Here is a 55,731-nt window from a genome sequence, read left to right as displayed (position 1 = left end):
AAAAAGTAAAAGAATTTACGTTCGACGAACCGGATTATAAACAGCTTCTTAAACAAATAAAATAGCTTAAAAAACAAAGCCCCTCAATTGAGGGGCTTTTGATTAAAGATTGCTCATTACTTTATCTTTCGGATATTTTACCACATAACTGATGCGGATTTTTTTGGTCTCATTCGGTTTTAAATTGAGCTCCCATGTTAGCAAACCACTTTCGGTATTAACTTTAGCACCGTCTTTTTGTTTGAGTTCAATCTCAATTTCCTTGTCGGTACTTAACGGATACTGGTCTTCCAGTTTCATGACAATCGCTTCTTTTTTATTGTTGCGGATCGTAATGTCGTACGTAAATGTCTGCTCTTTTTTAGAGGACAGGAATTTGGTGCCGGATTTATCGGTTATTTTTTCTCTGGTAATAGACACTTTTTTATCACGTCCCATACTCAGGTTTAACGTGTCGGCCGTTTGTCCCGGGTTGATAACGGTTTTGCCCACATACATGCCTTCAAAAATAATATTCGCTTCTCCTTTTAACAGGTTGTATTTGCCATAATCGGTAATCTCTGCCAGCAGGAATGATTCTTTGTCAAATTTCGGTGCCGCATAATATTTATAAGTAGCCGGCAATTGGATCTCTTTTAAGGCCACGCTGTGTACTTTGCCGTTCGATAAAATATCATACGGAATATCAATGTCAAAAGAAATATTCAGCTGGTTCTCGTTGATCAAGGTGTAATCGGAAACAGAACTGGCCGCTGCAATCCCGGAAGCTTTACCTCTTAGACTGGGAGCACTGGTTACCACAACTTCCTGTAATTCCTTACGGGCATAGTCAGCATTGTTGTATAGCGGTTGCTGGTACGCTAAAAACCACGGTCTGATTGTTGGCGCCAGGTTGTTCTGGTTTGGCATACCGCTGGAAAGCGTTAATTTTACTTTTTTCCAGTCTACTCCTGTATTTTGAACAATCTGTGCCTTGTACATCATGTTTATAGGCGAGGTTACATTATCGGCTCTCAGGTCATAAAAAGGAACCCAGCGTGCATTATTGGTCAGGTAAGAAATTTCAAGCGGAATGTTTCCTGCTGTCTGATTCATGACCTGTAAAACCAGTTTCCCGCTTGCATTTTTCTCTTCCTTATTGGTGTTAATTTCCAGCTTACTGTTAAGTTTCGTTAGCAGCGCATTGAGGTTTTTCTCTTTTTCGGTAATCGCATTTACAGAATTGCTGATCTCTGTTCGCTTTGATTTGTAATACTCTACCATTTTCATTAATTCAGACACGTTTAACCCGGAATTCTGGCCGTAAATCTGCTGGTTTTTATCCAGCATCTCAATCGTCTTGATTTCTGAAGTTTTAATGTTGGCAAGCCTCTCCAGATCTTTCTGAACCAGTTTGATACTGTCCCTTACTTTTTTAATAGCTGGTGAACTTTCGTCCAGATCGTATTCGGAGATATAATCATTGGTAAATTGCGTAGACAAAACGGTTACGGTTGAAGGAGCACCTATTTGTACGGAATTTTCATTCAGGTAATTGGCGATGTTTTTAATGACAATCTCATGGGTTCCGGCAGGAATATTCACGGTCGCCGATTGTGCAATTTCGGCTGCGTTAAAATATACTGTTACGTCTTTTACTTTGGCGGTGGTAAATACCGGTTTTTGCGCCAGCGCAATACCGGGAATGGCAAATAATAAGGTGATGATGAACTTTTTCATTGTCAATATTTTTATGATGATAAATATAGGATTTTACTTTTATTTCTCGACAGTATATCCTTTTGCTTTGGCATAGGCCGTAATGGAACTATTAATGGCATTTCCTAAATCGTCCTGCGATTTTGTTTTTTTATTTTCGGTATCAATATACTCCTGGCGTTTTTTAGCAAGCTGTGCGATTTCCTGCTGGATGCTCTCGCGTTCCTTCGTTTTTGCCTCAATAAGAGTTTTTAGTTCTGCCTTGCTTTTGTTTTGCAATTCTTTGGGCAGTTCTTCTTTCCTGATTTTGGCGATGGCATCTTTGTCTTCTTTTACCTTGTCAACCAGATCCCAGCTTTCGTTTTTATAAATGGCTTTCGATTTGCTAACGGCACGTTCGGCATAGTTGGCAGCCGATACGCTTTCGGCATTTTTATCCTGTACTTCCTGATTCCTCTTTTTTGCCTGCCCGCTGGCGCCATAACCAATATAAGTAGCATTGATACGACTGCTGCAATCGGCTATTTTGGCGTCATAAGGAGTCAGAATGTACTGCACTGCCAGGTTGGAGTTGATATTGAAATATTTCCCTTTTCCTGTTTCGGCACCGTTTTTCCATAAGGAGCTGATACCTTCGTCATAATCACCACAGAAAATAGCGTTCACATAAATGTCCTTTTTTAACGCATCACTAATCGCTTCCTTATAAGAAATACTGCCCTGATCAAAAGCCTCATTTCCGGCAATATAAATAAGCTTCATGCTGTTAGTGTCGGTCTTCCATTGCAATTGTCTGGTCGCGTCCTGAATAACGGCGCCGCAATATTCAGCACCGCCGTTTGTACGTAAGGAAAACAGTTTTTCCGAAATCAGGTCCAGATCTGTCGAGAGCGGTGTCACCTGGCGGATATAATTAGCGGTCTGGGACAACCCGTTGTTGCCGTATTCGTACAGCGCAATTTCAATATCGGGTGTTTTGCCATTGTATTTTAAAGTAGTCAGTGTGTTAACGATATTCCAGAGGCAGGATTTAGCCTGGTCGATCAAGCCATCCATGCTATTGGAAGTATCCAGCAAAAGTGCTACCTGAATTTTGGTGTTGTCTGCTTTATGAATTGCCACCGTTTGCGGATTAACAGTCGTTGCGGTATGGGCAAACGAAAAAATGGTTGCCAGAAGTGCTGCGGTTATGAATGTCGTTTTCATGATATTATTGCTGTAATAATTTAATATCGTTTTCTATCGTCAGGATCAAAAGACAGGTTGCAGTACAGAAAACCGGACTGGTAATGCAGTGATGCCCGTTCCAGCTTCCGTTTTGGTTTTGGATTTTTAGAATTTTCCCGCCCACATTATCATACCAGTTTTTCCAGTCGCTGTCTTTTTTAACCAGCATGGATTCCCCGGTTTGTAAAAAGCTCATGAATTCTTCGCCGCCATTGTTGCCAAAACCGTTCATTACCTGGTTGTCCATTGCCTGTACTTTTGCAGCTTTATAAACCTTAGCTGCTGCTGCATAAGAAAGTGCTTTATCCTTATTAACCCCTATTTTTTCAAGATTCTGGGTGTTTAGTTCCGCCTTTTTGCTGATTTTACCTTCGGCTTTGGCTTTTTCAAATAATTCTTCGGCTTCTTTGGCTTCCGAAGCACTGCCTCTCACCGAACTGCTCACGGCATATAGCACGATTCCGGCACCGTCTTCTGTTTTAGCGGTATTGTTTTCGGCATCATAATTACCTTTCTGGTAATTCCGGGCGGCAGCCATTTTATCCGGGTCTACTTTTATATTCTTGTTTTTGGAAGCCTGCTCCAAAGCAGCATTGGCAAAAGAAGACTGTAAAACACCTGCCCAGCCGGCACCGGAAACTTTTCCGTTTGCATCGTATGATTTCTCGATTTTGCCAACACAAATCTGGATGGCATTTTCTACCCGTTTGGTCAGCGCTTTATCGGATACTGTAGGAACCAGCTGGTTCAGGAACTGTAAGGTTAAAACGGCATCAATGTTTGCTCCTAATTTTTGCTGGATCTGAGTGCCGCGAACCGGAGTTATGAATTCTTTATTTTTATTTTCTTCAACCTGATGCAGTAAATAATTCAAAGCCGCCGTTAGCTGTTGTTTGTACCTTCCTTTCTCAATACTAAAACCCATCCGGTACAGACTCATCGCAGCCATGGCTGTTGTTGCCGGGTCGGAACTAACGGCATGCGGATTCATTTCGCCCTGGTTGCTGTGGGAACCGGCGCCCCAGCCGCCGTCTTTGTTTTGTGCTTCCGCTAGCCATTTTTCCCCTTTGTCAAGACTGACCTTTAGTCCGGAAGCATTTTTGTAAACCGAATACCGGTCTACCGGCTGTTCTCCCATAACCGACATGAAAACGCAGGGTTTTTCCGGTGTTGCGGTTTTGATGATCGGTGTAATCAATCCCGTATCGGGAGTGTTTTCAACTTTTAAGGCAACTCCCGTTAGCAGAACAGAAGCGGTCAATGCTATTACAATGTTTTCAGCTTTCATGTTTTTTGATTTTAAGATTACAGTTCAAAAGTATCAAGAGTAATCATGCGTTTTTTTCAGAATGGGTGAAACGGTATTTTAACTTGGTGAAAGGCCCGTTTGGGATTAATGGGTTTGTTTTGAGGTATTCAGATTCAGGGTTTTCAAATCACCGTTAGGCGTAATCAGTATAAACTCCTTGTCTGTTTTTGAAGCCGGTTTCTTTTCCCGGTTAATGGCCATTTTGATTTCATATTGCACCTGGATTACCGGTTCGAGTACCGTAGCATTAATGACAAAATCAAATTCCTTGTTGAACACCGGCTGGTAGAATAGCGTAGTGGATTTACTGGCCTGGTTGATATTGGCGGCTCTCTTTAAGTTAAGCGAAGAACTGTTATAGGCTTCGTAGGATTTATACATTTCCACGGGTAATGTCACACTGTATCCGTCGGCAATCTTTTTCTCCACATTGCCGAAAGTCTCTCCCAGCAGCAGCTCATAGTTTTTAACCTTTTCCTGAACCAGCAGCTTTGCCCTGTTCATCATTTCTTTTTTAATGGTTTCCAGAGTGCTGGAAAAATAATCCACTCTAACCAGGTCATAAACCTCATGGTTGGACAATATGCTGATAAAATCATTCAGCTGATTCGGATCGGAATATTTGATATGAATGTTCTTTTTCAGTTCAAAACCTGCCGGTATTTCATTGTAGGTTTTCCGGCTAAAGATTTTTTTCTCGACTTCATATTCATAAACGGGAACAAAAGAAATCATGTCTACAAAGGTTTCGACACCTTTTTTAAGCCTGATCTCCGCGAGGGACTGTGCAATCCGTTTGTCGATTAACTCGTTTACCTCCTGAGTGGTTTTGCCCGTTTGGGTGGTGCTGAAAATAGCCACATAGGCATCCGCTTTTACATTGGCAAGGCCTTTAACACTCACCATAACATCGGCATTGGAAGGAAAACTAATGTTGATCGCATTGTCGGTAAAACGTACCTGGTTCTGATAATTGATATTCCCGGAAACCTGTCCGGCAGCTAATTGGCATAGGATTAGCATGACAAAAAGAGTAAAAGATTTTTTCATGATTGCGGTTTTAATTGTACGGGACAAATCTATTGATCGAAAAAACGTACTTTTGGTAGAAAGGGTGAACCGGTCTTTTGACTTGGTGAAAAGTATAGGAAAGCAATTTGAAATGAAGTTACTTTACACTCTGAAAATAACTTATTTGTAATGCGTATTTTATCAATTGGTTTCGGACTTCTTCTTTTAGTGTTGCTGTTTCCGCAGGGAATAACGGCGCAGCAGGTTTCTACTGTAAATGCTAAAAAAAGTGCCAATGCCAAAATCAGCAAAGCAGCCGAAGAACTATCCAATTCACTGAATGAAAACGATGAGGTAAAAATTGCCGGCAGTTATGAAAAACTGGCGCAGGAATTTATTGATATAGCCGATTATACCAAAGGGGAGGAATACCTCAAAAAAGCATTGGAAAGCTATACCAGACTTAACCGGAAACCGGATCTGGCAAGAGTGACCCGAAGCCTGGCGCGGGTTCAGGAAAATCAGAGTAAATATAAGGATGCGATCCAGAACTACCAGATTGCCGGTGAAATCGCCACGGAAAAAAATCAGGAACTGGTTAATCAGAGTGATGCCAAACGACTAAAAAGTGCTGCGAATCCTGCGGCACAATACAATTATGTTAATGCCAAGATCCAGTTGCTTGAAAAAGAAAGCCGCAAAGAAGAAGTCGCGGATGCGTATGTGCAGAAAGCGGAAATGAATTTGCAGCAAAAAGATAAGGCGGAAGCGATTGAAAGTTACAACCAGGCAATTTCCTTTGCGAAAGACAAACCGGAAACGGTAATCAAGTTAAAAAATGAAATAGCCAAAGTGTACACGGCCGACAACCAGTTTGACGCAGCACTCGGAATCTCGGAAAAACTACTGAAAGAAGCCCGGTCTAAAAAAGATTTTGATACCGAAATAGCCCAATTGCAGTCGATCGCAACAATCTATTTTAAAAAGAAAGAGCCGGAAAAAGCGGTAGCGCAGCTAAAAGCAGCTTATGAACTGGCCACACGGCAAGGTAAAACGGATGAGGTTAAAAAAAGCCTTTCCCAACTGCTGGATTACTATAAAAAAACAGGAAAAGACAAAGAAAGCATTCTGCTGTACGAACAGTTCTTCCGGAATTTTGAAAAACTTATTCATGCCGACAGCTCACTGGCGGATACCAAAAACTTCCAGGTGACAGAAGAAAAAATCCGGCAGCTTGAAAAGGAAAAAGTTTTAAAGGATGAACTGATCGCAAAGAAAAACACCTTTAACTATTTCCTGATCGGTTCGATTGTACTGTTGTTAGTGTTTTTCGGATTGATCATAAAAGCACTGTATGCTATTAAAACCAAGAATAAGGAAATTGCGCTGCAGTCGCTGCGCCGGGAAATGAACCCGCATTTTATTTTTAACAGTCTGAACAGTGTGAACCAGTTTATTTCGCAAAACCGGGAACTGGAAGCCAATAAATACCTGACGTCCTATTCGAACCTGATGCGGAACATGATGGAAAATTCCAATAAGGATTTTATTGCTTTGGGCAGTGAAGTCGAACAGCTTCGGAAATATCTGGATCTGGAACACATGCGTTTTGAAGATCAGTTTGACTACCAGATCACGGTGGATGACAATCTGGATGCCGAAACGATTTTGATCCCAAACATGATCATCCAGCCGCATCTTGAAAATGCAATCTGGCACGGACTGCGCTATAAAGAAGGAAAAGGATTGCTACAGCTTGGGTTTTACCTGAAAAACGGTACTGTAAGCGTGGTAATTGACGACAACGGTATCGGGTTAACTAAAAGTCAGGAACTCAAAACCAAAAACCAGAAAGTACACCAGTCCAGAGGGCTGACAAATACCAAAGAGCGGATCAGTTTGCTGAACGAACTGTATAAAAAAGAGATCACGCTATCGCTGCAGGAAAAACCGGAACCGGAAACCGGAACGATAGTAGTAATTAATTTTCCATTGATTGAAAGAATATGATGACTTTGCAAAAAATAAAAAGTGTTATCGTTGAAGACGAGTCGGCGGCAAGGGAAGTGCTTAAAAATTACCTGAGCAAATACTGTCCGCAGATTGAAGTTGTCGGGGAAGCCCAGAATATCAAAGAAGCCGTTCCGCTGCTTCATGAAATACGGCCGCAATTGGTTTTCCTGGATGTGGAAATGCCCTTCGGAAATGCTTTTGATGTATTGGAAGCCTGTAAAGAACTGCAGTTTGAAACCATTTTTGTCACTGCTTTTTCCGAGTATTCGTTAAAAGCACTCAATCAGAGTGCGGCGTATTATTTGCTGAAACCCATCAGTATTGAAGAACTGATCGTAGCGGTTAACAAAGTACAGCTGCAATTGCTCAATCAGGAGATCTTTAACCGCAACAAAATCATTGTGGAAAATTTCAGGGAACCCAATCCGGAACGGCAGCAGGTTATTCTGCCCACGCTGGAAGGCTTTGAAGTGGCTAAAATGGAAGACATTGTCCGGCTGCGCGGGAACGGTAATTTTACCGATCTGTATTTACAGGATGGCAGTAAAAAAATGGTGTGCCGTTTTTTAAAACACTTTTCAGAGATTCTTCCTTTTCCGTTTTTACGGGTACACAAATCCCATATTATCAATGTGAACTTTGTGAAATCATACCACAAAGGAACAGGCGGTTATGTTACCTTGTTTGACGGTTCGGAAGTGGAAATCTCGCCTACTTACAAAGAGGAATTCCTTAAAAACTTCAAATAGATCTAGTAAACGATTTCCTTTATAAAAAGAGAATCGACAGGAATGCTGTCCTGTACTTTCAATTTCAGGAAAGAACGGGAACGTCCGGTTATCGTAAAAGGCATTTTGTAGCCAATGGTGTCTTCAGATTGCAAAACACCTCTGCGCAGCATCAGGTTCGTCAGGAAATTCTGGTGCTGGTTTGCAAAACCTTTCAAATGACCTTCGTTGTCAAACTGCCACATAAACTTTTTCGGTTTGGGAACAATACTCGCCAGGAACAAACATTCTTTAAGAGTCAGATCGGCCGGTCTTTTCTGGAAGTAAAATTGTGCGGCTTCACCAATTCCGTATACATTCGGTCCCCATTCGATCACATTGAAATAGACTTCGAGCATACGCTGTTTGCTGGCAATGCGGTTGTTCTCCAGGATATAAACCAAAAGGATTTCCTCCAGTTTTCGCGACAATGTTTTTTCACGGGTCAGGAATACATTTTTAACCAGCTGCATACTGATGGTGCTGGCACCGCGGGCAAATTTTTTCGTACGGATATTTTTAACGATCGACTGTTTGAAGGCTTCGTTTATAAAGCCGCGATGGGACATAAACGAAGGATCTTCCGATGTCAGAACACTTTTTTGCAGATAAGGAGATATCTGGTCTAAAGGTGTAAAATTTGGATTGGAAGGGCCAACGACTATCGGGCGCTGCGGTACGCCGTTTTCCATAGCCCGATAGGTGAAAACACCATTTAGTTTGGCTAAATCGGCTTCTCCGTATTTGGTTATTTTCAGGTTCTCTTTGTTCAGCCTGCTGTCGAAAACAAGGGCATTCGGATTGTTTTTGTTGAACTGGAAATTCAGGTTATAATCAAAACTGCCTTCGGCTTCCATTCCTTCAAAATGGGTAAACAGCCCTTTTGGTAGTGAGGTGATAAAATCCTGGGCTTTCATTTTTGGAATAGCGACACGCAAAGTATATACCGTGTCTTTTTCGGTGTTATATTCCATAAACGGCTGCACTTTTATAGCGTTTAGCTGCGCCCGGGAACTACTGTCGATAGCTACGAAATCACTTCCGAAGAGAAAGCGGTAATCCAGCCTCGCTTTTTCGATGACGACATCTTTTTTAGCAATTCTCGGATGATTGATCGTAAAATTGGTAATGGAAGTAAAACCGTCTACGTGTAGCTCGTTTCCTTCCATTTTTATTTTCTGTACATTCACGTGGATGCTGTCGAAACTTGACAGCAAATGGAAGCGCTCGTCTATATAGGGAACTTTTATTTTGGACGTGTCGCTGTTAAAGAAACGCAGGTCGGCCGTTTTGTTTCTCGGATCGGCAAGACCTTTTATCTTCCAGTTCTGTGAGAAAGTATTGGTCTGTACGGCTATGGAAGTTTGCAGCTGTTTTTCTTTCAGATCCAATTCGTTCATGTGCATGGTTACCTTTCTGCCCATATCGTCCATGCGTAACGAAAGATTTTGCAAGCGCATATTTGTGGGAACCAGATTGAGGGCTTTTGTGAGCAATCGGTAGGCGAGTTTCGCGTAATTTCTTTTTTCGTTATCGTTTTTGTCCTCTTTTTCTTTTTTGAGGAAGGCATCAAAATTGCGGCCGTTTTTGTTTTTAACCAGTTGGATAAAACCGTTATTCATTTCCAGTTGCTGCAATTGAATATCACCGGTTAATAATTGGAAAAGGCTGACTTTGGTTTTTATTTTTTCAACAGCGAGCAGGGTGTCCGCTTTTTTGGGAACTAAAACAATGTTTTGAAGGGACACGCCGGTAAGGCCGTCAAAAGAAGCTTCTTTTATCGTCAGGACACAATTGTATTCCGTGTCCAGTTTGGCTTCTGCTTTGGTAATTGCTTTCTGTAAAAGGGTATTACGAAAGATAAAAAGACCGGTAAATACGAGGGCAAAAAATAAAATAAAGCCTATAGAAAAGCGTATGATTTTTTGTCTTCTTGTGCTCATGCTTCTTCTTGTTTGTACAAAAATAGACTTTTTTAGAAAACCCGTTTTATAATACTATAGAAGAAAATGTTAATATCGTATAGTTTAGCAGAGGAAGTTACTCCTCTGCTGTTTATTTGCTAACGGTTGTAATAAGCGGTTATCGTTGTTTTGGCAAGGGTATTGCTGTTGATGTAAAAACCTGCAATTGACGGATTGGTGTTTTTGTCCAGACCTAATGAAGCTGTTTTAAGGGCAAAAACAGTGATCTCATATTTATGCGGTTTGTCACCAACCGGCGGACACGGGCCTCCGTAGCCATAACTTCCGTAATCGTTGGTGCTTTGTATGGCTTCTTTGGGAAGCAGCAGCTTTGTAATATCGCCCGCTCCGGTTTTGATTTCTTTTGTGGTAGCAGGAAGATCAAACAGCACCCAGTGCGTCCAGCCTCTGCCGGTTGGAGCATCCGGATCATACATGATTACGGCAAAACTTTTGGTTCCTTCCGGGGCATTTTCCCAATGAAGTTCGGGGGAACGATTTTCTCCGGTACAGCCAAAACCGTTAAAAACCTGTTTTTGGGTTGCCTGTCCCTGTAAATCGGTACTTTTTAAAGTAAAGGTTTGTGCGCTTGCCGAAAGCGATAACAAAAGGCTTGCTGCGATGACATAAAGTGTTTTCATAAGAATTATTTTATGTCAAAAGTAGTACGGACAGCTCTGTTAGCGCTATTTCCAAAAGACGTAAAAGTGTTGCTAAACGTCCAATTTTTTATACTGATACTGTTTCGGGGTCTGTCCGAATTTTTGTTTGAAGGCCTGGATAAAGCTGGATAAGCTCTGGTAACCGGTTTCAAGATATAGGTCATTTGCCCTGTATTCTGCCTGTAGGAGCTTTTGGGCGGCTGTTTCCAGTCGCTTTTCCTGCATCCACTTGATCGGGGAATTGTGGTAGATGGTTTTGAAATGGCGTTTGAAAGTTGAAACACTCATGTTGCACAAAAAAGCAAGCTCGCTGACTTCAAGGTTGTTGTCTAAGTTATTGTGGACGATTTCCTGTATTTTTAGCTGCTGGCTTTTGTTTTGATTTTCCAGTAAATCGGCAACAGACAATCCTTTATTCTGAATAAAATAGAGCAGGATCTCTTCCATTTTTACTTTTTTTGCCAACACATCTGCCGGGTCTATGTATGAAATGGATTTGAGAAAGTGCAGTATATATTCGTCGATGTCGCCTTTTAGTACAGCCGGTTGCTGCTGCGTTTTTGGAGCGGCTAATTGCGGGTATTTAAAGATAAATTCTGCCAGGAAATTATTGTCGAAAAATAAAAGCTGACTGCTGTATTCGTTTTCTAAAGTTGTCTTTTCGGACATCAAATAGTTTCCGGACTTCATAAACACATACTGCATGGATTCAATATGCTCTTTATAGTTTTCGTTATAAAGCTGTTTTTGTCCCTTAAATAAAAAGCTGAACGTATTGTCTTTTAAAATAATCCTGCTTTTTTCGCATTCACTTGTGGTGTGGTAATGATGCAGAAAAATACCGTCATTTGCGACAGGGTTTTTAAAAAAATCATCGGGTAGCAGGTATTGTTCCATGTTTTTCAGGTTAACGCAGCTAATAGCTGTTCGACTTCATTTTTCTGTTCGCTGTACTTTAGTTGTAATGCGGAGTTTTCGCCCATTCTGTTATAATATTCCAGGGCTTTACGGGCAAAGAATTTTTTGTGAAAGGATGATAGTTCCGGAATCTGAGGAAAAAGGATGTGGAACAGCATTTCATAATAGGCCTGCCATTCGCGCTCGTTTTTATCGGTAACGGTGTTTTCTTTGGTCTTTTGCTGTACGTGAACCATTTCGTGTGCGAGTAAATTCAGCATCAGGACTAATGGGAATTCAAAAGTGTTTTCGGGAATCCGTATCAGCTGCGGTTCGCCAAACGGACCTTCGGTTGTCATCAGTATAAAATCGGGTCTGGCTTTTTCACGCAGTTCAAAGCCTTTGAAATTTGGGTTTTCCAGACCATATTCACGCAAAAGAAAATGAGCAGCGGCAATTGTGGCTCCTTCTTTATGAAGTGCATCAATGCGGAGTTGTATGGCTGCTAAAGAGTTCATGTGTTAATCCTTAACCAAATAACTCGCTGACAACATCTTCAATTTTAGACACCAATTTGACGTTGATAATGGTATTCTTAAGGGTTACCTTGTTGTATTTGGAAACAAAAATGGTCGCAAATCCTAATTTTTCAGCTTCCTGAATGCGCTGGTCGACACGGTTCACCGGGCGTATTTCGCCGGATAATCCCACCTCGCCGGCAAAACAAAAGTCTTTGCCCACTGGAATGTCTTCGTTAGACGATAAGATTGCTGCCACAACAGCAAGGTCAATAGCCGGATCGTCTACAGAAATTCCGCCGGTAACGTTCAGGAAGACGTCTTTGGCGCCCAAACGGAATCCGGCACGTTTTTCCAGTACCGCTAGGATCATGTTTAAACGCTTGGCATTATAGCCGGTAGTACTTCGCTGCGGCGTTCCGTAAACAGCTGTGCTAACCAAAGCCTGTATTTCGATCATTAGCGGTCGCATGCCTTCCAGCGTGGTGGCAATTGCCGTTCCGGAAAGTTCTTCTTCCTTGTGGGAGATCAGAATTTCAGACGGATTGGCGACTTCCCGTAGTCCGCTTCCCTGCATTTCATAAATTCCCAGTTCGGCTGTGGAACCGAAACGGTTTTTGAGCGAACGCAGGATACGGTAAATATGGTTTCTGTCGCCTTCAAATTGTAAAACGGTATCCACCATGTGCTCCAGTATCTTTGGCCCGGCAATGTTTCCGTCTTTGGTAATATGCCCGATAAGAATAACCGGTACATTGGTTTCTTTGGCATATTTGATCAGTTCGGCGGTGCATTCCCTGATCTGTGAAATACTTCCCGCCGATGATTCTATATAATCGGTGTGCAGCGTTTGAATGGAATCGATAATTACGATTTCCGGTTCAATGGCTTCAATTTGTTTAAAGATATTCTGCGTTTTGGTTTCGGTAAGGATATAGCAGTTGTCGCTGTTCGTGGTGATACGTTCTGCGCGCATTTTGATCTGCTTCTGACTTTCCTCGCCGGAAACGTATAATGTTTTATACGGTAATTTTAAAGAGATCTGCAGTAGTAGCGTACTTTTTCCGATTCCGGGTTCTCCGCCCAAAAGGGTCAGGGAGCCGGGAACCAGACCACCGCCTAAAACGCGGTTCAGCTCGCCGTCTGTGGTATCCATCCGTACTTCTTCGGCCGAATCGATCTCTTTTATTTTTAGCGGTTTGGAGGCTCTTTTTACTTCCGTGGAACTGGCTTTCCAGGCTGTTTTTTCTTCCTTTTGTATGATTTCCTCCACTATGGTATTCCACTCTTTACAGGCATTGCACTGGCCTTGCCATTTGGAGTATTGGGTGCCGCAACTTTGGCAGAAGAAAGACGTTTTTAATTTGATAGCCATTCCGGTATTCTCTTGTTTTAGTAGTTTATCTTGTTTTTACAGCATCGGCTCTTTCCAGCATGCCGTCTTTGGTTAAATCACCAATCGGTTCCATGTTAAAGGCACTCATATAAGCTTTGTGCGCTTTTTTCATATCGCCCGTATTTTCGTAGTATAAGCCTTTTTCATAGTCGCTGATCATGCTTTTCGGGTAGTTCTTTTTAGACAATTCGGCCAGCGTTAGCAGCTCTTCGTAGTTTTTGTTTTTTAAGATAGCGGCTTCAATTGCTTTAAAGTCATTTAAACGAACAGTAGGTTTGTAGCCCAGTTTCTTTTCAAGATTGGTGTATTTGTCAATTAAATACTGCGTGTGGCCTGTTGGCATTTTTGCAATTTTTTCCTGAAATTCCGTAGTGGAAATAGGCTGGTAACCGTCGAAAATATGGTAGGCAGCATTCGGAATAGCAAAGGTTACCAGTGAATAGTGGGAAAGTCCTTTGAATTCGTCAAAACGGTATTTTAAATTCGGATTGTTCAGGGCTTTTGCTTTTTCATCCAGCGCTTTCATGTTGGTCTGGATCTTCTTTAAATCCGCATCGGAAGTGGCCTGGTAATAGAAAATCGGTTTTTGAATAACGCCTAACCGCTCCGGTATTCTGGTTTCCATTTCGGGAGCAAGTTCCGGGCTCAGCGAGATATAGGCATTAAACAACGGATTGTCTTTGTAGAGGTAAAAGTTTAAAAACCCGGCAGTCGTGTCTAATCCGGCAATCATGCGGAAAGGGGCTACACGGTATTTTTTTTCGATATAGGGCACTAATTCGGCACCGATAAATTCGAAGAATTTGGCTCCTTTTTCATTGGGAAGTCCGCCGTCGTCATAAGAAGTGTCGTATTCCCGTTCGTTGTTTTTATTCTGGTTGATGGCAACGATAATTACTTCCGGTAAATCATCCCAGTAAGCTCCATAGGAAAAAACACCGTAGAAAGGGTTTAATAAAAATTCACCGTCCAGAACAACCAATAGCGGGTATTTTTTATCCTTATTGCCCTCGTAAGAATCGGGCGTGATTATGGTTATTTCTCTTGTTTCGTTAAGTTTTTCCGATGGAAAAGCTTCGACCGTTTTTTGTGAGAATAGAGAATTTGTTAGTAAAAAAGTTACTAAGATTGCAAGTTTTTGTTTCATGTTTGTTAGTAGTTTCTCGTAGTTTGGAATAGAGAAGCAAGATAACAAAAATTATTTATTTCGGTGTAAAAGGGGTAATAACAAAAAGGCAAGTAATCCCATGATAATGATCAGGCCGGTTTGTGATGCCCACAGGATCCATCCGAATGTGGTTCCGGCTGTTTCGGGCACGGAATACAATAATAATATTTCGGAAATCAACAGCGGAAATGCGCCGAAACCACCATTTGTAAAGCTAATGGCAAGGCTTCCCACTACAAAAGCGGTTACCACCACACCAAAGCTGATGGCACTGGTTTCCTTAATGGCAAAAATGGCAAAATAGAAGGTAAGTACATAGCCAATCCAGATAACGGCTGTGTAAAACAGAAAAGCCCATTTGTTTGGCATTTGAAAAACACTCAGCACACCTTCAATCAGTCCGGATACTTTTTCTTTAATGATCAGGATAGGCTTCCATTTCGAATACAGGAATAACAACGTGATTACAATAAGAATGGTAACACCGCTTATCCCGATAACGGTTAGTTTCTGAATGGGGATTTTTTGGATTAAAAAGGTTTTCAGGTTGTCAAACTGTAACAGTAATGCGGTTAGCATCAACGATAGTAAGATGACCAGATCGATCACCCTTTCGGCTATGATGGAACCAAATGCCTTATCGAACGGAACGGCATTGTATTTTTTGACAATCAGTGCACGGGAAACTTCACCGGAACGGGGAATGGTTAAATTCATCAGGTAACCGATACAAACGGCAGACAGGTTGGTTTTGAATGCCGAAAAATAGCCCATGTGTTCCAGGCTGTATCGCCAGCGGTATCCTCTTGCGATCAAACTCACCAGTGAGAAAAAAGTGGAAATCAGGATGTAGTTATAATTGGCATTTTTAAAATAGCCTTTCATTTCTTCCAGCTGTTCCGGGGTGAATTTGTTGTATGCGTAATACACTAAAAAAACTCCCAACAAAAGTGGGAGTACAATACTGATTATCTTTTTAAATTTTTCTTTCAAAAGAATTACGTTAGGGAGTTATCATTCTCGTTAGGGAAAATAATGGAAGGTTTAAAGGTTTTAGCCTCGTCTGTACTTATAATTCCGTAAGAGATAATAATGATAATGTCGCCTTTGTGAACTTTTCTGGCAGCCGGTCCGTTGAGCGTGATTTCACCGCTGTTTCTCGGGCCCGGAATAGCATACGTTTCCAAACGTTCACCGTTATTGATGTTCACAATAGAGACTTTCTCTCCTTCAAAAATATTTGAAGCTTCCATTAAAGCTTCGTCAATCGTAATACTTCCGATGTAATTTAAATCGGCTCCAGTCACCTTAACACGGTGAATCTTGGATTTAACAACTTGAATTTGCATGGGGCAAAGTTAATTAATTTAGTGCAATATTATCAATCAATCTGATATTGTTTATGAAAACCGCAATAAAGCCGCGGTATTTCTTGCCAACGCTTTTTCTTTTACAGGTTAGCAGTGTTGTTTCGTCGGCTATTTCAAAGTATTCCAGCGTGAAAGCCGGGTGTTTTGCAAAGGTTTGTGTGACAAAATCAGTTACCTCTTTTGCCGATTTGGTGCTGAATTTTTGTTTTGCGTCTAACAGTACTTTGTAAATTAGGGAAGCTTCTTCTTTTGCTTCTTCACTAAGGCGTTCGTTTCGGGAACTCATCGCCAGGCCGCTTGCTTCACGGTGAATCGGACAGCCGATTATGTTTACCGGTATTTTGTGTTTTTTGACCAGTTTCCGGACAATCTGTAATTGCTGAAAGTCTTTTTCTCCAAAATAAGCGTTGGTTGGTTTTACAATTTCAAACAGTTTTTTTACAATTGTTCCCACTCCGTCAAAATGCCCGGGACGATGTGCCCCTTCCATCTGAAATTCCAGACCGTCATAATTAAACGCAACAGATTGGGTGTTGCCTTCATAAATGTCTTCTACAGTTGGGGAGAAAATCAGGATGTTTTCTGAAACAGAGCGTACTTTTTCGATGTCCCGTTCCATGGTTCTCGGATATTTTTCCAGATCTTCCTGATTGTTAAACTGTGTTGGGTTGACAAAAATACTGATGACGGTTATATCGTTTTCGGAACAGGATTTACTTAACAGGGAAAGGTGACCTTGATGTAATGCACCCATAGTAGGAACTAATCCTACTGTTTTTTTAGTGTTGCCGATTTGTGCTAAATGATGCGCTAAATCAGCTTTTTTGGCAAAAACAAACATTTGCTTCAGATTTAAATTGGGTGCAAAATTACTATTTTGTCAAACAACTGCATAAAATTTTGTAATTTTGCATGTTTTTTATATCCAATAAATAAAATTTAATGCAATGAATGATAAGAGGATATTGTATGTATCATCTGAGGTGGTGCCATATTTGGCTGAAAATGAGGTTTCTTTAATGTCGTATGACGTGCCGAAAATGATTAATGATCAGGGCGGGCAGATTAGAATTTTTATGCCTCGTTACGGAAATATTAATGAACGTAGGCACCAATTGCATGAAGTTATCCGCTTGTCGGGGATGAATTTAGTCGTGAATGACATGGACATGCCGTTGATTATCAAGGTAGCGTCTATTCCAAAAGAGCGTATCCAGGTTTATTTCATTGACAATGACGAATATTTTAAACGCAAAGCTACCTTTTCGGATGAAGACGGTGTTTTGTATCCTGATAATGACGAACGTTCGATCTTTTTTGCAAAAGGGGTTGTGGAAACAGTGAAGAAATTAAACTGGGTTCCGGATATCATCCATGTTCACGGTTGGTTGGCAGGAATGCTGCCGGTTTATATGAAACACTATTATAAAGACGAGGCACTTTTTGCAGATACTAAGATTGTAACATCTGTTTACTCGCAGTCATTTGACGGAACGCTGGATCCGGAAATGATGAGTAAAGTGGCTTTTGACCAGGTTCCGAATGATGCTATTGCAATATTGGAAACGCCGGATTATGAGAATATTATGAAGGTTAGTATAATGCATTCGGATGCGGTAATTGTTGCGTCGGAAGACCTGTCTCCAAGTTTAACAAAATTTATAGAAACATCGGGTAAACCTTTTTTACCTTTCGTGCCGAAAGATGGATTTGCAGAGGCATATACTAATTTCTATAAGAATCAAGTTATATAATCATTGATTGATAAAATATGAATAGAATTTCATTGTTGAAAAAGTTGCTTTTATCGTTAACGGCAGTTTTGTTGTTTTCCTGCGATAAAGATTTTAATACTATAGGATCTGATCTGGTAGGGGAAGAGAATTTTGCAATAGACAAATATATCGGGCAGACGTTAACAGCTTACAATAAAGCAACCGGTCCGGTTCAGACCAATAATTTACCTGTAAATCTTTTAGGTGTCATGAATAGTGATGCTTTTGGGGAGACAAAAGCCCACTTTGTGTCGCAGGTTCAGTTAGTTGCCGGAGCACCTACAATTGGAGATAATCCGGTTATTGATTCTGTTTGGGTTTATGTACCTTATTTCAGCAAACAAACGGGAACCGATGGAAACGGCGTACGTCTTTATGAATTGGATTCGGTTTATGGTGAGGATTCTAAGTTTAAATTGAAGGTTTACGAATCGAAATATATGTTGCGAACGTTCGATCCGAACGGCGGGGGTGATGATGTTCAGAAGTATTATTCGGATGAGAAAAATTTAGTAGAAAGTAACAGAGGGACACAGGTTTTGAATAATGGTCCTGCGAATCAGAATGATGCGTTCTATTTTAGTAAAGATGAAACAATTCTTTATAAACTGAATGCGGCTGGTGAATATCTGAATTCAGCCGGTCAGGTAATAGCGAATGATGATATTGCAAACAGGGTTATTTTAGAGCGATTTGCTCCGGGTATGTGGCTGGATCTGGATAAAAACTTTTTCCAGACAAAAATCTTAAATGCACCGGCAGATAAGTTGTTGAATAACAATGTTTTTAAAGAGTATTTCAGAGGATTGTATTTCCAGGCTGAAGGAATTCCGGGTGAAGCTGCTATGGCAATGCTTGATTTTTCGAAAGCCAAAATTAATATTCGTTATAAAGTAGATCCTTCTGCGACTACTTCTTCGGCCAGAACAAGAAAAACGCTGGTTCTGAATTTAACCGGAACTACGGTTAACTTTATGGATAATACGTATAGTCTTCCAACAGAGTCGGGTAGCAATCGTCTTTATCTGAAAGGCGGACAGGGTTCGGTTTCCTATATCGATTTGTTTAATGATACGGAGTTGAATGATTTGAGAAGCAAAAAAATATTGCTTAACGAAGCAAATCTGACTTTCTATGTGGATAAAACAGCGATGCATAATGTGAAAAACGAACCGGAGCGTATTTATCTGTATGATATGAAAAACAATAAAGTACTGTTGGATTATAATTATGACGGTACTACCAATACAACACTTCCGAAAAGGAGTAAAGTTGTTTTTGGCGGATTGGTTGAAAGAGAAACGACCGGTGATAAGAAAGCCATCCGTTATAAAATACGATTAACACAGTATGTGAACAACCTTATTAATAAGGATTCTACGAATGTTAGGGTAGGATTGGTTGTTATGGAAGATATTAATAATGTTAAGAGTGCCTATTTCAGAAATCCTTTTGTGATGACTGATCCGTTGCATTCCAATAGTTATAATGTGAAATTCCTTCCGGTTTCATCAGTGGTAAATCCGTTGGGAACAGTGTTGCACGGTACAAGCAGTACTGATGCTGATAAAAGATTAAAATTAGAAATTTATTATACTAAACCAGAATAGACTATGTGTGGTATTGTAGGTTATATAGGTCACAGAGAAGCTTATCCTGTGATCGTTAAAGGTCTTAAAAGACTTGAATACAGAGGTTACGATAGTGCCGGTGTTGTTTTGTGGGATGGAGAAGATTTGAAGCTTTCTAAAACAAAAGGAAAAGTTTCCGATTTAGAGGCGAGAGTGGCTACAGAAATAACAACTAACGGAACTGTTGGTATGGGGCACACCCGTTGGGCTACCCATGGTGTTCCAAACGATGTGAATTCGCATCCTCACCTTTCAAATTCAGGTGATTTGGTGATTATTCACAACGGTATTATAGAGAACTATGAGCCTCTTAAAAAAGAATTGATCAAGAGAGGTTATGTTTTTAAATCGGATACGGATACGGAGGTTTTAATTAACCTTATTGAAGATGTTCAGAAACAGGAAAATCTGAAACTGGGTAAAGCCGTACAAAAAGCTTTGAATCAGGTAGTGGGGGCGTATGCCATTGCTGTTTTTGATAAGAAAAAGCCAAATGAGATTGTAGTAGCCCGTTTGGGTAGCCCGTTGGCAATTGGTATTGGTGAAGACGAATACTTTATTGCTTCCGATGCTTCTCCGTTTATTGAGTATACTACGAATGCGATTTATTTGGAAGATGAAGAAATGGCTATTGTTCGTTTGAACAAGCCGATGAAAGTGCGTAAAATTAAAGATGACTCTTTAGTGGATCCTTATATTCAGGAACTTCAAATGAATTTGGAGCAGATAGAAAAAGGCGGTTACGATCACTTTATGTTAAAAGAAATTTATGAGCAGCCAAGTGTTATAAAAGATACTTACAGAGGTCGTTTACTGGCTAATAAAGGTATTATTCAAATGGCAGGTGTTGAGGATAATCTGGAGAAATTCCTGAACGCTAACAGAATTTTGATTATTGCGTGTGGTACTTCCTGGCATGCCGGTTTAGTGGCTGAATATGTTTTGGAAGAATTTGCACGAATTCCTGTTGAAGTGGAATATGCTTCAGAATTCCGATACAGAAACCCGATTATCTATCCGAATGATGTCGTGATTGCTATTTCGCAATCCGGAGAAACAGCAGATACTTTGGCAGCTATTAAATTAGCAAAAGAAAAAGGAGCTTTTGTTTTCGGAGTGTGTAATGTTGTCGGGTCTTCTATTTCCCGTGAAACACATGCCGGAGCATATACGCATGCCGGACCGGAAATCGGGGTGGCTTCTACGAAAGCATTTACTACGCAAATCACGATTTTAACCTTAATCGCATTGCGTCTGGCTAAAGCAAAAGGAACAATGAATAATTCCGATTATCAGCGTTATTTGCTGGAATTGGAATTGATTCCGGAAAAAGTTGAAGAGGCATTAGGAAGTAATGAAATCGCAAAAACAATTGCGGGAATTTATAAAGATGCGCCAAATTGTCTTTATTTGGGTAGAGGGTATAATTTCCCTGTAGCCCTGGAAGGTGCGTTAAAATTAAAAGAAATTTCTTATATTCATGCTGAGGGTTATCCGGCGGCAGAAATGAAACACGGACCGATTGCGCTTATTGATGAGCAAATGCCGGTTGTGGTTATTGCGCCGAAACAAAATCACTATGATAAAGTAGTGAGTAATATCCAGGAGATTAAAGCAAGAAGCGGAAAAATTATAGCAGTAGTGACCAAGGGTGACGTTCAGGTTAAGGAACTGGCAGATCATATTATTGAGATTCCGGATACTGCCGAAGCGTTAACGCCTATATTGGCGACAATTCCTTTACAGCTATTGTCTTACCATATTGCAGTAATGCGTAATTGTAACGTGGATCAGCCGAGGAATCTGGCGAAATCGGTTACTGTAGAGTAAATAAATAAGGCGGGTTTTTTTGAAATCCGCTTTTTTATTATAAAAATTCAAAAATTATATTGCAAAATTACCATATAAAAAACTATCTTTGCGCTCTGAAAAAAGAGGTTTTTTCAAGAAACGTAAATAGCTGTTTAATAAATACATAAGCAATGTCTAAAGGAATAGGAAAAGTTGCACAGATTATCGGACCAGTGGTTGACGTAGTATTCAACACACAAAATGCCGAACTTCCAAAGATTTATGATTCATTAGAAATCACTAAAAAAGATGGTTCAAAATTAGTACTTGAAGTACAGTCTCACATTGGTGAAGATACAGTTCGTACTATCTCAATGGATTCAACAGATGGATTAAGTAGAGGTCAAGAAGTTGTGGCTTCTGGAGCTCCAATCCAAATGCCAATTGGGAAAGATATTTATGGACGTTTATTTAATGTAATCGGAGACGCTATTGACGGTCTTGGAGATTTGCCAAAAGAAGGTGAGAATGGTTTGCCAATTCACCGTCAGGCTCCAAAATTTGAAGATCTATCAACTTCGTCAGAAGTTTTATTTACAGGTATCAAAGTAATCGATTTGATCGAGCCTTATGCAAAAGGAGGTAAAATTGGATTGTTTGGTGGTGCCGGAGTAGGTAAAACAGTATTGATTCAGGAGTTAATTAACAATATTGCAAAAGGTCACGGAGGTCTTTCTGTATTCGCTGGAGTAGGAGAAAGAACACGTGAAGGAAATGACTTACTTCGTGAGATGTTAGAGTCAGGAATTATTAAATACGGTGATGATTTCATGCACTCTATGGAAAATGGAGGATGGGATTTATCTAAAGTAGATAAAGCCGGAATGAGAGAGTCTAAAGCTACTTTCGTTTTCGGTCAGATGAATGAGCCGCCAGGAGCTCGTGCACGTGTGGCATTATCAGGATTATCCATTGCGGAATATTTCCGTGACGGAGCTGGTGAAGGTCAGGGGAAAGACGTATTATTCTTCGTTGATAATATCTTCCGTTTTACACAAGCCGGTTCTGAGGTGTCTGCGTTATTAGGACGTATGCCATCAGCGGTAGGGTATCAGCCAACATTAGCAACAGAAATGGGTGCGATGCAAGAGCGTATTACCTCAACTAAAAAAGGATCTATTACATCTGTACAGGCGGTTTACGTTCCTGCGGATGACTTAACGGATCCGGCACCTGCTACAACATTTGCCCACTTAGATGCTACAACAGTATTGTCTCGTAAAATTGCTGAGTTAGGTATTTATCCTGCAGTAGATCCATTGGATTCTACTTCCCGTATCCTTACACCGCAAATTTTAGGTAACGATCACTATAACTGTGCACAAAGAGTTAAAGAGATTTTACAGAAATACAAACAATTACAAGATATCATCGCGATCTTAGGTATGGAAGAGTTGTCTGAAGAAGATAAACTTGCTGTATCAAGAGCACGTCGTGTACAACGTTTCTTGTCTCAACCTTTCCACGTAGCGGAGCAGTTTACAGGTATCCCGGGGGTATTGGTTGATATTAAAGATACTATCAAAGGATTTAACATGATTATTGACGGTGAGTTAGATCACTTACCGGAAGCAGCTTTCAACTTAAAAGGTACCATCGAAGATGCTATCGAAGCTGGACAAAAAATGTTAGCTGAAGCGTAGTCATTCAATTGAAGATTATCAATTGAGAATTATCAATTACCAATTAAAAAGATTATGATTGTAGAAATAGTTTCACCCGAAGCCACTTTATTTAAAGGAGAAGTTACTTCTGTAGCTGTTCCGGGAGTAAATGGTGAGTTCCAAATGTTAAATAACCACGCGCCAATTGTGTCGTTATTGGGAAAAGGTAATATCAAAATCGTTGGCTCTGGTTTGAAAATTGCAAAAGAATTTGCAGGTAAATTCAACAAGATTAATGAGCAGACCTATTGGTTACCGATTAATTCAGGAACAGTAGAAATGAATGATAATAAAGTTATTGTTTTAGCTGACTAATACAATGATATACTGAATAGAAAAGCCCGGCAATTGCCGGGCTTTTTTGTTGCTATGTGTAATAAAAAACAAAAGGCTTTCGTAACAGAAAGCCTTTTGCAGTTGTATTATCTGATTATTATTTTTTGCGTTTCCTGGCGATCACCATTTTTAACCGTTACCAGATAAATACCCGATTGTGTATTTTGTAAATTGATAGACTCGTTAAAAAGATTCGTTCCCTGGAAGTCTTTTTTGAAAATCTGGCGGCCGCTGATATCAAAAACATGCACTTCAATAGTATTGGATGCATCCGGATTAAACTGAACCTGGAAAGAACCATTGTTCGGGTTCGGATAGATCACAAAGTTGTTTAATTTGCTTTCTGTAGTGCCAAGAGGGCTGATCGTACAAATGTTTAAACTCCAGTTGTTCAATACACCTCCGTCTTCATTAAAGGCATCGGAAATCCGCAAGGTCCATGTACCGGTTGAATTCTGACCATTAAAGGAAGATAGTGTCTGCGTTGGCATAACCGTTCCGGAAATTCCCGGATTTGTGCCGCAAAGAACCGTAGTGCCGGCATCGTCAAAAGTAGCAACGATGTTTTGAATGTCGGCATTGCTGCACGGACGGCTGTATAACTGTACCTGTGTTCCGGTCGGACTGATCAGAGTTGCCGTTAAATCATTAATCCAGGTATGGGTCACATTCATCGTAATGTTTACGTCTGAAATAACGCCCCCGGAAGGGATATTTAGGGTGGAGTTGATAGTTGGTGCGCCGGTAGTAGAGATCGTTAAAGGAACGTTTGCTGATGCGTTTGTAGTACAGGTTATCTGTCCGGTTGTAAACCTGAACGGACTGCTGTAAGTACCAATGCAGGCATCGTTCTTAGGCTGTACTCTCCAGAAATAATTAGTCGCTTCTGCTAATCCCGATACGGTATAGCTGGCAGTAGTTGTGTTTCCGGTGCTAACAATGTTCGTGAACGCATTATCGGTAGCTACCTGTACATCATAGGATGTAGCATTGCTGTTTGCTGTCCAGGTTAAATTCAGGGTCGTGTTTTGTCCGACAGCTAAATTAGCCGGTGCGGTCAGAGTCATCGTACCAAAATTAGAATTTAAAAGATTCAGATAGTAGTTAACATTCTTAGTAGTAGCTCCGGAAGTAGCCGTTACAGCTAAGGTATAGAAGCCTGGAGTGGCTGCTGTAGTATTGCTCACGGTCATTGTAACGGTTCCGTTGGCATTTATTGAAGCCGGTGAAAAGGCAACCGTTGTTCCCGGTGGATTTCCGGCTACGCTAAACGTTGTACTTCCGCTGAAACCTCCCAAAGCAGTATATGCAATGCTGTAGGCAATATTAGAACCGGTACAGATCGTTTTGTTCTGTTCTCCTGATACCCCGTTGAAAGCAGCTGTATGTGTGCTGCCAGGTGCGGTAATCGTGAAATTGGTGTTGGATAGATCGTAGAAAATATTGTCATATCCTTTAACCATTATTCTGTTTTGTGTTCCCGGAGTATTCGGAACGGTTATTATTTCCGAACCGTCATTAGGAACTTTGCTGGCTAATAATGTAGGAAAAGAAGTTCCGCCATTCGTAGATAAATAAATGTCAACATAAGCCGCATTTACCCCGTTGGCAGTGGTCCCGGCTACATCCCAGGTTACTGTCTGGTTCGTTCCGGCCTGCCAGGATACATTCGTGTTTGGGACGCTAACCAGGAATGGTCCGGCTGTTCCGTTTACGGTAACTTTCATCAGGTCGGAAGCCGTTTGTCCGCCGCCCGCTTTATTGTCTCTTACTGTTAAAGAGAAATTTAAGGTTCTGCCTATAGAAGGGCATACTTCCCATGTGTTTGCCGTATTACCGGCTAAAACAGTATTTAAGCTCGGCATGTAACGCACCGGTGAGCCGGTTCCTTTAATAGAACGGAACATTGGTCCGTTAGCTCTTGTAGGTGTCGGGGCAGCCGTAGTATTTGGATTCTGAGGATCGTTTTGCTCCCAGGTATAGGTCAGGGCATCGCCATCGGCATCTGTTCCGGAACCCGTAAGCATAAAAGCGGTAGATTTTGGAATTACATAATCCCTTCCGGCATCTGCTGTTGGTGGATTGTTGGTGATATTCGTTATTTGGGCACAGCTGGAGCTCACACCGGATTTTACATTGTTTAAGATATCACGGATGTTCACATAAGCAAAATAATCATCACTGTTCGCCTGTACATTGGCAGCGCAAATCCCGGCATAACCCATGATCGAAGAACCGGATCCCGGCTCTACTTCCGTTAAACCGCTTCCGGAACGGCAGACTGAACTACTTTGCACGTGATAGCCTCCAAACTGGTGTCCCATTTCATGGGCAACATAATCAATATCAAAAGCATCGCCTGTTGGATTTGATCTTCCGGTCATTCCGGTTCCTTTGTGGTTTCCGCTGTTTGGATTGGAATTGGTGCTGCATACACACCCGATACAACCCGCATTTCCACCACCGGAAGTGTTGAAGTTGTGACCAATATCGTAGCTTCCGAAGCCAACATTGGCATCAATGGTTACCCCTGTCTGAACGTTGTATTCTCCGTTCCACGGGTCGCTGGTAGTGCTTCCGAAATAGATCAGTAAATCATTATTGGCAATGAATACCAAAGTAATCGCTAAATCTTTTTCATAAACACCGTTCACACGGGTCATGGTAATGGCCATCTGTGCCTGGATATTTGCTTTCTTCTGAGCATCGGTTCCGGTTCCGGCAAATATGTTTCCGTATTCGGCAGTACACGATTGTGCTAAACGGTATGTTCTTAGCTTTTTGTCGTCTGTATTAAGGGCGCTTTCCGGAGATACAATTTTGTCATTGGTTAAAGAAGGCAGTTTAATTCCCGCATCTGTTAAACAGGTAAAGTCTTCGTTTTCCTTGTTTAAGGACTGTCGGCTGTACACGATATAATGTTGTCTGTCCTCTGTGTACGGATCAATGTAAACCGTACTTTTTTCTCCGGACATGGTCATGCTGTGCAGTCCGAATTGCGTTACCGAAAATCGGGCAACCGAAGTAGGATCTTCAATTCCCTGAGCGGCATACGATTTTATCATCGGATATTTGGCGGCAAGTGCCGGCTCCATGATCGGGGTTTCCATCACACGGTAATGTTCCAGAATTCCGTCCGCATTTGGCAATTCAATAATCAGATTGGATTTGCCCTGAAAGACTCCCCTAACCGGGGCTCCGGCTAAATTGTTTTTTAAAGTGGTAAGATCCAGCTGGTATAAAGCATAAGATCTTGGAAAAGAACTACGATTGACTTTTTTGCTGGAGGCGAGCTGATTCCCGTCTACCGGTTTCCATAAATTTTTCGACTGGGAAAAACCTACGGAAAATGAAAAAAGCAATAGTAATGCTAGTTGTAGTTGTTTTTTCATTATTATTTTTGGTTTAATGTTAAATAGTTTTCAAAATTAAGTAAATTTTACATTAAAAAATGCATTTTACTGTTTTAGTCCTGATTTATAAAATATTGCGGTATACCTGGTTACTGGAAGGGTGTCTATAATGCTGGCAGTTGTAAAAGGAGAAAAAAAGATGCCTACTTTTGCTTTATGAAAGCATTTCCCTCATCATTATCTGCCAGGCTGCAGTTAAGAACCGAAGCGAATTCACTGCGAAAGCTGCCCGGGCAACATTGTCCGGTTGATTTTTCATCGAATGATTATTTAGGATTTTCGAAATCAGCGGTGCTTTTTCAGGAAGTACACCAGTTTTTAACGGGCAGGAACATCATGGCAAACGGAGCAACCGGATCGCGATTGCTTTCCGGAAACCATATCCTTTGTGAAGAAGTGGAACAGCAAATTGCCGCATTCCATAAAGCGGAAAGTGCTTTGCTGTTTAATTCCGGCTATGATGCCAATGTTGGTTTTTTGAGTAGTGTGCCGCAAAGAGGCGACATCATTTTATTTGATGAACTGAGTCATGCTTCCATCCGGGACGGGATACAGCTTTCGAATGCCAGGGCTTATAAATTCAGACATAACGACCTGGAAGACCTGGAACGGCTGATCATTCGTTTTCAGGAAAATCAACCGACTATTTATATCGTAACGGAAAGTGTTTTTTCGATGGATGGCGATTCGCCGGAATTGGAACAAATGGTACTGCTTGCGGAACAATATAATTGTTATTTAGTAATCGATGAAGCTCATGCCTTAGGCGTTTTTGGACCCAATGGGGCAGGGTTGGTCCAGTTTCTGGATTTGCACGAAAGGGTTTTTGCCCGGATCATGACTTTCGGGAAAGGACTGGGCTGCCATGGAGCCGTTGTACTGGGCTGTAAAAAGCTGCAGGAATACCTGGTGAATTTTTCCCGAAGCTTTATTTACACGACAGCCTTGTCTCCGCATGCCGTGGCGACAATCGGGATTGCTTATGGCAAGCTGAATGAAGAAACGGCTTTGCCTGAAAAGCTGAAAGAGAATATTATTCATTTCAATCAGGAAAAGAATTTACAGAGCTTAAAACCCTTGTTTATCCGGAGTAAATCGGCGATTCAGTCGGCGGTTATTCCCGGGAATGAACGGGTTAAATCGATAGCAAAGCAATTTGAACAAAGAGGATTTGATGTTAAGGCCATTTTGTCTCCAACCGTTCCGGAAGGGCAGGAGCGTTTGCGCTTTTGCATTCACAGTTATAATTCGAAAGAAGAAATTTCGGATGTTTTAAGAATTTTAAAGGATTTAGTATAATGGGTGAAAAACCGTTGTTTAGGAAAATAGCAAGCTTTCAGTATTCATCGGAAGCAATCATCTATAAAGGCAGGCTGGAATCGGAAGGAATTGCAGTTTTTATGCGGGATAATTTTACGATTGATACCGATCCGCTCGTTAGTAATGCTGTTGGCGGTGTAAAACTGTTTGTCAGAGAAGAGGACTTTGCGGCAGCCGAAGAAATTCTGTCGAAGATTAGTAAATATTCGATGACGAATGAAGGAGGGCTGATTAAATGCCCGAATTGCGGGGCAGAAAAAGTGCAGCTGTTAACGGTAGTGGACGATGCCAGATCGATTTTCTCGTTTGTTTTGAGTCTGCTCTTTTTGATTTTGCCTTTTTATGCGAAGTATAAATATAAATGCGATAATTGTAATTTTGAATTTAAAAAATGATGAAACTATTTGTAACAGGTATCGGGACTGATGTAGGGAAAACAATTGCTTCAGCCATACTAACCGAAGCGCTGGAAGCGGATTACTGGAAGCCGGTACAGGCCGGTGATCTGGATAACTCCGACAGTCATAAGATTAAGGATAAAATATCCAATTCCAAAACGCATATTTTTGATAATGCGTATGCTTTGAATACTCCGGCGAGTCCGCATCTTGCAGCGAAAATTGACGGGCTAACGATTGATATGACAACGATAAAAGAGCCTAAAACCAAGAATCATCTGGTTATTGAAGGTGCCGGCGGTATTTTTGTTCCGCTGAATGATAACGATAGTATTATCGATTTGATCCGGCCGGACTATAAAGTAATCGTGGTGTCGCGTCATTATCTGGGAAGTATCAATCATACTTTGCTGACGATAGAAGCTTTAAAAGCTAAAGGACTGAAAGTAGCCGGAATTATTTTTAACGGGGCTGAAAATACCGATACGGAATCGCTTATTTTAAACCGCACCGGAATTAACTGTATCGGTCGTATTGATGAAGAACCGTATTTTGATAAAAATGTGGTTAAGGAATATGCAGAGGCATTCCGGGATGCTTTGCTGGAATTGAAATAATAAAAAAAAGGCTCTTTTTAAGGAGCCTTTTTTATTAGATATTGATTGTTAACTGTGTTCCGTCCGGTAATGTAAGAATAGCAACGTTGTCGCAGGCACCGCTGCCATAGTTAAGAATGTAGGTCTGCAAGTTTCTTACCAGGGTCTTTTTCCCTTTTGTAATATTGCCACAGCTTAAGTCTCTGATTAGCGGTTCTGTAATTTCCATTTGCAGTAGTGTTCCGTTAGCCATTGTAGTAGTAGCTGTTCCGTCAATACTGAAAACATCGTCTGTGAAAACCAAAGGTGTTGATGCCCCGGCAATTTTTTCAATCGTGAAGTCACCGGTTCTGTGAATGGTTCCTCCGTTTGCAGGCTGGATAATACTGATATCGGTATTTCTTGTATGCGTAGGGATGTTATCGATGACTTGTCTTGTAACATCAATAGTGCCTTCCACTTTATTGCTGTTGATGTAGTAATTGTCAAAAGTTATAGCTGCATTGATTATGCCGGTAGTTGTGTTGTTGTGAACCACGATATAAATAATGCCTGTCCGGTTATTTCCTTGTGTGTCAATACAGCCGGTGCCATAATCAACTTTGAATTTCTTACCGCCGTCTGTTAAGGTTTCCTGTGTTATTGTTCTGCAGTTTGACGGAGGAAGCTGCAATTCGTTTTTGGAAGCATAATAACCGTTCGCGGAAAGTACTTCTTCTTTTATTCCGTCTACATCTTCTTCTATGATCTGCGCTTTTACATCTGCGCTAATAGAGGTATCCTGATTGTTTCCGTTGTTGTTGGTAACGTCGGAATCGCTATTACAGGAAATAGCCATAAAAGCAGTAATAGCTAATAGTTTAATAGTCGTTTTCATAATTTTGTTTTGATTAGGTTCTATTTTTAGACAAATAAAAAGATAAATGGTTTAATGTTAAAGTTTTTTTGTTTGGAAAAATAGAAGAGCATCTGTTTTTATCTTTGTACTACCGGATTTCTAACTTTAAAAACGATTAAGTGGAAAATAATTATTTGCAAAAAGCGGATGAAAAACACCTTTGGCATCCTTATACTCAGCATAAAACAGCACAACCTCATATAGCAATAACGAAAGGAAAAGGAACTTTATTATGGGATGAAAATGGTAAAGAATACATTGATGCCATTGCTTCCTGGTGGGTTAATCCATACGGGCATTCGAATACTCATATTGCAGATGCCATTTACAGACAGCTTACAACCTTAGAACATGTTTTGTTTGGCGGATTTACACACGAACCTGCCATAGTGCTTGCGGAGAAGTTAATGAAGCTGCTTCCGGATAATCAACAGAAAATATTTTTCTCCGATAACGGTTCGACCGCGGTTGAAGTAGCGATAAAAGTAGCCTTGCAGTTTTACTATAACAAAGGGGAAAAAAGAACGAAAATCATCGCTTTTGAAAATGCGTTTCACGGCGATACCTTTGCAGCTATGGCTGCCAGCGGGATTTCCTTTTTTACCGAGGCTTTCCAGGGTGCGATGATTCATGTGGAACGGATTCCGGTTCCGACAGCGGGCAATGAAGACCGCTGTTTTGAGGCCATCTCGAAACTAATTGCTACAAATGAATTTGCCGGATTTATCTTTGAACCTTTGGTTCAGGGTGCGGCGGGAATGGTGATGTATGCACCGGAACAACTGGACCGGCTTATAAAATTGTGTAAGGAAAACGGCGTGTTTACAATAGCCGATGAAGTAATGACCGGTTTTGGAAAGACCGGTAAAAACTTTGCCTGCGATTACCTGCAACAGCAGCCGGATATGATGTGTTTGTCGAAAGCGCTTACCGGAGGAACGATCCCGATGGCACTAACGACTTTTACGGCAGCGCTTTTTGATGGTTTTTATGATGAAGATGTTAATAAAGCATTGTTTCACGGACATACTTTTACAGCTAATCCTACCGGATGTGCTGCGGCCCTTGCCGGATTGGAATTATTGGAAAGCGAAGCGGTAAAGAGCGGCATTAAAAGAATTAATGAACAGCATTTGTCTTTTCAGAAGCGTATTGAAAATCACCCGAGAGTAAAAACGACCCGTATTCTGGGGGTTATTTTTGCCCTGGAATTTATAAGAGATGATGCCGATAGTTATTATGGTGATTTCAGGAATAAGCTGTATGCCTTTTTTATTGAAAAAGGGGTTATTATGCGTCCTGTAGGAAATATCGTTTATATTTTGCCGCCGTATGTTATTTCAGCGGAAGAACTGGAAAAAGTTTATGAAATTATAGCGGAAGCTTTGGATAAGTTTTAATTTTACTGCGTAATACTATTGTGTTGAAAAATAAAATTGCAATAACGGCTTTGGCTTCCGTTTCTCCTTTGGGCGATTCGCCGGAATCTGTCTGGAAGGAATATCTTCGTCCGGAAAGTTTAATAAAGGAAACGAAAATCGGAGAACAGTCGTTTCCAGTTTCTGTTTTATCAGCTGCCTTGTTAGCAAAAATAGAGGCGCTGCGGAGTTCGGATATCAAGTATAAAGCTTTGGATAATTCGGTACTGTATGCACTTTTAGCTTCGAGAAATGCGGTAGCGATGGCCGGTTGGAAAGACCATGTGTTCGGAGTCAATATCGGATCGTCCCGGGGCGCTACGCAATTGTTTGAAAAGCATCATAAAGAGTTTTTGGAAACCGGAAGAACACAAACGCTTACATCGCCTACCACTACTCTTGGCAATATTTCTTCCTGGGTTGCCAATGATTTGAGAAGTGTTGGTCCGGATATTTCCCATTCCATTACCTGTTCTACGGCATTGCATGCGCTTTTAAACGGCGTGGCCTGGCTGCAATCGGGTATGGCGGATAAATTCCTGGTGGGAGGGAGTGAAGCGCCGTTAACGCCCTTTACAATGGCACAGATGAAGGCGCTTAAAATATATGCAACAACAACCGATGCGTTTCCCTGTAAAGCATTGGATCCCGATAAAAAAAGCAATACCATGGTTCTGGGTGAAGGAGCGGCAATTGCCTGTCTTGAAACCGGTGAAAGAGCAAATGCCCTGGCTTATGTGGAAGGAATCGGTTATGCTACGGAAGTTTTAAAACACAATATTTCCATATCATCGGATGCTGATTGTTTTCAGAAGTCGATGAAAATGGCTTTGAATGGTGTGCCACCCGAATCGGTAGATGTTATCGTGATGCACGCACCGGGAACTATAAAAGGCGATACATCGGAACTGAACGCGATCGCGAAAGTTTTCGGTGATGCAAAGCCTTTGCTAACGACCAATAAATGGAAGATCGGGCACACTTTCGGTTCTTCCGGAATACTGAGTGTTGAGCTGGCGTTACTGATGATGGAAAAGCAGCAGTTTATAGGCGTTCCTTATGTGCATGAACCTTATACAAGAGCGGCTAAAATCCGGAAAGTACTGGTCAATGCTGTTGGGTTTGGCGGGAATGCGGTTAGTGTCCTGCTGTCAAAATAAAACCAGGATTTAATCCTGGTTTGCTAAGTCTGAGAGTTTCTCGTATATTAAGTTTGATTCGTATCCTTTTCGGAGCAGGAAATCACAAAATTTCTTTTTCTTTTTGGCACTATTAGTTTCTTTTATAGTGTTCCATGTTGCGACTGCTAATGTTTCAAATGTTTCGAAATATTCTTCGGGCGTAAATTCCTTAAGTGCTGTATCGATATTGTATTTAGAGATATTCCGGAATTTTAATTCGTTAACGATCCTGATTTTCCCCCATTTTTTTATCCGGTGTTTTCCTCTGGCAAAACTACAGGCAAAACGTTCTTCATTGAGGAATTTATGCTCAATTAAGTGAACGGTTATTACATCAATAGCCTGCGGGATCATGTTCATTTCCCGAAGTTTTTTGACTACTTCGTCATGACAACGATCCTGATAACTGCAATAGTATTCCAGTTTTTTCGTAGCATCTTCAATTGTGTAGGATTTGTGATTGTTCTGCATCAATTTTAGCTGCTTTGAGGTTAGTTTTAAACGTTTATGTTGAGTTTTTTGTGTGTCTGGATAACAGCCTGTTCGTTTTTGTAATCAATCCATTCCTGTCCTTTCCATTTGCGCATAAAGTTATCAAAATGGCGCATTACAAAAACATTGTAAGCGGCTTTGGATAAATTGGTTATTTTGCATGGAAAAGCTCTTAAACTCATCGAGAATCCGGGAGTTAAGTACTTCATGTAATGCCAGTATCCTTCCGGCATATACAGCATTTCCCCGTGATTAAGGTTGCAAATAAGTCCTTTAGCCTGTTTTAAAGCCGGCCATTTTTCCAAATCAGGATTGTCAAAATCGATATCTTCCCTGGAGATCAGTGCGTGCGGTACTTTGTACAGATACGGTGTCTGGTCCGGATCAAACAGGATACATTGTTTTTTTCCGTGAAAATGGAAATGCAAAATGTTAGAGTAATCAATATCGTAATGAATGAAAACCTTGGAGTTTTCTCCTCCGAAAAACAGCATTGGCAATTGTTTTACAAGGCGTAAACCAATATCTGGCCATTTGAAATCATTTCGAAGTGAAGGAACTTCCTTCATTAAGTTGTATAGGAAAATACGGTAATTTGTGGGTTTGGATTGTAATAAGTCAATGTAGTCTGCCATTTTCATTTTGGCATGAGCCTCATTAAATCCATCTTCGTGGGAAACGGGTCTGTCATCATAAAGTGGCACCGTTTTGTCTCCCGCTATGTCTTTAATATAATTTAACTTCCATTTTTCATAAGCCGGCCAATCTTTGGTGAGCTGTTCAATGACTAAAGGTTTCTGTTTTTTTACGTAGTTGTTGTAAAAGTCTTCTTTTGAAATAGTTTTTACGCGCTCAATTTCTGTTAAATGTAAAGCCATAAGAAATGTTTATATTACTTATAAAAAGATGCTCCTATTTTATGCTATTAAACAGGAGCAAAGTTAAGAAAGCTTTATCTTATCGTAAAATTATTTTAAATTAAAATAAATTAAAAATTTAAAAAGTTTTCCAGGTTTATTTTTTTGCTGAGGCTTCCAGATTCCGTTCTATAGTGTGTCCTGGTCTTGACCATTTTGGTTTTTCTCCTAAGGCCTGGAATTTAGAATCTTCGGCTTCAACCGTTTCCGGCTGCATTAATTTTATAAATGGTTTCTGTGGTTGTAAGCCAAGCATTTCAAACATTTTCATGTCTTCGTTTACATCCGGGTTTGGCGTGGTTAACAGCTTGTCTCCGGCAAAGATAGAGTTTGCTCCGGCAAAGAAACACATGGCCTGTCCTTCTCTTGACATTTGTGTTCTTCCTGCAGAAAGACGTACCTGTGTTTCCGGCATGATGATTCTGGTTGTGGCAACCATTCGGATCATTTCCCAGATTTCTACCGGTTTTTCTTCTTCCATTGGTGTTCCTTCAACGGCTACTAAGGCATTGATTGGAACAGATTCCGGTTGTGGGTTCAAGGTGGACAGTGCTACCAGCATTCCGGCTCTGTCTTCGATACTTTCTCCCATTCCGATGATTCCGCCGCTGCAAACAGTAACGTTGGTTTTTCTTACGTTTTCAATGGTTTGTAAACGGTCTTCAAAACCTCTGGTTGAAATAACTTCTTTATAGTATTCTTCCGAAGTATCCAGGTTGTGGTTGTAAGCATATAAACCTGCTTCGGCCAAACGATGTGCCTGATTTTCGGTAAGCATTCCCAGCGTACAGCAAACTTCCATGTCCAGTTTGTTGATGGTTCTTACCATTTCCAGAACCTGGTCAAATTCCGGCCCGTCTTTAACGTTTCTCCATGCTGCTCCCATGCAAACACGGGATGATCCGCTTGATTTTGCTCTTAAAGCCTGTGCTTTTACCTGCTGAACAGTCATTAAGTCATTTCCTTCAACACTAGTGTGGTATCGTGCTGCCTGAGGGCAATAACCACAGTCTTCAGGACAACCTCCTGTTTTGATCGATAATAGTGTGGAAACTTGTACTGTATTTGGGTCGTGATTTTTTCGGTGTATTGTCGCTGCTTCGAAAAGCAAATCCATTAAAGGCTTATTGTAAATATCAATAATCTCTTCTTTTGTCCAATTGTGTTTTGTTGCGCTCATCCTTAGCATTTTTTTGATGCTTCAAAAGTAGGGAATTTGATTATAAGTATGAAATTTTGTTTGTTTCTGAATTTTGATGCGATTGGTGAATTTTTTTATTTTTTATTACTTGTTTTGAGATGCTGACTTTTTGTAGGATTCATAAGGGTTTTAGGATACTTTTTGTAGTGTTTTTTCTAAAAAATAACATTTTAGTATTATAATTTTTACACAAGAGGCTTTTTTCTTAGAAAGAAAATTTTATTTTTGTGAGAATTTTAACAAGTAATACTACGTGCTTTAATATGGGTGTAGTAACTAATGCCTTAGTTGGGAAAAGGTAAAGGGGTGTTTTTTAGGCACTTTAACACTAAGGGAGAAGAATTTTAGATAAGAAATCAATGGTGATTCGAAATGAAATACATAGTTTGTCTAAATAAAAAATATGCGGGTGTATAAAAAACTACTTTTCATATTTTTTGTTTTTTCACTGTTTTCTTGTAAAAAAGAAAAGACAACAACGGGCAGGGATGATTCAGAAATCCGCTCCCGTTATTTTCAGTTAGAGAAAATCGGCTGGAAATCGCGCGAATATTCCCAAAAAGTAGACGATATCAATTTTACGGCTACCGAAGTGCCAATTCAATATTACATTTTAAAAGACCAGGGAACGACTGATCTGTTTAAAGTGGACTCCCTGTATGAAGCTAACAAACAGGAACGGGTAGTTGAGTTTACGTTTCGTCAGGATCAGGAAAAAGATCTTTTGTCCGATCAATTTACCGGATTGCCTTATGCCGATGCGGTTAAATATATGGCGTTTGCCATCAATAACGATTTTTATGTGGTTACTTCCAAAAATGATACGATACCATGTAACGGCGTTTCCTTCGAGCGCAATTATAAAATAGCACCTTTCCAGAAAGTTGTGTTGTTTTTCTCCGGTATCGATCCCAATGAGAAAATTCAATTGGTTTATAAAGACAAGTTATTCCGTAAAGGAACATTGAAGTTTAAGTTTAAAGACACATTTACAGAAATATTATTATGATTCAAAAAATCAGAACGAGTAAGGTTACAAAAGTCGTTGCTATTTATTTAGCGATGATGTTGTTTTTAGAAATGGTTCAGCCAATGGCAGCGTATGCTTTAACCAATGGTCCTTCACAACCGGAGTTTGAATCGTTTACACCTATTGATACTTCCGATATGGTCGATCTGGCCAGCGGTGATCTTAACTACAATATCCCGATTATGGATGTGGGAGGGTATCCGTTAAACCTGGCATACAATACCGGAATTACCATGGATCAGGAAGCTTCATGGGTTGGTTTAGGCTGGGATTTGAATGTCGGGCAGATTAACCGACAAATGCGCGGTTTGCCGGATGATTTCAAAGGAGATGAGATGATCTATGAAAACAATATGAAAGACAATGTGACCATCGGGTCGAATGCAAACTTCTTCCTGGCTGGATTTGGTATTGGCGAGATGGCCATTCCAAGTATAGGACTTGGGGTGAAGTATAACAATTACGACGGTTTTGGATTCTCAGTTAATGGTGGTCTGAGTTATCAGATCAGTGATAACCTTTCTGTAGGGATGAATATGGAGTCTTCGTCTTCTGAAGGTGTTTCGGTATCACCAAGTGTGTCGTTCGATAAAAAGAAAACCGATAAAGATAAAAAGGATTATACATTAACCGGAAGTGTCGGAGTGAGCTTAAACAGCCGAAAAGGACTGGAAACACTATCGATGTCGTATAAGTCGACTAAGAATAACACCAATCTTAAAAATATAAAAGATAAGCGTGATGAATTGTCAGGCTCATTGTCGTTTGGGGATGCGTCTTTTACACCAACAAAACGCGTTGGAATGGTGTCGTCTAACTATATGTTTGGTGTGAATGTGGAAGGTGAGTTTTGGGGAGTGGAACCGGGAATGAAGTTTTCCGGATACCGAACCAGTCAGGGTATTAAAAGTTCTGAAAAATATAAAATAGAAAGAGGCTATGGTTATGAAAACAGCTATAGTGCAGGAAGTACTGATATCTTAGATTTTAACAGAGAGAAAGACAGAACGTTTAATAAAAATACAACCTCATTACCGGTTACCAATAATACATACGATTTGTATAGTATTCAGGGACAAGGAGTGTCGGGAATGTACCGTCCGTATAAATCACAAGTAGGTTTTGTATACGATAATTATGTACAGGACGATACAAATGGAGGAAGTTTAGGTCTTGAATTTGGAGCCGGTGGCGGTGTTCACTTTGGTTTCGATGCCACGATTACAAAAGGGAACAGTGCGACAGGATTGTGGGTGAGCAGTAATCCTGCTTTGGCACGATTTAGAGAGAAAGTGAATGGTAACCGACTGGATTATGAAAAAGTGTTTTTCAAAAACATCGGTGGAAACCATGTTGATAAAGAATTAAACTTATTCGATAGCGAATTGGGAGCTTATGATCCGATTAAACTTGAAATCGGAGGATCTAAGTTTTCAAGAAATACGATGCTGAACTATTCCAGAAACGGCAGTTATTTACCGGGAGCCAGCTATGTGAAAAGACAAGGGCGTTTGGGTAGAAATCAGGTTATCCAAAAATTAACCCGTACGGAAGCACAAAAATTTGGTTTTAAAACCCAATTTAGCCCGTACTCGTTAGCTGGAAAACACGATCATCATACTTCAGAAGTACGAGTTATAAAAGAAGGTGGTGAACGCTATATCTACGGACGTGCAGCGTATAACTCCATTAAGAGAGAAGCTACGTTTGACGTGGGAAGTAATCCGGGGGTAAACTGTTCTAAAGGAATGGTAAATTATAACCCGGGTAGTGATAACTCAGCCAATAACAGTAAAGATGGTGATCAGTATTTTAACCGGGTTACAACTCCGGCCTATGCGCACACGTATCTGTTAACATCTGTTTTGTCGTCCGATTATCAGGATTTAAAAGATGACGGTCCTACGGATGACGATTTAGGAACCTATACCAAGTTTACCTATAATAATACACAACCGTATAAATGGCGTATTCCGTTTAAAGAAAATGTAGCCAATTATGACGAAGGTTTACGTTCCAGTAAAAAGGATAATAAAGGAAACTATCAGTATGGTGAAAAAGAAATGCTTTATATCAAAAAAATTGAAACGAAAACACACGTTGCTATTTTTGAGATTTCACCACGTAAAGATGCCTATGGTGTAAAAGGTGAAAACGGAGGTATTGGACTGGATTCCAAATCGTATAAACTGGATAAAATTTCATTGTATTCGAAACCGGAATACCTGGCGAATCCGACTGGTGCAACACCTATTAAAGTGGCGCATTTCGAATATGACTACAGTTTGTGTCAGGGGGTTGAAAACCACGAAAACGCAAACATGTCGGGTGGCGCGTACGACGGTCAAAAAGGAAAACTGACGCTAAAAAAACTATACTTTACCTATAAGAAATCCAATATGGGTAAATACGCACCGTATACTTTTAATTACGGGTATAATCCTTCTTACGATATGAAGGCTTATGATATCTGGGGGAATTACAAACCGACTGCCGCAAATGTGGGCTGCGGAACAAACGATGCGTTGTCAAATACCGAATACGGATATGTGGATCAAAAAGACAGAGCTGCTGCCAATCAATATGCATCGGCCTGGTTAATCAATAATATTAGTTTGCCATCCGGCGGTAGAATTGAAATGAATTATGAGGCCGACGATTATGGCCATGTCCAGGATCGCGATGTGATGGAAATGTTTAAAGTAGTAGGAGCCGGTAGTGCGCCATTAACATCCCTAAGTCAGTTAAACAATACAAAACTATATGAATCATTTAACCCTTCGCGTTATTTGTACATCAAATTAGACGACTCTAATTTTCAAGACTTCCATGAGCGTTATATCAAGCCAATACAAAATGACCCGGTTTATTTTAGGTTTTTAGTGAATATGGCGCAAAATGATAATAACAAATACGATTATGTGACGGGGTATCTAAACGTGGTCAAAAATCAAACCTATAACTTTATTCAGGATGGTAACGGTGATAGTTATGTGTCTATCAAAATCGAAATGGTAAACCAGGGCGACGGTGGTAATCCGGAAGTGAATCCGATATCGAAAGCGGGTTGGTATTTCGGAAGACAAAACCTGAACCGCGTGGTGTATAGTATGAACAATGAAGAGGACACTAACAATCTTGAAGGGGTTGTTATGGAACTTATCGGTTGGATGCCAACGTTGTTGGATATTTTCAAAAGTCCAAATGGAAAACTAAAAGAGAAAGGAATTGCCAGCAAATTTATCTCCGGAAAATCATGGATTCGTTTAATGCAGCCGAACCGTGAAAAAATCGGTGGCGGTAGTCGTGTAAAAGAAGTTAAAATGCATGACGAATGGCAGATAATGACCGATAATCCAAGTGATGAGCTATACAAACAGCATTACGGTCAGGTATATACCTACAAAACAGAGCAAGGGAAGACATCCGGAGTGGCGAGTTATGAGCCGATTGGGGCAAAAGACAATCCTTTTGTGGAGCCTTTCTACGATAAAACCACTAAGAGTTTATTGTTAGGTCCTGAAACCGAAAACTATATCGAAAAACCTTTTGGGGAATCGTTTTTCCCATCGCCAAAAGTTACCTATAGTCGGGTGACGGTTAAAAACCTTGAAAGAGGAAAAGCATTAGGACCGCGTGATCCTGCTATGGTAAAACGACACGCTACAGGACATGTGGTAACCGAATTCTATACGACTTACGATTATCCTACCGTGGTGAGTTATACCCCGATGTCATCGCGTTATGATAAATCGGATATCCTGGCGAGTTTGTTAAAAATCAATGTTAGAGATCATTTAACATTGTCTCAGGGATACTCGATTCATACCAATGATATGGATGGTAAAATGAAGAGCCAGCGTATTTATGCCGAAGGACAAACGGCCTTTATTTCCGGAGTGGATTATAAATATAAGGAATCGCCAAATACGCCTAAGAATCTGGGGAAACTAAACAATGTGGTGACTACGATTGACGGTTCCGGAAAGATCGGTTTAAAACTGGTAGGTGTGGATTACGATGTGATCAACGACTTTAGAGAAAGTAAATCGGTAACACAAACGGCTGGAATTCACTTTAATACCGCTGGTATTCCGTTGTTTATGGTTTTTGTGATTATACCGGTTCCGCTACCGAGTTATTCGAAACACGAAAATCAGATCCGAACTGCGGTAACGACAAAAGTGATTCATACAAGTGGTATTCTGTCTGAAAAAATTGCCTATGATGCCGGCGCGAAAGTGTCTACTAGAAATACGGCATGGGATGCCGATACCGGACAGGTATTGTTGACACAAACGACCAATGAATATAACGATAATTACCACAGTTTTACCTTCCCGGCATACTGGGCATATAAAGGAATGGGGCAGGTAGCAAAAAATATCGGATTGGAATGTAGTATTTCTACTAACGACAACACCGATAGATATAAAATTGATGGTTATTATGCCGCCGATTATTTAATGGATGGTGATGAAGTATGGATTACTGGTATGAATAGAATGGAACAGGATAAAACCCTTTTTGCCTGGGTGGTTAAAACGAGCGGAGATAAATTTATGCTGATCGATCGAAACGGTTTGCGTGTAACGCGAGATCACATCCTGTTTGGTAAAATGAAGGTAATCCGATCCGGTTATCGAAACATGTTGGAAGATCCTATGGCTGGAGTAACGTCGATTAGAAATCCGCTTTATAAATATAGCGGAAATGATCCGGAGTTTGCAATATTGAGATCAAACATAGGACCGACTCCGTATCTCTCTGCAGACTATAATAAGCACAGAATCATCGCGGCCTCGGCAGTAGAATACAATAATATCTGGGCGGCGCAATGTGAATGTGATTTGCCAAGAATGACTTATGAAAACGGAAACCTTGTTTTTGAATATGAAAAAGACAACAATACCGGTGACCCGGATGATATTGCCGCCAACTCGTATAACCCGTATTTGTATAATGTATTAGGAAACTGGAGAGCTAATAAATCGTATGCGTATTTGACCGGAAGAAATTTCACGCCAAATGCGAATGATCTGAATCCAACGCTTCGAAAAACAGGTTTCTTTAACAATTTTGATCCGTTCTATGTTTACAGTGCAGCAACGGGCAAGTGGGAGAAGAATTTAATCTATGCCGGTTTTGGTAAATGGACTTTTGCTTCCCAAGTGACGCAATATAATCCATATGGCCAGGAAGTGGAAAACAAAGATGCCTTAAATCGTTATTCGTCGGCACTTTACGGTTATAATAATCGTTTCCCAATGGCGGTGGCATCCAATGCAAAATATAAAGAAATGGCTTTTGACGGCTTTGAAGATTATGATTTCTCTACCTGTCTGACGTCGGCCCATTTTAATTTCCATGGACTACTTAAACCAAATGAAGTAACCGTTTCGTCGAAACAATCACATACCGGTAGAAAGAGTTTGAAAATTGAGGCAGGGAAAAAAGCGCTGCTTAAAAAACAGGTGGTTTCCTGTGTGGAAGTACAAAGTCCTACAGCGAAAGTGAAACCGGCAGATAAAGTATTAGCTAAAGACATTAAAAAATAGTAGTAGAGATGATTCGTATAAAATTGAAAAATTTAGTTTTAATAGTGTTTTTGCTATGGTCGGGTGTCACGGTCTTGGCTCAGGTTTCTCCGGAAGAGAGACAGGCACTGATCGATATATATCACAGTACTAACGGTAGCAAATGGAAGAACAATAAAGGTTGGGATGTTAACAATCCTAAATCGGTGGTGACTTCCTGGGATGCTGCAAAGAAAACAGGATGGTATGGGGTAACGGTTAAAGACGGCCATGTTACCGATATTGTTTTAAGTGACAATAATCTGGAAGGGGAATTAAAAGCCGACCCGGATGCTTTCCAGGCGTTGACTCGTTTTTTAATTAACGGTAATAAAGTAACCGGCGAATTAGCTGAGGATTTGCTGGAACCTATGGGAGATTTACCTGTGTTTAAGGACGATGCTCTTTCAGTGACAGCAGCAAAAGGTACTACAACTAAGAGTGCTGCGAATACAAAAACAACGGGGGAAAAGGTTGCGGTTGCGGATAAAGCAACGACTGTAACAAACGATAGAGTAAAATGGAGTTCATGTACCAAAGACAATATCTATACTCCTACCGTAAAAACGATATTCCTGAATTTTATAAAATATTTGGTTAATGCCAAAAATAGTGGTGTGCCTGATTATATGATCGAGGGGACTAACCCGCCGGAATTTAACGCATTAAAACCGTTTATAACGGATCCGTATCCTAAAATTACGCACTTCGGTACCGATGTAGACCCTTCGAATAATCGTTTAAGGGAGATGCGTTTCTCTTTTACAGGGGACCATGGTGAGCACGATGTTCGACTTTATGGTGATTTTTCGGATATCGCTCTTGTTAACTTTGACATCGATTTAGGGGGATATACCGATTCCGATCATTATTTGAATTTGCAAGGAGATTATTCAGACAATTATCCAGGCTATAGAATCCATTTAAAGGAATTTGAGGTCATGCATATTAATTTCTGTCCGGATAAATTGCCGATCTGTGACGAAAAAACAAGAATTCAGTTGTTGAGTTCTACCAATCAGGCAACCTTATGTGCCGGACAATTTATTAAAGTGGTCGTATATCCTTATATGTCCGCTGCCGAGTACAACATCCGAATTGTGAAATCGGACGGAACAGTTATCGATTTGAATACGATATATGGTACGAATGAGATATATATCAATTCGCTGGATGCAGGTACTTATACCATTATTGTAAATGGAGTGAATTATGACGGAGGGTGTACGTTTTCCGGTCAGTTAGATGATGTAACCGTGCAAAATTGTACAACGTTTTGTGCGTCGAATAATACAACATCGCCTATTGTAAAACAGTTGTATCTTAATTTATTGAATCATTTGATTTCAAAAATGCAGACCGACGGGTATATCGCCAATGGTTATGCACCTTCACAACTGATTTCATTATCGCCTTATATCTCTGATCCAAATCCTAAAATTTATAATGCGCATTTTGCAAATAACGGAGAGTATTTCCGATTCTCATTTGCGAATCATGGAAGCGATTATGATGTTTCGCTTCGTTATACACCTTATACAACCGTAACCGGTTTGGATATGTCTGGATATGTGTCGACTGCTTCAGTCACGACTTTGCCGGTACTTTTAAACACAAGTGTATACCAGCCGAATCACACGGTTAAACATGTTAATTTTTGTCCTCCGGCACCGGTTTACTGTACAACAGTTAATCCAAATGCTCCGGTGATCAAAAACTTGTTCCTTAATTTGATCAATAAATTAAGAACGCTTCCTAATGCAAGTGTACCGAATGGTTTTACCTGTACGGAATTAACCGTTTTGGCACCGTACATTACCGATGTTAATGCTAAAATCTACAACTTTAATAATACAGGTAATACGATTTCATTCTCGTTTAACCCGCATGGAGCGCAATATGACGTGGTAGTTCCGCTTCTAAGTAATTTAAATATTACCAATGTGGAATTCAACAATTATTTTTTCCCGGATACACAGGCGACGTTTAAAACAACGTTCAGTAATGGTTCGGTGATTAACACAGGAACGGTAAAGCATATCAATTTATGTCCGGATGAGTTATACTGTGAGTCGCACGTGGCTATTGTTGTAGATGAGTCGGGATCGTTGGACGATACTGAAATCCGAAAAATCAAAAAACAACTAAAAGCATTTGTACAGCAACAGGCTGATACGAATGATAATTTAGGAACGAATATCTATATTTCCCTGATCGGTATGTCCGACAGTGATACTTATAACAGAGGCGATGCAATCATGCAGGTTAAAGTTACCAATGGGTCGACTTTAAATCAGTTTAATAACTGGATTAACGGTTTTGGTGCCCGATACGGTCAGACCGGAATCAGTCATGGTTCGGATTACTGGAATGGTGCCTTGCAAAAAGCATTGCAGGCTTCGATGAAGCCTAAGGGGGTTATTATGATTACCGATGGTTGTCAGACGGCCAATGTTTCGACGTTGGTTAATACGATGAAATTGTTTGATAATTATAGAAATCCGGCGAACCCAACTACGCCATTAACGCCAAACGGTCCGCATTTATATGTACTGGGAATCGAGAATGGTTTCTATGTAGATTCGGAAACGGTTGTAAGTCAGCGAATGGCGCAAAACCAGGATCCTAATCTGAATCCTGCTTTGGTAGCACCTACTTTGCAAACTGCCGATTTCGCCCGAATTGCCGCGGTTGAACATACCGATGTAATTCAAACACAAGCCGAGTCACGCCTTAGAAAATCATTAAAATTCTTATTGGGTTATCCTGCAGATCAATTCCCGGTAGCCAGTATGGATTATTTTAAACCGGCTGATTATTATGGACATGATAACTTTACTATTCTGGGATCTGACGATCGTTATATTTCAGAAAAATTAGTCGATAGCCAAATCTCATGTGGAATCTCCATTACGAAAGATTTTTGTGAAGATTGTTATTCGTTCCAACCGGAACCCGGACAGGAATATATTTTAAGTGCTTGGGCAAAAGAAGAAACGAACGAACAGCTTAAAACATTTACGAACCCTGCAATTACGCTGATTTTTTATCACAATAAGCAGGCATTGCCACAACACGAAATAGGAAGAGTTACAGCAATTCCTTCCGGTGAAATTATCGATGGATGGCAACGCATTTTTACCAAGTTTAAAATTCCGTATTCGTCAACAAGTGCCATCAATAATACTATTTCAATTGGAGTGGAGTTGGCGAATAACAGTCCGAGTATCCCGGTTTATTTTGATGATATACGCGTGCATCCGCTAAAAGGTAGTATGAAATCATTTGTATACGATCCGGAAACCTTTAAGCAGATGTCGGAATTAGACGATAACAACTACGCTACTTTTTATGAGTATGACAACGAAGGTGGATTGGTACGTATTAAAAAAGAAACGGAAAGAGGTGTGAAAACCATTCAGGAAACCCGTTCCGGAAGTGTAATTAAAAACTAAAGGGAAGTTATGGTACATAAAATCATCACATCCGTTTCCATCCTACTCATGGGGTGTCTGGTTCAGGCACAAACTGTAGGAGAGGTTTTTAAGAAAATTACAGCCGGATACAGTATCGCACAACCGCTACAGTATAAAACCGACTATAAACTGTTTAAAGATTATAAGTCGACTAAGGTAGAAGAAAACTATAAAGGTGTCTTTTATAAAAATGCGGCAAACGAAGTTTACATCAAAATCAACGATACGGAGATTATTAATACGAAAAAAACCAATATAAAAATCAGCCACTCCGAAAATGCAATGGTCGTTTCGAATCCGGTTAATAATTATTTTGGGGAAGCCGATTTTAATAAAGTATTCGAATTGTGTAAGCTGAATTCGTTTAAAGATTTTAAAACCTATTGGGAAATTATTCTGGAGCCGAAAGCGCATTCCGGACTGACCTATTCCAAGATCGTCTTAAACGTGTCGAAGACCTATTTTATACAAAAACAGATCTTTTACTATAACACGGGAATTAATTTTTCCAAAGAGTATAAAGGAACAGATGTTAACTATCCGAGACTGGAAGTGGTTTATAGCGATTATAGCAGAAAAGCAATTCCTCCTTCGGTTTTTAATACACAAAACTACCTTTCTTTCTCCGGTAAGAATAGCATTGTTTTGGCTCAGCGGTTTAAAAAATACGAAATAATTGATGAACGAATTATTTCTAATAATATAAAATAAAAATCAGATATATGTATATCCCTAAGCGTTTATTTATTTTAGTATTTACACTATTTACAGCGTTTGTTTTTGGACAACAGGAAGAAACTTTGGGCACGATTAGTTCGGGTAGCCAGTTGCATAGCCTACCTATGCTACAGATTACCGATCCGAAGTATGCCTCTTTGAATCAGCAGAATGTGCTGACTTCTATTGATCCTGCTGTATATATTCATTTTGGTTTCAAGGATCTTGCAAGTGATCTAACGGCTTATCAGGCGCAATATTCTTGTGAGGTGAAATTGAGAGTTGTACCCTATAACAACCAAAATGGAACTTTGGCACCTTATGCTGTCAAGTTGAGAATTGTGCACGATAACCTAACCGAAAATGTAAAATTCGACGATTATTCGATTTATAAGTTGCCGGGCATCCATAAAGCGGATGTAGCGGTAGATGAAGTCGTGTATAGAGATTTATCGGGACAAATTATTCCTACCGTTACTAATTCTACAGCGTTCCTTCAGCTTCGTTTTAAAACGGACCGCTATTACAATATCAAAAATACAACGGTAAATCCGGTTACCAGAAGACTTATTAAGTACAATGGTTTGACGGAAATGGTGGTTAACAATGTAAGTGACGGAGCCGAAGAACTGGAAATTAACTGGACACGTTATATCGATGCGCCAGCGACAGAATATGAACTGGAATGGACCTGGGTGGATAACTATGGGCCAAACGGAAATAAATTGATGCCCAATCAGATTGCTTTAACAGAGCAGGATTTTAAACTGAATAGTACAAGAATACAAACCAAAGAATTAAAATATAGAATTCCATTGGTATTCTCAAAGGGGTATTTGGTATACCGGGTAAGACCGGTAGGACGATTCCTGGACGATACGAAAAAGAGTTATTACGGAACCTGGTCTTCTGGATTGGCGGGTAACTTTCAAAATGTAGGTAACTGGGGGACTTTCCTGGAAATTGATGCCGATCATGAAGTAGGTAAAAAGAACTGGCAATACCAAGCTTCTTTTGCCGAAGATGGTAAGAAAAAAGAAGTGGTAAGTTATTTCGATGGTACGTTGCGTAATCGTCAAACGGTTACTAAAACCAATACGAATAATAAAGCCGTTGTTGGAGAATCGGTTTATGATAATCAGGGACGTGTTGCTGTTGAAGTGTTGCCAACACCTATCGAAGCTTCCGGTATTCGCTATTACAGGGACTTAAATAAAAATGATAACAATCAGGTTTATACCCATCATGATTTCGACTGGGATCGACTGAATGGATTAATCTGTGAGCCGATATTGCCGCCGGGAATGTCAAAAAGTTCCGGAGCCAGTAAATATTATTCGGAACAAAGTGCACCTGTAGCAAACTATCAGGATTTTGTGCCAAATGCGAATAAATATCCTTTTTCTCAGATTGAATATACGCCGGATAATACCGGAAGAATCCGAAGAAAAGGTGGTGTAGGACAAGAACTTCAATTGGGTACCGGTCACGAGATGAGCTATTTTTACCTGCAACCGGACCAGGAAGAATTAAACCGACTTTTTGGATATAAAGTAGGAGATTTCAAACGTTATAAAAAGAATATAGTTGTCGATCCGAACAAACAGGTTAGTGTTAGTTATCTGGATCCTCAGGGAAGAACGATTGCTACAGCACTGGCTGGTGACAACCGGAAAGACGAGCCAATGTCGTCGTTGGAGGATGAAACCAATAACGCATTACACGAAATGACAACAACCAATATGATGTCGAATAACGATGCCTATACTACCGGAATAAACGGGATATTACAGGATGGCGTACGATTAAATAGTCAGGTGGGAGTTGTGAAGGAAGAAGCGTTAACTCTTAACTATGGTTTGACGCATGCTACGAATACCTATAACGACTACTGTATGGGTGGCAAATACTATCCTTTTGTGTTTGACTGGAAGATGAGTCTTTTGGACGATTGCGGTAATGACATGCTGGTTGATTCGAATGGGGGTGGAATCGCTCAGATAGGAATGATAAATCTGAATTCCTATACACCGAATGCGCCAGCGATTTCATTCAATAAAAGTTTAACATCCAGTGTGTTGAAAATCGGATCGTATACTTTAAATAAGGATATCCGCGTGAATCAGGTTGCTGTCGAGCAATATGCAGACGATTATATCGCACAAATAAGACAGTCAAGCAATCCGTGTTTTCCGAGTTTAGCAGGTTCTACAATCGATATTAGCGAAGAAGACTGTCACGTGACGTGTAGAAGTTGTGAGGAAGCACTGATTTGTAGTTATTTAGCACTACAGACATGTCAGTCATTTAGAATGACCTTCCCTGCCGGCACAGATGAAAGTGTATTGGGAGATGTTGGGAATAGAGAATATTACGTTTTATTGGCAGAACAAAAATATGTAATCGATAACCTGAACAGCAATTTTGCAGGAAGTTGGTTTGTCTATAACGGATCACTATTTGTGGATCAGAACGGACTTGTTTCACAGTATCTAATCAATACCTATGTGACTCGCTTTAAAAAGGAGTTTAGAGGATTATTAGAGGGTTGTAGAGAATTGTGTATACAGCCGGGCGATACCTGTAATATCAATACGAGCATGTTACTGTCGGATGTTAGTCCGCACGGTCAATACGGATCCATTGCAGGAATCGATTTTCCAACGGCGCAACCAGGTGGAATAAACGCGCCAGCTGGTAATGTTGACGATACCCTAAGTTTGTTTAATGAAAACAATCAATTGTTATATGGCGGTTCTTCTGTTCAGACGTTTATCGATTTGGATACCGGATTAACCGTTACACAAAATGTATCGAACTATAACTGGAGACGACCGGCTACGCCATATATGGATGATAATGGTGATTTTGCGAAGGTAAAAGTCGAAAGAATTAATTACAATACTTATATCCCTGAAATTATGCCTTCGGCGAGTGTCGAAGATGATCCATTGGATCCGACTTCATCCAATAAATATGTGCGCCCGCAATATTTAAGAAATGTAACCGACTTTGTTAATAACTGGCAAGCAAGCTGGGCGGAATCGTTACTACCTTACCACCCGGAATACCAGTATCTGAAATACAATAAAGCCATTTGTGCCAAAACAAATTCGGCTGGTGATAACTCCGATAGCTTTGACGAGAAACTTAAAAATACCGATTATACCAATGTCTTTACGACAAATGGATTGGTTCAGAATTTAATTGCCCTTTCAGCTAATGATCCTTTCTATAACGGACAAATTACAGCGACGCCATCATCGGGGATTAACTACGATGCCGAAACTACGAATGATTTTAGTCTGAGAAAAAATTTATTGCTGGAAGCGATGAATACGAATTACGAAGGTATTAAATTGGCGAATAACGCCCGATTAAATATGCTTCAGACAGCTTATTATACCACTGTCTTCGGTAATGGAATTGCACCGGCTTCTACTTATCAAAGTTTGGTGACCACACCGGTTAACCAATTACTTCCAATTCTTAATGCGCTGAATCCAACGGAAAAAGAGCGTGTTTGGAAGAGCTTTATGAACAACTATATCGCGTTTAAACAAAAAACAAGAACGGTATTCTCTCATATTTATGCTTTACGTAATAGTGGGTATAACGGTTGTATCGGCGACGTACAGAACGTTGATACTTTTGTAACGCTGTTCGAAAAATATAATACAACAGGTAATTATAGTAACCTGTTACAACGAATCAACCAGGCTTTTGCAACTCCGGTTCCGACAACGCCTGCCGGTACGATACTAGCTTGTTCGACTACTACCGTTGGATATTATAAAAACAAAGAAAAACGATTTATATCGGCCGATTATGGCTTTAACTCCGGTGTTCCGGGAGCACAGGCCATTGCCGATGCTACTGCCGATGCCGATGCAAATACCTATTACCAAACTGGAAAATGTCCATTATTAGTAGACACCGAAAGTTTGTTAAAAGGATTGATCAATCCTTCTTTCCAGAATCAGGGATTATTGCTGTACGGTTTTAATGCCTATAGTATGCCGATGCTAACACCGGATTTATTTAATTCGGTATTGTTAGACCCGGCTGCTTATGCAGCAAACCCACAAAATGTGACTATTAATGGAAGTGTTGTAAATGGAGGTGCAAGTTTGAACCTTACGTTTAATACGGCTAGTGGTAGTATTGCAGAGCCAATCGAACTTAAGATTCTAACACAGTCTTTATCTATAGGGTACTATATGAATGGTTGTAACGAAACGGTACCAGCTCCTACATGGACGACCTATAATACAAACTTTAAGATTGTTGATTTCAAGAATATTTATTATGTACCGGGATCGTTTAATCCGTTAAACAATACGTATAAATTCCAGATTGTTGCGGTTCTAAAACGACTTACGGGAACAAGTTGCCCGGCGTTAGAAGAGGTGGTTCTTGAAGGAACGATTAAAGCAGCTATCGGACAATGTAGTTTTGGGGATGCAGCTGGTGAAACAGGTGAAAATTGCGACAAACGCGTGCGCTTTGAAAAAGCATTGGTACGCGTTATGAATGCGTTAAAAGGAACGAATCCAAATATTCCGGGACAATTGTTTACGTCTGGGATAGCATTAAAAGGAGCTCCGAATGATAATTATACCTATGGTAGCAGTGTTATGCCGGAGGTGTTAAATGATCTTGCCTTAAATTCATCTTGGTCGTGTAGTGTGAATACCAGTTTTACCGTTAATGGTCCAAGTCCGTTTACGATTTATAATCTGGTGAACGAATTTGGAAATCCATCTTTCCTTCCGGGAACTTTTTATAGAGTAACGGGAATAAAGATTGAGAAAAATATGGTGAATGGTGTTGTAAGTGGTGATGATAAAATAACAATCAGTTATCTGGATCTGAAAGATCAGGTGTTTACCCTAAACGGACGTATCACACCATTAAATTATAGTTGTATCTGTACGGAAGAAGTTTCTCAGACAGAAGCTATAGGAGCGAACTTCTTAAACCTGACGAATCATCTTTGGAGCGCAGGAGGTCCTATTTCACATGGCTTTTTAGATGGATATAATCCTGTTCAGATGCAGGCTGTAGCTCCATATATTGCTGGAAATAATCCAACGGTAAATCAATATGCGACACACTGGTCGGATGGACTATCGACTTATGATGGTATCAAGTTTAATTTCTTTTCGGGTTCTCAGGAATGTCAGTTTATGTTGCCACTTTATGCTTATCCGGGAAGAGGTTCTACTACGACGAATTATGCTTCACAGATTACACATTTCTCGAATTTTAAAATACTTGAAAATTTAGGTAATAATACGTATGCTTTTAGTGTTTTTGTTCACCATGGTTCTTATAGAGTTAGTAGTGGCCGATTTAATATGGTCTATCCGGCTGGAATTCAGGAAGCTCGTGGCACGATAAGCTGCCTTCAGCAAACGTTCTGTGAAGAGGAATTCGGGGTTACGAATGCACTGACATCCGTGTTAAAGGATCTTATACAGCAGCAAACAGTAGCCGACGGTGCTACTGCCAATGGATTACCGGCTTTAAATACGTATGTTCAGTTATCTGGAGCGGCTCCGTCAGCCAGTATCAATAATTTCTACAAAGTAGAAAATACGGCCAGTTCTCAAATTGGATTTACGTTTGCCAAAGAATCGGAATGTGAAGTAGTGTTTACGGTACCGGGTGTTTCATTTGCAAATGTTACGAATATTTCGGGATTGTCATTTACCAATACACAATCGGGTAATTTTACGGCTACGGTTACCACCAATACAGGGGCGCAAATTATTGCCAACGGTACCAGTAAATGTATCACTGCACGAAAATGTAATGCTGTAATTCAGGTGCCTTGCACCTCTTGTATACCGCCAGCAGTTGCTCCGTCGGTTTGTGTGCAAAAATGGCTGGAGTTTCGCGATATTATGGACATCGTACAAGGTTATCAAATGCCGGATCATCTGGCTCAAGATGCGAAATATTTCTGTGAAGCTAACTTAGGATATCTGGTTACAGATTATATCCATTATTTGAATATAACGGGAGCTTACGATGTTAGTATGCCGAGCTTTATAACGATAAGTGAATTTGGAGCAACCAAATTGAATTATGGTTATAATGGTACACAAATGGTTATCAATGCCTATGCAGCGTATTTGCCGACGCATCCTTCTGTTACATGGAGTGAGTTCGTAGACCTGTATATGACGGAAAATAAAATTTGTCCTCCGGCACCAATGGTTCCGACCATCGATATGCAAGTAGATAATATTCCTACTGCTTGTGAGATTTTTGTAAACTCGGTACAACAGACTTATATTCAAGAATTAAGAGAGGAATATTTTATTGCAAAACGAGAAGAATTTAAACAAAAATATATTCAGGCCGCTATCAACGGGTTACAAGAATCGTTGAATAAAGTGTCTTATGATAAAGAATACCAGTATACTTTATACTATTATGATCAGGCAGGAAACTTAGTACAAACGGTTCCGCCTCAGGGGGTATCCCGATTAACACCGGCTACCGACAGTACGATTAATGAGATTAGAAATATATTCCCTAACGAAGAACAAGGGATGGTAAATGGTCTTGTTGTCGATCCAAATCACACGATGAAAACGCTATATCGTTATAACTCGTTGAATCAGTTGGTATGGCAGCAAACACCGGATGGTGGTGAAACGCGATTTGCATATGATCAGTTAGGGCGTATTATTGCCTCGCAAAATGCAAAACAGGCGGCAATGCCAAAACCAAGATTCAGTTATACACGATATGATGGTCTGGGACGAATTGTGGAAGCTGGGGAATATATTCCTGGACAAGCGTATATTAACGATGAAGGGAATGTTATGATAGGAGGTTCTCCGGTAAGTGATCTGGGAACACACGATTATACCCGCTATGAGGTGACGCGAACACTTTATGATACTCCGGTTGCGAATAGTACCAGTTGGTTTGAATCGTATTCCGGAAACAATAATCACAAAAGGGTTACGGCTGTATTAGTGTACAGTGTTCTGGATGAAGGGGTAGACCTGGATAGAATGGACATTATCGCGAACGACCGTTATGATAATGCGATTTTATATGATTATGATATCCACGGAAACGTAAAAGAACTTATTTATCATACGAATAAAGAGATCTTAAAAGAATTAAATCAGGATGTCAAAAAAGTGATCTACGATTACGATCTGGTTAGTGGAAACGTGAATAGTGTAACCTACCAACCTAAAAAAGCAGATCAGTTTATTCACCGTTATGAGTATGATGCGGATAACCGAATCACACAGGTTTATACCAGTAAGGATAAAATCGTTTGGGAAAAAGAAGCGAAGTACGACTATTACGAGCATGGACCTTTAGCACGTCTTGTTGTTGGAGATAAGCAGGTTCAGGGATTGGATTACTTCTATACGCTTCAAGGTTGGTTAAAAGGAGTGAACTCAGAACGTCTAGGTACAATCACACTTAGAGGCGCCTTCACCAACTACGATATCGGTGGCGATGGAGAGATTTTCAGTGGAGCCGCTAAAGATGCTTTTGGATTTGGATTGAATTATTTTAGAGGGGATTACCAGTCGAGACACCATGTTAACAATGGTGCGGATAATATGCCTTTAAGTTATAGTTTAACAAACGATCTTGAAAGAGATAGGAATTTGTATAACGGAAACATTAAAGAGATGGTTACTTCTTTAATGGATTTGAGGCAGACAAATTTATCATCGCAGTATAATTATTATTCATACGATCAGTTAAACAGAATTAAGGGTATGAATTCCCTTAATATTAATGATTTGTTAGGATTGTTTACAGAGGAATCGTATCGATCGCAATATTCGTATGACAGAAATGGTAACTTATTGACATTAAATCGTTGGGCGCCTACCCAAAAAAATTCTGGAAGAAACCAGTTAATGGATGAATTAAGTTATACGTATCAGGATGGGACGAATAAGTTGACGCATATTAATGATACTGTTCCTAACGGAGCGTTTACCAATGATCCGTCGAATCCGAATGATACTTCTCTGGATATTGATAATCAGGAGCGAGATAACTATCAGTACGATGAGATTGGTCAGTTGATCCGTGATGAAAAAGAAGGCTTGAATATTGTTTGGAGAGTCGATGGAAAAGTGAAAACGGTAAACAAAGCCAATGGAACCGTAATCGATTTCGAATATGACGGTTTAGGAAAAAGAATTGCTAAAAGCGTTACCAAAGGAAGCAATGCAACGACTACTTTCTACCAACGCGATGCACAAGGAAATGTATTGAGTACCTATGAGATGGTGAAGAAAGCTGGGGAAGGGATTAGATATTACCTGGTGGAACAGGATATTTACGGAAGCAGTCGTCTTGGGGTTGAAAAAGGAAGAAAAGAGCTTAATGCAGAAAGTGGAAGAGGAATTGCGTTACGAATGGATGCGATGATTGCTTCGGCACAGATTGCAGATAATGTCTCGCAGGCTTTATTAACAACACCGTCTTCAATTTGGGGATTATCGTTTAGTGGAAATAACAATGTTACTTGGGGCGATGGCGACAAGAGTATCAATTTCTTTGATCAATCTGGAGCGAAAACACAGGACTTTGAAATCAGAACGAATTTCAAAATTGTTGGAGGTTCAGCGATGACAGTAAATCAAAATCATGCGTTAGTAACTTTAGATGGTGCCAGAAGACCGGAATACAAGCAATGGGACAATAGTGTGGCACGTATCGTGATTAAGAGAAATGGCAATGGTGCTTATGTGCCGGCATTAGAAATTGAAAAGTATACGAAAAGGTTCCACCGTTATAAACCGTTCTTTGTTTTCCACAGACGTTGGAATTATAGAAACTATAAAACCGTTTGGACGTATGAGTTGCGAAATGCGATACCGGAAACCGAATGGAATTTCCATGCGAAGGTATCGGTGAATGGCGATAATTTTAGTCCAGAGTTTACGATTAACGGAAATGTTTACACGTCGAGAGATTTTATCGGTAATGTAACACAAGAGTTAAACGGACCGGAATCGGACGATTACAGAGATTTCCCGGAACCAAATGCGGTTTGGAATACTTTGGGTAAAACCACAAAAGAGTATGGAAATGTGGAAGGAAACAATCTTAGAAATTCTTTCCAGGGGGTTCCTGTTGAAATGTGTGATTTCACCTATACTGTGAATAATGGTCAAGGGTCGGATAATACACCGGTATATGTCTTTCCGTTTGATGAAGGACCGGTTGGGCAACCAACGGCAACCAACAATTTGTTGAGCATGACACGAAATGGAGTTCCGTATACACAATCGTATTGTGGACCTACGGCATTAGATTCTGATGGTGACGGAATTCCGGATGCAGTGGATAACTGTCCGAATAAATTTAACCCGAATCAGAGTGATGTGGATGGCGATGGCGTTGGAGATGTTTGTGACAACTGTGTGTACACCTATAATCCAAACCAGGCTGATACAGATGGTGATGGTAGAGGAGATGTTTGTGACAACTGTATCAATAATCCGAATTACAATCAGATTGATACGGATGGTGATGGAAGAGGTGATGCTTGTGACAACTGTAGAACAATTTACAACCCGGGTCAGGAAGATGCTGATGGCGATGGTATTGGAGATGTTTGTGAAGGATTGGATCAGGGGCAAGGTACATCTGCGGAAGTTGGAACACCGGTTACAGCCTATCGTTTTGTAGGAGATAAAAACTACGAATTGTCGAACCATTTAGGGAACGTTCTTTCTGTAGTGACCGACCGTAAATTGTTAGGAATTTATGGACGAGGACGACTATTAATTCCAGACGTAGTTTCATACAATGATTACTATCCGTTTGGGATGCT

At 40.3% G+C, this 55,731-nt stretch carries 35 protein-coding genes; 17 read left to right on the top strand and 18 right to left on the bottom strand.

The genetic code is table 11. The features are described 5' to 3' along the window. Positions 1 to 102 precede the first annotated feature (102 nt). From B3394_RS14225 to B3394_RS14210, 4 genes are all read right to left on the bottom strand, one after another. A complete protein-coding gene (locus B3394_RS14225) occupies positions 103 to 1,719 on the bottom strand; it encodes a DUF4139 domain-containing protein (RefSeq protein WP_286925668.1) in 1,617 nt (538 codons plus the stop codon). Positions 1,720 to 1,758: 39 nt separating this feature from the next. Continuing rightward, on the bottom strand, positions 1,759 to 2,904 hold the full coding sequence (locus tag B3394_RS14220; RefSeq protein ID WP_286925667.1) for a VWA domain-containing protein: 1,146 nt from the start codon (positions 2,902 to 2,904) through the stop codon (positions 1,759 to 1,761). Between the two features lie 4 nt (positions 2,905 to 2,908). Continuing rightward, positions 2,909 to 4,213, bottom strand: coding sequence for a hypothetical protein (locus B3394_RS14215; protein WP_286925666.1), 1,305 nt, complete (start codon positions 4,211 to 4,213; stop codon positions 2,909 to 2,911). 105 nt (positions 4,214 to 4,318) lie between these two features. Further along, positions 4,319 to 5,284 (bottom strand): SIMPL domain-containing protein, encoded by a 966-nt coding sequence (locus B3394_RS14210; protein ID WP_286925665.1) that lies wholly within the window; start codon positions 5,282 to 5,284, stop codon positions 4,319 to 4,321. A gap of 150 nt (positions 5,285 to 5,434) precedes the next feature. Between B3394_RS14210 and B3394_RS14205 the strand changes: the two genes are divergently transcribed. Beyond that, entirely contained in the window at positions 5,435 to 7,255 is a 1,821-nt protein-coding gene (locus tag B3394_RS14205; protein WP_286925664.1) for a tetratricopeptide repeat-containing sensor histidine kinase, read from the top strand. Then, complete coding sequence (locus tag B3394_RS14200) at positions 7,255 to 8,007, top strand: LytR/AlgR family response regulator transcription factor (protein WP_286925670.1); 753 nt, start codon at positions 7,255 to 7,257, stop codon at positions 8,005 to 8,007. The genes B3394_RS14205 and B3394_RS14200 overlap by 1 nt, the downstream gene beginning before the upstream one ends. A 2-nt stretch (positions 8,008 to 8,009) precedes the next feature. Here the strand turns inward: B3394_RS14200 and B3394_RS14195 are convergent, their stop codons facing one another. The 9 genes from B3394_RS14195 to panC all read right to left on the bottom strand — a co-directional run bounded on the left by B3394_RS14195 (position 8,010) and on the right by panC (position 16,841). Beyond that, positions 8,010 to 9,968, bottom strand: coding sequence for a transglycosylase domain-containing protein (locus B3394_RS14195; protein WP_286925663.1), 1,959 nt, complete (start codon positions 9,966 to 9,968; stop codon positions 8,010 to 8,012). Between the two features lie 119 nt (positions 9,969 to 10,087). Then, positions 10,088 to 10,630, bottom strand: coding sequence for a YbhB/YbcL family Raf kinase inhibitor-like protein (locus B3394_RS14190; protein ID WP_177731232.1), 543 nt, complete (start codon positions 10,628 to 10,630; stop codon positions 10,088 to 10,090). 72 nt (positions 10,631 to 10,702) lie between these two features. After that, positions 10,703 to 11,548 (bottom strand): helix-turn-helix domain-containing protein, encoded by an 846-nt coding sequence (locus B3394_RS14185; protein WP_273246029.1) that lies wholly within the window; start codon positions 11,546 to 11,548, stop codon positions 10,703 to 10,705. A 5-nt stretch (positions 11,549 to 11,553) separates the two neighbouring features. Next, a complete protein-coding gene (locus B3394_RS14180) occupies positions 11,554 to 12,066 on the bottom strand; it encodes a hypothetical protein (protein WP_286925662.1) in 513 nt (170 codons plus the stop codon). A gap of 10 nt (positions 12,067 to 12,076) precedes the next feature. After that, on the bottom strand, positions 12,077 to 13,441 hold the full coding sequence (radA, locus tag B3394_RS14175) for a DNA repair protein RadA (RefSeq protein WP_177731238.1): 1,365 nt from the start codon (positions 13,439 to 13,441) through the stop codon (positions 12,077 to 12,079). Between the two features lie 25 nt (positions 13,442 to 13,466). Further along, positions 13,467 to 14,609 carry an alpha/beta hydrolase gene (locus B3394_RS14170; protein ID WP_177731240.1) on the bottom strand — a complete coding sequence of 381 codons (1,143 nt, stop codon included), beginning with the start codon at positions 14,607 to 14,609 and terminating at the stop codon, positions 13,467 to 13,469. Positions 14,610 to 14,660: 51 nt separating this feature from the next. Next, positions 14,661 to 15,623 (bottom strand): lysylphosphatidylglycerol synthase transmembrane domain-containing protein, encoded by a 963-nt coding sequence (locus B3394_RS14165; protein WP_273246033.1) that lies wholly within the window; start codon positions 15,621 to 15,623, stop codon positions 14,661 to 14,663. 5 nt (positions 15,624 to 15,628) lie between these two features. Next, the gene (panD, locus tag B3394_RS14160; RefSeq protein ID WP_177731244.1) at positions 15,629 to 15,979 is read right to left on the bottom strand and encodes an aspartate 1-decarboxylase; all 351 of its coding nucleotides are present in this window, start codon (positions 15,977 to 15,979) and stop codon (positions 15,629 to 15,631) included. A 13-nt stretch (positions 15,980 to 15,992) separates the two neighbouring features. Further along, positions 15,993 to 16,841, bottom strand: coding sequence for a pantoate--beta-alanine ligase (gene panC / locus B3394_RS14155; protein ID WP_286925661.1), 849 nt, complete (start codon positions 16,839 to 16,841; stop codon positions 15,993 to 15,995). A gap of 106 nt (positions 16,842 to 16,947) precedes the next feature. Here panC and B3394_RS14150 point away from each other — a divergent pair, with 106 nt between their 5' ends. The 5 genes from B3394_RS14150 (at position 16,948) to B3394_RS14130 (ending at position 23,236) form a co-directional block, all read left to right on the top strand. Continuing rightward, positions 16,948 to 17,754 carry a glycogen/starch synthase gene (locus tag B3394_RS14150; RefSeq protein WP_286925660.1) on the top strand — a complete coding sequence of 269 codons (807 nt, stop codon included), beginning with the start codon at positions 16,948 to 16,950 and terminating at the stop codon, positions 17,752 to 17,754. 17 nt (positions 17,755 to 17,771) lie between these two features. Then, positions 17,772 to 19,385: a DUF4270 domain-containing protein gene (locus tag B3394_RS14145; protein ID WP_286925659.1), complete on the top strand. Its 1,614-nt coding sequence runs from the start codon at positions 17,772 to 17,774 to the stop codon at positions 19,383 to 19,385. Positions 19,386 to 19,388: 3 nt separating this feature from the next. Next, on the top strand, positions 19,389 to 21,236 hold the full coding sequence (gene glmS, locus B3394_RS14140) for a glutamine--fructose-6-phosphate transaminase (isomerizing) (protein ID WP_177731256.1): 1,848 nt from the start codon (positions 19,389 to 19,391) through the stop codon (positions 21,234 to 21,236). A 152-nt stretch (positions 21,237 to 21,388) separates the two neighbouring features. Next, positions 21,389 to 22,900, top strand: coding sequence for a F0F1 ATP synthase subunit beta (atpD, locus tag B3394_RS14135; protein ID WP_177731258.1), 1,512 nt, complete (start codon positions 21,389 to 21,391; stop codon positions 22,898 to 22,900). Positions 22,901 to 22,954: 54 nt separating this feature from the next. Next, positions 22,955 to 23,236 (top strand): F0F1 ATP synthase subunit epsilon, encoded by a 282-nt coding sequence (locus tag B3394_RS14130; RefSeq protein ID WP_177731260.1) that lies wholly within the window; start codon positions 22,955 to 22,957, stop codon positions 23,234 to 23,236. 107 nt (positions 23,237 to 23,343) lie between these two features. Here the strand turns inward: B3394_RS14130 and B3394_RS14125 are convergent, their stop codons facing one another. Further along, a complete protein-coding gene (locus tag B3394_RS14125; RefSeq protein ID WP_286925658.1) occupies positions 23,344 to 26,649 on the bottom strand; it encodes a reprolysin-like metallopeptidase in 3,306 nt (1,101 codons plus the stop codon). A 177-nt stretch (positions 26,650 to 26,826) separates the two neighbouring features. On the opposite strand from B3394_RS14125, the gene B3394_RS14120 reads away from it, so the two are divergent. From B3394_RS14120 to bioD, 3 genes are read left to right on the top strand one after another with little or no spacing between them, the layout of a single operon-like run. After that, positions 26,827 to 27,969, top strand: a complete 1,143-nt coding sequence (locus B3394_RS14120; RefSeq protein ID WP_286925657.1) for an aminotransferase class I/II-fold pyridoxal phosphate-dependent enzyme — start codon at positions 26,827 to 26,829, stop codon at positions 27,967 to 27,969. A gap of 14 nt (positions 27,970 to 27,983) precedes the next feature. Then, positions 27,984 to 28,385, top strand: a complete 402-nt coding sequence (locus tag B3394_RS14115; RefSeq protein ID WP_286925656.1) for a DUF2007 domain-containing protein — start codon at positions 27,984 to 27,986, stop codon at positions 28,383 to 28,385. Then, positions 28,385 to 29,005: a dethiobiotin synthase gene (gene bioD, locus B3394_RS14110; RefSeq protein ID WP_286925669.1), complete on the top strand. Its 621-nt coding sequence runs from the start codon at positions 28,385 to 28,387 to the stop codon at positions 29,003 to 29,005. Before B3394_RS14115 ends, bioD begins: the two co-directional genes overlap by 1 nt. 34 nt (positions 29,006 to 29,039) lie before the next feature. Here bioD and B3394_RS14105 read toward each other — a convergent pair whose 3' ends face one another. Continuing rightward, positions 29,040 to 29,861: a hypothetical protein gene (locus B3394_RS14105; protein WP_177731268.1), complete on the bottom strand. Its 822-nt coding sequence runs from the start codon at positions 29,859 to 29,861 to the stop codon at positions 29,040 to 29,042. A 140-nt stretch (positions 29,862 to 30,001) separates the two neighbouring features. Here B3394_RS14105 and bioA point away from each other — a divergent pair, with 140 nt between their 5' ends. Further along, complete coding sequence (gene bioA / locus B3394_RS14100) at positions 30,002 to 31,282, top strand: adenosylmethionine--8-amino-7-oxononanoate transaminase (protein ID WP_286925655.1); 1,281 nt, start codon at positions 30,002 to 30,004, stop codon at positions 31,280 to 31,282. A 23-nt stretch (positions 31,283 to 31,305) separates the two neighbouring features. Further along, entirely contained in the window at positions 31,306 to 32,460 is a 1,155-nt protein-coding gene (locus tag B3394_RS14095) for a beta-ketoacyl synthase N-terminal-like domain-containing protein (protein WP_286925654.1), read from the top strand. A 9-nt stretch (positions 32,461 to 32,469) separates the two neighbouring features. Here B3394_RS14095 and B3394_RS14090 read toward each other — a convergent pair whose 3' ends face one another. The 3 genes from B3394_RS14090 to bioB form a co-directional block, all read right to left on the bottom strand. Further along, positions 32,470 to 32,952: a regulatory protein RecX gene (locus tag B3394_RS14090; RefSeq protein WP_273246042.1), complete on the bottom strand. Its 483-nt coding sequence runs from the start codon at positions 32,950 to 32,952 to the stop codon at positions 32,470 to 32,472. Between the two features lie 26 nt (positions 32,953 to 32,978). Then, positions 32,979 to 33,851 (bottom strand): cupin-like domain-containing protein, encoded by an 873-nt coding sequence (locus tag B3394_RS14085; protein ID WP_286925653.1) that lies wholly within the window; start codon positions 33,849 to 33,851, stop codon positions 32,979 to 32,981. 136 nt (positions 33,852 to 33,987) lie between these two features. Then, positions 33,988 to 35,070, bottom strand: coding sequence for a biotin synthase BioB (gene bioB / locus B3394_RS14080; protein ID WP_177731277.1), 1,083 nt, complete (start codon positions 35,068 to 35,070; stop codon positions 33,988 to 33,990). Between the two features lie 424 nt (positions 35,071 to 35,494). On the opposite strand from bioB, the gene B3394_RS14075 reads away from it, so the two are divergent. The 5 genes from B3394_RS14075 to B3394_RS14055 all read left to right on the top strand — a co-directional run. Then, positions 35,495 to 36,100, top strand: a complete 606-nt coding sequence (locus tag B3394_RS14075) for a hypothetical protein (protein WP_177731279.1) — start codon at positions 35,495 to 35,497, stop codon at positions 36,098 to 36,100. Then, entirely contained in the window at positions 36,097 to 41,679 is a 5,583-nt protein-coding gene (locus tag B3394_RS14070; protein ID WP_177731282.1) for a hypothetical protein, read from the top strand. Before B3394_RS14075 ends, B3394_RS14070 begins: the two co-directional genes overlap by 4 nt. 23 nt (positions 41,680 to 41,702) lie before the next feature. Then, positions 41,703 to 45,152, top strand: coding sequence for a VWA domain-containing protein (locus B3394_RS14065; RefSeq protein ID WP_286925652.1), 3,450 nt, complete (start codon positions 41,703 to 41,705; stop codon positions 45,150 to 45,152). A 9-nt stretch (positions 45,153 to 45,161) separates the two neighbouring features. Beyond that, a complete protein-coding gene (locus B3394_RS14060) occupies positions 45,162 to 45,884 on the top strand; it encodes a hypothetical protein (protein ID WP_177731285.1) in 723 nt (240 codons plus the stop codon). Positions 45,885 to 45,895: 11 nt separating this feature from the next. Then, the coding region (locus tag B3394_RS14055) for a thrombospondin type 3 repeat-containing protein (RefSeq protein ID WP_286925671.1) at positions 45,896 to 55,731 on the top strand (9,836 nt) is incomplete at its 3' end.

Origin of the sequence: Flavobacterium sp. UBA4197, from assembly GCF_002379575.1 — a bacterium.
Taxonomy (GTDB): domain Bacteria; phylum Bacteroidota; class Bacteroidia; order Flavobacteriales; family Flavobacteriaceae; genus Flavobacterium; species Flavobacterium inviolabile.
Note: the sequence above shows the minus strand (reverse complement) of the source record. Positions and strands in the feature narration are given on the sequence as shown.

Coding starts and splice junctions, on each gene's coding strand:
- B3394_RS14225 (WP_286925668.1), bottom strand. CDS start 1,719: ATGAAAAAGTTCATCATCACCTTATTATTTGCCATTCCCGGTATTGCG.
- B3394_RS14220 (WP_286925667.1), bottom strand. CDS start 2,904: ATGAAAACGACATTCATAACCGCAGCACTTCTGGCAACCATTTTTTCG.
- B3394_RS14215 (WP_286925666.1), bottom strand. CDS start 4,213: ATGAAAGCTGAAAACATTGTAATAGCATTGACCGCTTCTGTTCTGCTA.
- B3394_RS14210 (WP_286925665.1), bottom strand. CDS start 5,284: ATGAAAAAATCTTTTACTCTTTTTGTCATGCTAATCCTATGCCAATTA.
- B3394_RS14205 (WP_286925664.1), top strand. CDS start 5,435: ATGCGTATTTTATCAATTGGTTTCGGACTTCTTCTTTTAGTGTTGCTG.
- B3394_RS14200 (WP_286925670.1), top strand. CDS start 7,255: ATGACTTTGCAAAAAATAAAAAGTGTTATCGTTGAAGACGAGTCGGCG.
- B3394_RS14195 (WP_286925663.1), bottom strand. CDS start 9,968: ATGAGCACAAGAAGACAAAAAATCATACGCTTTTCTATAGGCTTTATT.
- B3394_RS14190 (WP_177731232.1), bottom strand. CDS start 10,630: ATGAAAACACTTTATGTCATCGCAGCAAGCCTTTTGTTATCGCTTTCG.
- B3394_RS14185 (WP_273246029.1), bottom strand. CDS start 11,548: ATGGAACAATACCTGCTACCCGATGATTTTTTTAAAAACCCTGTCGCA.
- B3394_RS14180 (WP_286925662.1), bottom strand. CDS start 12,066: ATGAACTCTTTAGCAGCCATACAACTCCGCATTGATGCACTTCATAAA.
- radA (WP_177731238.1), bottom strand. CDS start 13,441: ATGGCTATCAAATTAAAAACGTCTTTCTTCTGCCAAAGTTGCGGCACC.
- B3394_RS14170 (WP_177731240.1), bottom strand. CDS start 14,609: ATGAAACAAAAACTTGCAATCTTAGTAACTTTTTTACTAACAAATTCT.
- panD (WP_177731244.1), bottom strand. CDS start 15,979: ATGCAAATTCAAGTTGTTAAATCCAAGATTCACCGTGTTAAGGTGACT.
- panC (WP_286925661.1), bottom strand. CDS start 16,841: ATGTTTGTTTTTGCCAAAAAAGCTGATTTAGCGCATCATTTAGCACAA.
- B3394_RS14150 (WP_286925660.1), top strand. CDS start 16,948: ATGAATGATAAGAGGATATTGTATGTATCATCTGAGGTGGTGCCATAT.
- B3394_RS14145 (WP_286925659.1), top strand. CDS start 17,772: ATGAATAGAATTTCATTGTTGAAAAAGTTGCTTTTATCGTTAACGGCA.
- glmS (WP_177731256.1), top strand. CDS start 19,389: ATGTGTGGTATTGTAGGTTATATAGGTCACAGAGAAGCTTATCCTGTG.
- atpD (WP_177731258.1), top strand. CDS start 21,389: ATGTCTAAAGGAATAGGAAAAGTTGCACAGATTATCGGACCAGTGGTT.
- B3394_RS14130 (WP_177731260.1), top strand. CDS start 22,955: ATGATTGTAGAAATAGTTTCACCCGAAGCCACTTTATTTAAAGGAGAA.
- B3394_RS14125 (WP_286925658.1), bottom strand. CDS start 26,649: ATGAAAAAACAACTACAACTAGCATTACTATTGCTTTTTTCATTTTCC.
- B3394_RS14120 (WP_286925657.1), top strand. CDS start 26,827: ATGAAAGCATTTCCCTCATCATTATCTGCCAGGCTGCAGTTAAGAACC.
- bioD (WP_286925669.1), top strand. CDS start 28,385: ATGAAACTATTTGTAACAGGTATCGGGACTGATGTAGGGAAAACAATT.
- B3394_RS14105 (WP_177731268.1), bottom strand. CDS start 29,861: ATGAAAACGACTATTAAACTATTAGCTATTACTGCTTTTATGGCTATT.
- B3394_RS14090 (WP_273246042.1), bottom strand. CDS start 32,952: ATGCAGAACAATCACAAATCCTACACAATTGAAGATGCTACGAAAAAA.
- B3394_RS14085 (WP_286925653.1), bottom strand. CDS start 33,851: ATGGCTTTACATTTAACAGAAATTGAGCGCGTAAAAACTATTTCAAAA.
- bioB (WP_177731277.1), bottom strand. CDS start 35,070: ATGAGCGCAACAAAACACAATTGGACAAAAGAAGAGATTATTGATATT.
- B3394_RS14075 (WP_177731279.1), top strand. CDS start 35,495: ATGCGGGTGTATAAAAAACTACTTTTCATATTTTTTGTTTTTTCACTG.
- B3394_RS14070 (WP_177731282.1), top strand. CDS start 36,097: ATGATTCAAAAAATCAGAACGAGTAAGGTTACAAAAGTCGTTGCTATT.
- B3394_RS14060 (WP_177731285.1), top strand. CDS start 45,162: ATGGTACATAAAATCATCACATCCGTTTCCATCCTACTCATGGGGTGT.